The organism is Pseudomonas sp. ATCC PTA-122608 (assembly GCF_001952855.1).
In the GTDB taxonomy this organism is placed as follows: Bacteria; Pseudomonadota; Gammaproteobacteria; order Pseudomonadales; family Pseudomonadaceae; genus Aquipseudomonas.
Genome location: NZ_LPNO01000046.1, coordinates 170,835 through 228,505, shown reverse-complemented (window position 1 = coordinate 228,505; position 57,671 = coordinate 170,835). Strand labels below are relative to the sequence as shown.

General features: G+C 56.8%; 50 protein-coding genes (2 of these 50 cut by a window edge). 13 read left to right on the top strand and 37 right to left on the bottom strand.

Annotated elements, in window-relative coordinates:
- The 4 genes from eat to AU074_RS26905 form a co-directional block, all read left to right on the top strand.
- On the top strand, positions 1–288 hold the final stretch of the coding sequence (gene eat, locus AU074_RS26920; RefSeq protein ID WP_076017313.1) for an ethanolamine permease. The gene continues 1,077 nt to the left of window position 1, outside the view; the window shows 288 of its 1,365 coding nt (coding positions 1,078–1,365); its start codon lies off the left edge, out of view; its stop codon occupies positions 286–288.
- A 111-nt stretch (positions 289–399) separates the two neighbouring features.
- Positions 400–567: a DUF2897 family protein gene (locus AU074_RS26915; protein WP_076017312.1), complete on the top strand. Its 168-nt coding sequence runs from the start codon at positions 400–402 to the stop codon at positions 565–567.
- A 377-nt stretch (positions 568–944) separates the two neighbouring features.
- The gene (locus AU074_RS26910) at positions 945–2,636 is read left to right on the top strand and encodes a hypothetical protein (protein ID WP_076017311.1); all 1,692 of its coding nucleotides are present in this window, start codon (positions 945–947) and stop codon (positions 2,634–2,636) included.
- A gap of 353 nt (positions 2,637–2,989) precedes the next feature.
- A complete protein-coding gene (locus AU074_RS26905; RefSeq protein WP_076017310.1) occupies positions 2,990–3,553 on the top strand; it encodes a TetR/AcrR family transcriptional regulator in 564 nt (187 codons plus the stop codon).
- A gap of 44 nt (positions 3,554–3,597) precedes the next feature.
- Here the strand turns inward: AU074_RS26905 and AU074_RS26900 are convergent, their stop codons facing one another.
- From AU074_RS26900 to mtnA, 28 genes are all read right to left on the bottom strand, one after another.
- Positions 3,598–3,930, bottom strand: a complete 333-nt coding sequence (locus AU074_RS26900; RefSeq protein WP_076017309.1) for a ComEA family DNA-binding protein — start codon at positions 3,928–3,930, stop codon at positions 3,598–3,600.
- Positions 3,931–4,040: 110 nt separating this feature from the next.
- Complete coding sequence (locus tag AU074_RS26895; protein ID WP_010176208.1) at positions 4,041–6,035, bottom strand: nucleoside-diphosphate sugar epimerase/dehydratase; 1,995 nt, start codon at positions 6,033–6,035, stop codon at positions 4,041–4,043.
- A gap of 101 nt (positions 6,036–6,136) precedes the next feature.
- Positions 6,137–7,159, bottom strand: a complete 1,023-nt coding sequence (locus AU074_RS26890) for a glycosyltransferase family 4 protein (protein WP_076017308.1) — start codon at positions 7,157–7,159, stop codon at positions 6,137–6,139.
- 39 nt (positions 7,160–7,198) lie between these two features.
- The gene (locus tag AU074_RS26885; protein WP_076017307.1) at positions 7,199–8,167 is read right to left on the bottom strand and encodes an SDR family oxidoreductase; all 969 of its coding nucleotides are present in this window, start codon (positions 8,165–8,167) and stop codon (positions 7,199–7,201) included.
- A complete protein-coding gene (locus AU074_RS26880; RefSeq protein WP_076017306.1) occupies positions 8,164–9,294 on the bottom strand; it encodes a glycosyltransferase family 4 protein in 1,131 nt (376 codons plus the stop codon). The genes AU074_RS26885 and AU074_RS26880 overlap by 4 nt, the downstream gene beginning before the upstream one ends.
- Complete coding sequence (gene asnB / locus AU074_RS26875; protein ID WP_076017305.1) at positions 9,291–11,249, bottom strand: asparagine synthase (glutamine-hydrolyzing); 1,959 nt, start codon at positions 11,247–11,249, stop codon at positions 9,291–9,293. Before asnB (AU074_RS26875) ends, AU074_RS26880 begins: the two co-directional genes overlap by 4 nt.
- Positions 11,249–12,391, bottom strand: a complete 1,143-nt coding sequence (locus AU074_RS26870; protein WP_076017304.1) for a glycosyltransferase — start codon at positions 12,389–12,391, stop codon at positions 11,249–11,251. The genes asnB (AU074_RS26875) and AU074_RS26870 overlap by 1 nt, the downstream gene beginning before the upstream one ends.
- Complete coding sequence (gene asnB, locus AU074_RS26865; protein ID WP_076017303.1) at positions 12,388–14,277, bottom strand: asparagine synthase (glutamine-hydrolyzing); 1,890 nt, start codon at positions 14,275–14,277, stop codon at positions 12,388–12,390. Before asnB (AU074_RS26865) ends, AU074_RS26870 begins: the two co-directional genes overlap by 4 nt.
- A gap of 51 nt (positions 14,278–14,328) precedes the next feature.
- Positions 14,329–15,612 carry a hypothetical protein gene (locus AU074_RS26860; protein WP_173406090.1) on the bottom strand — a complete coding sequence of 428 codons (1,284 nt, stop codon included), beginning with the start codon at positions 15,610–15,612 and terminating at the stop codon, positions 14,329–14,331.
- 19 nt (positions 15,613–15,631) lie between these two features.
- Positions 15,632–16,159 (bottom strand): serine O-acetyltransferase, encoded by a 528-nt coding sequence (locus tag AU074_RS26855; RefSeq protein ID WP_003218783.1) that lies wholly within the window; start codon positions 16,157–16,159, stop codon positions 15,632–15,634.
- 7 nt (positions 16,160–16,166) lie between these two features.
- Positions 16,167–17,087 (bottom strand): glycosyltransferase family A protein, encoded by a 921-nt coding sequence (locus AU074_RS26850; protein WP_076017302.1) that lies wholly within the window; start codon positions 17,085–17,087, stop codon positions 16,167–16,169.
- Positions 17,084–18,589: an oligosaccharide flippase family protein gene (locus AU074_RS26845; RefSeq protein ID WP_076017301.1), complete on the bottom strand. Its 1,506-nt coding sequence runs from the start codon at positions 18,587–18,589 to the stop codon at positions 17,084–17,086. The genes AU074_RS26850 and AU074_RS26845 overlap by 4 nt, the downstream gene beginning before the upstream one ends.
- Positions 18,590–18,608: 19 nt before the next feature.
- On the bottom strand, positions 18,609–19,022 hold the full coding sequence (locus AU074_RS26840; protein WP_076017300.1) for an N-acetyltransferase: 414 nt from the start codon (positions 19,020–19,022) through the stop codon (positions 18,609–18,611).
- Between the two features lie 14 nt (positions 19,023–19,036).
- On the bottom strand, positions 19,037–19,711 hold the full coding sequence (locus AU074_RS26835; RefSeq protein ID WP_256576981.1) for a WbqC family protein: 675 nt from the start codon (positions 19,709–19,711) through the stop codon (positions 19,037–19,039).
- A gap of 14 nt (positions 19,712–19,725) precedes the next feature.
- Positions 19,726–20,847, bottom strand: coding sequence for a DegT/DnrJ/EryC1/StrS aminotransferase family protein (locus tag AU074_RS26830; protein ID WP_003218792.1), 1,122 nt, complete (start codon positions 20,845–20,847; stop codon positions 19,726–19,728).
- Between the two features lie 105 nt (positions 20,848–20,952).
- Entirely contained in the window at positions 20,953–21,978 is a 1,026-nt protein-coding gene (locus AU074_RS26825; RefSeq protein WP_143503700.1) for an NAD-dependent epimerase/dehydratase family protein, read from the bottom strand.
- 51 nt (positions 21,979–22,029) lie between these two features.
- Positions 22,030–23,307, bottom strand: coding sequence for a Vi polysaccharide biosynthesis UDP-N-acetylglucosamine C-6 dehydrogenase TviB (gene tviB, locus AU074_RS26820; RefSeq protein WP_076017297.1), 1,278 nt, complete (start codon positions 23,305–23,307; stop codon positions 22,030–22,032).
- Positions 23,308–23,958: 651 nt separating this feature from the next.
- Positions 23,959–25,308, bottom strand: coding sequence for an LPS O-antigen chain length determinant protein WzzB (locus AU074_RS26815; protein ID WP_076017296.1), 1,350 nt, complete (start codon positions 25,306–25,308; stop codon positions 23,959–23,961).
- Between the two features lie 266 nt (positions 25,309–25,574).
- Complete coding sequence (locus tag AU074_RS26810) at positions 25,575–25,817, bottom strand: lipopolysaccharide assembly protein LapA domain-containing protein (protein ID WP_076017295.1); 243 nt, start codon at positions 25,815–25,817, stop codon at positions 25,575–25,577.
- A gap of 24 nt (positions 25,818–25,841) precedes the next feature.
- Positions 25,842–26,138, bottom strand: coding sequence for an integration host factor subunit beta (ihfB, locus tag AU074_RS26805; protein WP_003218804.1), 297 nt, complete (start codon positions 26,136–26,138; stop codon positions 25,842–25,844).
- 339 nt (positions 26,139–26,477) lie between these two features.
- Positions 26,478–28,172 carry a 30S ribosomal protein S1 gene (gene rpsA / locus AU074_RS26800; protein WP_003218806.1) on the bottom strand — a complete coding sequence of 565 codons (1,695 nt, stop codon included), beginning with the start codon at positions 28,170–28,172 and terminating at the stop codon, positions 26,478–26,480.
- Positions 28,173–28,291: 119 nt separating this feature from the next.
- Positions 28,292–28,981: a (d)CMP kinase gene (cmk, locus tag AU074_RS26795; protein ID WP_003172653.1), complete on the bottom strand. Its 690-nt coding sequence runs from the start codon at positions 28,979–28,981 to the stop codon at positions 28,292–28,294.
- Positions 28,978–31,188 carry a bifunctional prephenate dehydrogenase/3-phosphoshikimate 1-carboxyvinyltransferase gene (locus AU074_RS26790; protein WP_256576980.1) on the bottom strand — a complete coding sequence of 737 codons (2,211 nt, stop codon included), beginning with the start codon at positions 31,186–31,188 and terminating at the stop codon, positions 28,978–28,980. Before AU074_RS26790 ends, cmk begins: the two co-directional genes overlap by 4 nt.
- Positions 31,189–31,216: 28 nt before the next feature.
- Entirely contained in the window at positions 31,217–32,329 is a 1,113-nt protein-coding gene (hisC, locus tag AU074_RS26785; RefSeq protein ID WP_076017293.1) for a histidinol-phosphate transaminase, read from the bottom strand.
- Positions 32,330–32,338: 9 nt separating this feature from the next.
- Positions 32,339–33,433 carry a prephenate dehydratase gene (gene pheA / locus AU074_RS26780; protein WP_003218812.1) on the bottom strand — a complete coding sequence of 365 codons (1,095 nt, stop codon included), beginning with the start codon at positions 33,431–33,433 and terminating at the stop codon, positions 32,339–32,341.
- A complete protein-coding gene (serC, locus tag AU074_RS26775; RefSeq protein ID WP_076017292.1) occupies positions 33,433–34,518 on the bottom strand; it encodes a 3-phosphoserine/phosphohydroxythreonine transaminase in 1,086 nt (361 codons plus the stop codon). The genes pheA and serC overlap by 1 nt, the downstream gene beginning before the upstream one ends.
- Before the next feature lie 211 nt (positions 34,519–34,729).
- Complete coding sequence (gyrA, locus tag AU074_RS26770; RefSeq protein ID WP_076017291.1) at positions 34,730–37,384, bottom strand: DNA gyrase subunit A; 2,655 nt, start codon at positions 37,382–37,384, stop codon at positions 34,730–34,732.
- Between the two features lie 302 nt (positions 37,385–37,686).
- Positions 37,687–38,763: an S-methyl-5-thioribose-1-phosphate isomerase gene (gene mtnA / locus AU074_RS26765; protein WP_076017290.1), complete on the bottom strand. Its 1,077-nt coding sequence runs from the start codon at positions 38,761–38,763 to the stop codon at positions 37,687–37,689.
- Positions 38,764–38,871: 108 nt separating this feature from the next.
- Here mtnA and AU074_RS26760 point away from each other — a divergent pair, with 108 nt between their 5' ends.
- The 4 genes from AU074_RS26760 (at position 38,872) to AU074_RS26745 (ending at position 42,571) form a co-directional block, all read left to right on the top strand.
- Positions 38,872–40,203 carry a TRZ/ATZ family hydrolase gene (locus AU074_RS26760; protein ID WP_076017289.1) on the top strand — a complete coding sequence of 444 codons (1,332 nt, stop codon included), beginning with the start codon at positions 38,872–38,874 and terminating at the stop codon, positions 40,201–40,203.
- A 64-nt stretch (positions 40,204–40,267) separates the two neighbouring features.
- A complete protein-coding gene (ubiG, locus tag AU074_RS26755) occupies positions 40,268–40,966 on the top strand; it encodes a bifunctional 2-polyprenyl-6-hydroxyphenol methylase/3-demethylubiquinol 3-O-methyltransferase UbiG (protein ID WP_017477312.1) in 699 nt (232 codons plus the stop codon).
- 4 nt (positions 40,967–40,970) lie between these two features.
- On the top strand, positions 40,971–41,642 hold the full coding sequence (mupP, locus tag AU074_RS26750) for an N-acetylmuramic acid 6-phosphate phosphatase MupP (RefSeq protein ID WP_063032175.1): 672 nt from the start codon (positions 40,971–40,973) through the stop codon (positions 41,640–41,642).
- Between the two features lie 188 nt (positions 41,643–41,830).
- Positions 41,831–42,571, top strand: coding sequence for a YciK family oxidoreductase (locus AU074_RS26745; protein ID WP_076017288.1), 741 nt, complete (start codon positions 41,831–41,833; stop codon positions 42,569–42,571).
- 140 nt (positions 42,572–42,711) lie between these two features.
- On the opposite strand, the gene AU074_RS26740 is transcribed toward AU074_RS26745, so the two are convergent.
- The 6 genes from AU074_RS26740 to AU074_RS26715 are packed head-to-tail and all read right to left on the bottom strand — an operon-like array spanning position 42,712 to position 48,891.
- A complete protein-coding gene (locus AU074_RS26740; protein ID WP_076017287.1) occupies positions 42,712–44,226 on the bottom strand; it encodes an ABC transporter substrate-binding protein in 1,515 nt (504 codons plus the stop codon).
- Between the two features lie 51 nt (positions 44,227–44,277).
- A complete protein-coding gene (locus tag AU074_RS26735; protein ID WP_076017286.1) occupies positions 44,278–45,249 on the bottom strand; it encodes an ABC transporter ATP-binding protein in 972 nt (323 codons plus the stop codon).
- Positions 45,246–46,202, bottom strand: a complete 957-nt coding sequence (locus AU074_RS26730; protein ID WP_076017285.1) for an ABC transporter ATP-binding protein — start codon at positions 46,200–46,202, stop codon at positions 45,246–45,248. The genes AU074_RS26735 and AU074_RS26730 overlap by 4 nt, the downstream gene beginning before the upstream one ends.
- On the bottom strand, positions 46,199–47,056 hold the full coding sequence (locus tag AU074_RS26725; RefSeq protein WP_076017284.1) for an ABC transporter permease: 858 nt from the start codon (positions 47,054–47,056) through the stop codon (positions 46,199–46,201). Before AU074_RS26725 ends, AU074_RS26730 begins: the two co-directional genes overlap by 4 nt.
- Positions 47,053–48,000 carry an ABC transporter permease gene (locus AU074_RS26720; protein WP_076017283.1) on the bottom strand — a complete coding sequence of 316 codons (948 nt, stop codon included), beginning with the start codon at positions 47,998–48,000 and terminating at the stop codon, positions 47,053–47,055. Before AU074_RS26720 ends, AU074_RS26725 begins: the two co-directional genes overlap by 4 nt.
- Before the next feature lie 3 nt (positions 48,001–48,003).
- Positions 48,004–48,891, bottom strand: coding sequence for a proline iminopeptidase-family hydrolase (locus AU074_RS26715; RefSeq protein ID WP_017477306.1), 888 nt, complete (start codon positions 48,889–48,891; stop codon positions 48,004–48,006).
- A 182-nt stretch (positions 48,892–49,073) separates the two neighbouring features.
- Between AU074_RS26715 and AU074_RS26710 the strand changes: the two genes are divergently transcribed.
- Together AU074_RS26710 and AU074_RS26705 are read left to right on the top strand one after the other, a co-directional pair.
- Positions 49,074–49,838, top strand: coding sequence for a LuxR family transcriptional regulator (locus tag AU074_RS26710; RefSeq protein WP_076017282.1), 765 nt, complete (start codon positions 49,074–49,076; stop codon positions 49,836–49,838).
- Between the two features lie 95 nt (positions 49,839–49,933).
- A complete protein-coding gene (locus AU074_RS26705; protein ID WP_076017281.1) occupies positions 49,934–50,860 on the top strand; it encodes a proline iminopeptidase-family hydrolase in 927 nt (308 codons plus the stop codon).
- A gap of 116 nt (positions 50,861–50,976) precedes the next feature.
- On the opposite strand, the gene AU074_RS26700 is transcribed toward AU074_RS26705, so the two are convergent.
- On the bottom strand, positions 50,977–52,488 hold the full coding sequence (locus AU074_RS26700) for a nucleobase:cation symporter-2 family protein (RefSeq protein ID WP_076017280.1): 1,512 nt from the start codon (positions 52,486–52,488) through the stop codon (positions 50,977–50,979).
- A gap of 171 nt (positions 52,489–52,659) precedes the next feature.
- On the opposite strand from AU074_RS26700, the gene AU074_RS26695 reads away from it, so the two are divergent.
- Together AU074_RS26695 and AU074_RS26690 are read left to right on the top strand one after the other, a co-directional pair.
- On the top strand, positions 52,660–53,610 hold the full coding sequence (locus tag AU074_RS26695; protein WP_076017279.1) for a LysR family transcriptional regulator: 951 nt from the start codon (positions 52,660–52,662) through the stop codon (positions 53,608–53,610).
- Positions 53,611–53,754: 144 nt separating this feature from the next.
- Positions 53,755–54,588: a nucleoside-binding protein gene (locus tag AU074_RS26690; RefSeq protein WP_076017278.1), complete on the top strand. Its 834-nt coding sequence runs from the start codon at positions 53,755–53,757 to the stop codon at positions 54,586–54,588.
- On the opposite strand, the gene punC is transcribed toward AU074_RS26690, so the two are convergent.
- Positions 54,585–55,778, bottom strand: coding sequence for a purine nucleoside transporter PunC (gene punC / locus AU074_RS26685; protein ID WP_076017277.1), 1,194 nt, complete (start codon positions 55,776–55,778; stop codon positions 54,585–54,587). The two genes, AU074_RS26690 and punC, sit on opposite strands and share 4 nt — an antisense overlap.
- A gap of 122 nt (positions 55,779–55,900) precedes the next feature.
- Here punC and punR point away from each other — a divergent pair, with 122 nt between their 5' ends.
- On the top strand, positions 55,901–56,830 hold the full coding sequence (gene punR / locus AU074_RS26680) for a DNA-binding transcriptional activator PunR (protein WP_076017276.1): 930 nt from the start codon (positions 55,901–55,903) through the stop codon (positions 56,828–56,830).
- Between the two features lie 61 nt (positions 56,831–56,891).
- On the opposite strand, the gene AU074_RS26675 is transcribed toward punR, so the two are convergent.
- Positions 56,892–57,671, bottom strand: partial view of an aspartate aminotransferase family protein gene (locus tag AU074_RS26675; protein WP_076017275.1) — the 3' portion only. It continues 390 nt past the right edge of the window; 780 of the gene's 1,170 nt are visible here — the last part of the coding sequence; the start codon falls outside the window, past its right edge; it ends in the stop codon at positions 56,892–56,894.

Genomic DNA, 57,671 nt, shown 5'->3' with positions numbered 1-57,671 from the left:
ATGGCCGTATTCGGCGCCATCGTCATGTACATCATGAGCATGCTCAGCCTGTTCAAACTGCGTAAGACCGAACCGCTGCTGGAACGCACGTTCCGCGCACCGGGCTATCCGATTGTGCCGGGGATTGCACTGGTACTGGCCGTGGTGTGCCTGGTGGCGATGGCGTGGTTCAACGCGCTGATCGGGCTGATCTTCCTGGGTTTCATGGTGGTGGGGTTCGTGTACTTCCAACTGACCGCGCAAGACCGCGCCGATGCGCCCGCGGATGCGATGTTGACCGGGCTATAAGGTTACCGGGGCAGAACGGGCCTACAATGAACTACTAAGAAAGCCCGTTACTCAAAGCAGTCATTACCGTGGGGAAATGTCCCCACGGTTTGCTGCCTCAAGGAGAGCCCTATGCCGTGGTATGCCTGGTTGATATTAGTGGTCGCGATCGGTTCGATCGTCGGTGGTTTGCTGATGCTGCGAGACAGCGCCAACAAGGTTGAATTGACCGAAGAACAACGCAAGCGTGTGGCAGAGCGAAATGCCCAAGCGGATGCCAAGGATGCGCAGGATCGTTGATCACCTTCGCGCGAACATCTGTTCAGCAGCTCCTTAAAAAACCTGTTTCGCTCTCCTCTCTCGGCGCCCGTCTTTTCAGTCTGAATCGACGGTGTTGCAGCAGCTCCTCGGACACTTAAAAGCCAGTTCCGTAGCGGAAAATTACATCTGGAAAACCCGTATTTGGAAAAAATACAATCTATTGGGTGTTGAATCCGTCAGAAAAATACTGTTTATACATACAGTATTTTGTTATCGTTTCCTCGTGCTTGAAAACAAGCAATTTTGCGGCGCATGACCTGCATGGAGCATGCAGAAATCGATTGGCATACCAAATGCTTGTAGATAGCTGCCCAAAACAATCCGCACTCCGCGGTTTTTTTCTATCGAGGGACACGATGACTGACATGAATGACCTAGCTGCAACCGCCACCAATCTCATCTATTCAAGCGACTCAGGCTTCGACGTTGCTGTGGAGGACTTCCGCCAGGACGATGACACCGGTACTGATTCGAGCACTATCCGCGCAGCACTCGCATGGATCAGCGCCAACGTGCCAGACGGCCAGGGTTCGCGTTTGTATTTCGAAACCGGCCGCACCTATATTTACGACCGCACGGCTGAAATTGACGACATCAACAATCTGGTTATTGATCTGAACGGCGCGACTCTTATGCGCGCAGATGCATCGATCACCACCGCACAATTGGCCACAGACATCAGCGTAGACACCAACACAATCGTGCTGGATTTCGTGCCCGCCAGTTGGTACGTCAACGATACTGTGACAGCGTTTGTCGGTTCAGGGGATCAAGACACCAGCCGAAACCCCATGCTTATCACTGCAATCGACCAGAATACGAATACAGTGACCCTGGCTGCCGGCTTTGGCCCCTTCGGTAACAATACCCAAACTATTCCGGCAGGATCTTGGGTGGGTAAAAGTTTCCAGTGCTTCCTCGGCCGTCCGTCTACCGAAGAAGGCGGCAAGCTGCGCCCGGGCATCAACTACAATGTGCAGATCATCAACGGCTCCGTCGATGGCAACAGCGCCAATCAACTCAACAACTCCTGGCGCTTCGCCATGGAGATCTATATCAACGGCCGCTCTTCGGGGATCCGTAGCGTACGGTTTGCCAACACCACAGGCGAATGCATCGTCGGTCATGGCCTGCGGGTAGAAAGTTGCGAGTTTCGCAACCTCTCGGGCTCGGCCTTTCATACAAGCCGCCACGACGATACAGACGCAGTTGGAAGTGCCTCCTGGTTCATCAACAACTATGTTGAGAGCGTGTGCCTGGCGGGTAACCTGGCAAATGGTCACTCCGAAGGTGCAGTAACGTTTTCATGGGGCGCCGGGCGTCTGATTGTCACCGGTAACGAATTCAGGAACGGCAATGAGAGCGTGCTGGGGGGCTTTGGCCCTTCCTCCGGCGAGACAATGCCGGATAAGTGGATCATTTTCAGCGATAACATTGCCACAAGCTTCAAGGCACTGTTCTGGGGACTGTTTCCGCCGCTCGAAGGTGTCGTGATCAGTAACAACGTTCTGGTGGACTGCAACGACAACAGTGCCCAACTGAACAAGCTTTTTAACTCGGCGACTTCCTCGGTAGGCGGTAACGTCGCTGTCGGGAATACCGTACTGGGCGGTTCGTTCCGCGCGACCAATGCGACGTTCGGTGTCGAGCCGACCAATACCATCAGTCAAGTCAAGGTCTGGGCACGCGGGCGCAAGTTGCGGACCGACTATTCGAGCTTGTCCGACTGCACCGCAGTGGTAGAGGCCAGCACTGCAATCATGGCGCTTATCAGTGCCGATACGACGGGCTCTGTAGTGGCATTCCACTCGGCATCCGGTAATCGTTCCGGTTCCTTCTTCATCCAATGGCTGCCGTCTCAGAAAAAGCTGCAACTGTTGGGTAACGAATCAGGCGCTCGTGTCGAGTTCACTACGCCGGTAGCGATGCCTGGCCAAGTCAACATGACTTTTCGTACATTCAACGATAATACGGCTGCAAAAGCCGCAGGTTTGGTGGCGGGAGACCTCTACAAACTGGCGAGTGGCGCAGTTTTCAGCGTGATCTGATCAAGGAAAGCCCTTCACTGAAGGGCTTTTTTATTTCCAACCCGCCTTGGCGATATGCAGCAGTATTTTCCCCTATAGACAGCACGCTCAAGCTGGCTCCAGCATTCGAGCAACGCCTGTGGCAATCACTAAATCCCACACCGAACAGGCCAGCCTGGCCCCTCCAGGCATGCACGGTACGAATCAGCGCGTCGAACTTTTCGATCAACGACATGCCAGGTTGCAGGTGACTGCCGACGGTATCGCCGCGCGACTCCAAGACATTCGATCAGCCAGTCAGCAATTTTGTAACGAGATGCCCCTTTGCCTGCATGACCTTGGCTAATATGGCGCAATGTTTCGGAGGCTGTTCTATGCGCTACTCGGCGAATCACAAAGCTCAAACCCATCAGCGCATCATCAAGGAGGCTTCCGTACGTTTTCGCCGCGATGGTATCGGGGCTACCGGCCTGCAACCGCTGATGAAAGCCTTGAATCTGACGCATGGCGGATTCTATGCGCATTTCAAATCCAAGGATGAGCTGGTGGAAAAGGCCCTGCAAGCTGCGGCCGCTCAATTGGATGAACACTGCGAACAGCTGTTCAACCAGGAACGCCCCCTTGAAGCGTTCATCGACAACTATCTTTCGCGGTGGCACCAGACCTCACCGCATGAAGGATGCCCGCTGACAACCATGTGCCCTGAACTTGGGCTGCGGGGCCAGCAAAGCCCGACCACTGATGCGGTACTTGGCGCACGGTTGAAGCAGGTGCAAGCCGCACTGGGGCGGCCGGAAGCCAATGAGCAAGGCCTGCTGATGATGTCGACGCTGGTGGGAGCACTGGTGCTGGCGCGCAGTGTGGAGAGCGCCGAGTTGGCAGCGCAGATCCTGGAGGTAGTACGTGGCAATCTGAAAAAACAGATCGCACAAAATTGAAGAGGCCGGTCAATGACCGGCCTCCTGGCTTACTTTGTTATTCCTTAATTGAGCTCCAGCCGATCGCGGTTCTTCTCCAACAGCGCTTTACCGATCCCTTTCACCTCCAACAACTCATCGACTGCGGTAAATGGCCCGTTGCTTTCTCGATAGGCAATGATCGCCTTGGCTTTGGCTACTCCGATTCCGAACAGATCGCGGCGCAAGGTTTCAGCGTCGGCGGAGTTGAGGCTGACCTTGCTGGATTGCTCGGCCTTGGTCGTTTGCACAGCTATCGGCGTGGGCGTTTCAGGCTTGGTAGACGGCGCTGCGCTGGTAGCCACTGAAATGCTGGATAGGAAAGCGAAAATGAGGGACGAGAAACATGATTTATTCATAGGTGACGCTCCATGACATCTGTAAGAGAAAAGCAGCTTTTCCGAAGCTGCTTTTCAAACTTAGGTGATGTTTGGAGGGTGTCAAAAACAGGTGAGTTACAGGGTATGAGTCAAGGCTCGAGACGACGCTGTTGGTAGATCCAGTCGACAATCTCGCCATCAGGTGTGTAGCCACTGACGGTTTCGCGCAAAAGCTGGCGAACACGCGCATAATCGTCCTGTTCTACTGCTGCTAACAACTCTGCCAGCTTGTCCTTCAACACATCCCACGACAGGTAATCTTCATTGGCACTCATGATCATCGGGTGCTGCGTGGCGACTACGTTGTCACCAATCAGCAACTCTTCGTAAAGCTTCTCACCCGGGCGCAGACCAGAGAATTCGATTGCAATATCGCCATGAGGATTTTTATCCGACCTGACACTCAGCCCGGACAGGTGAATCATCTTCTCGGCCAACTCGACAATCTTCACCGGCTCACCCATGTCCAGCACGAACACGTCACCGCCAAGGCCCATGGAACCCGCCTGAATCACCAATTGGGCGGCCTCGGGAATCGTCATGAAGTACCGGGTGATTTTCGGGTGGGTAACCGTGAGAGGTCCACCGGATTTGATCTGCTTGTGAAAAAGCGGAATCACCGAGCCGGAGGAGCCTAATACATTGCCAAAGCGAACCATCGTGAAGCGGGTTTTATTGACCCGCGAGACATTCGATTTGTCACCGAACAGCACAGGTGCTAACTCACGACTGAGCGCCTGGAGGGTCAACTCGGCGAGACGCTTGGTGCTTCCCATCACATTGGTGGGCCGGACAGCCTTATCGGTAGAGATCAACACGAAGTTGGCTACCCCCGACTGCAATGCCGCTTGGGCCGTGTTAAGCGTACCAATAACGTTATTTAGCACGCCTTCCGCAATATTGTGCTCAACCATGGGCACATGTTTATAAGCTGCGGCGTGATAAACCGTGTCGACGCCCCATGTTTTCATGACGCCCAGCAATTTGCTCTGATTACGCACTGAGCCAAGGATGGGTAGCAGCCTTACTGGCAAAGACTCTCGGGTAATCCGTTGCTCAAGCTCCGACAAAATGCTGTAGAGATTGAATTCGCTGTGTTCAAACAACAGCAGTATCGTCGGTCGTAAAGCAAGGATCTGACGACACAGTTCTGAACCTATGGAACCACCGGCCCCCGTTACCAGAACACAACGCCCCTTGATGCAATGCTCCAGCAACTCGCTTTGAGCGGGCACCGCGTCACGCCCCAGCAAGTCAGCGATATCCACTTCCTGAATATCATCGACCTTGACCCGGCCGCTGGCCAGGTCCATGAATCCTGGAACACTGCGCACATGCAGAGGAAACCCTTCAAGGTAGCCCAGGATTTCACGACGCCGGGCACGGTTGGAAGAAGGTATCGCCAGCAGGATTTCCTGGGCTCCGGTGGCATCGATCATGCGCTGAATGTGCCGTGGCTTGTACACCTGAAGTCCGGAAATTACCCGGTCAGAAATACTGTCATCATCATCAATGAAGGCTACAGGCCGCATGACCCGGCCCATACGCAGGGCTGCGACCAACTGATTGCCTGCAGCGCCCGCGCCGTAGATGGCGACGCGCGGCAGGCCATCTTCGCGATTGGTGAAAGGTACGTGCTGGGCGGCGGCAAACCAGTCGCCAAGGAAATATTGACGCATGGCGAGGCGTAGGCCGCCAACCATGATGAGGCTTAACCACCAGTAGTTGAAAATGATGGAACGAGGTACCACGTTTTGATGATCGCTGTACCAATAGACCACCACGCCTAGAATCAACGATGACAGGCTGACGGCCTTGATAATCGCAATAAGCGCGTCATTGCCAAAATAGCGCATGACAGCACGGTACATGCCAAAACGGATAAACAGCGGTATAGCGACGACCGGAGCACTCAGAAACAGCCAGCGATGCACAGACGCAGGGTTGATCATATCGTCCACCCCCAATCGAACGACAAACGCCATCCACAGGGCGAGCCAAACAAGAAGAATGTCCGCGATAACCTGCAGGATGCGCTTCTGTCGGCGAGGGAGACCCAACAAATATGATCGAATTATGCTCATAAACCCTTTAAACACCTCTGTTGCTCCTGATACGGCTGCTGCTCTGCGAATTTAAACACTTTAGGCCGGTCAATCACCGCTGAAATGAATCTAAAACACAATCACGCGGCCCTTTCCAGCTCACCCGCTTTGTACTTGACTGCCAGCATCACCAGCGGGATGTACGCTATTACAACGCCCAGCACGCCGCTTAGACCCAATAATGCAACGCAAAGTGCGATTGGCAGCAGCCAGATCACGTTGATTGCAAGCACCGCAAGCGTTACTGGCAAGTGGCCGCCAACTTTACGCGATGCGAACTGATAGCCATGACTGCGATGGGCTTCGTAAACCTTGTCACCCCTCATCAGGCGGCGGACCAGAGTAAACGTCGCATCGACGATAAAGACACCGAGCAGGATCAACCATACCCACAGCAAGTCGGCGCTCTGCCAGGCGGCCTGCAGGGATAGCACGCCCAACACGATACCGAGAAAACCGCTACCGGCATCCCCCATGAAGATTCGTGCCGGTGGAAAGTTCCAATAGAGAAACCCCAACACCGCCATGCTTAATAACAGTGGCGCCCAGATAAGCGCCTGATAACCAACCAACCAATAAATCAGACAGGCGCCAAGGCATGCACAGAGCGCTTCGACGCTAGCCAAGCCATCGATACCATCCATGAAGTTGTACAGATTAAGCATCCACACCAGATAAATCGCGGCAAGGATGTGCCCTACCCAGCTCAGGTCGAGGACCACCCAGGGCAGCGTTATTGCGGGCAAGCCGCCCAACCAGAAAAGAGCCCAGGCCGCGGCACTGAAGTGCCCCAGCAAACGCCAGCGCGCGGCGATATGGCCATGATCGTCGAGAAACCCAAGCACCGCCACAGCCGCACCAGCCCCCAGCAACGCCCATGTAATCGAGCGTGTTATCTCATCACCGATAAACAATACTGGTAACGCAATCAAGAAGCTCAAGACTATCGCCACTCCGCCTCCACGAGGCGTCGGAACAGTATGAGAACTGCGCGCATTGGGAACATCAATCAGACTTCTGGCCAGCGCATAACGGCGCAGGCACCAGGTCAGAAGAAGAGCAAGGGCTGCAACAGCAGGCGCCAGCCACAGTAAACGATTCATCTACAGCTCCAATTAAGGTCCCTCATGGGGCACCACTATTTACTTCAAGCTTCCCTGAAAACTTTCGGCCGTCTTGCGTAATGCGCTGGCCACCGTCAATGGAGGATTCCAGCCCAGCAATTGGCGAGTCTTGCCAATATCAACCTGCAACGAACCACACAGGCGCTGGCCAATAGCCTTGCGGCCTAGCACGGTCGCGCCCAATTGCAGTAGAACTGCCGGTACGGGGATCAACCGGGCCGGTTTACCCAAGGCAATCCCCATGCGTCTCAACAAATCAGTGGTCGACATGTCATCACCATCACTGGCCAGAAACGTCTGATTGGCTGCCGCCGGGTGATCCATGCACGTCACAATCAAGTCAACGAGGTTGTCCAGCGCGACCAGGCTGCGTTGGTTACGAATGGCACCCAACGGCAGCACAGCGCCTTTGTAAAGCCAGCTCATCATGCTGCGAAAGTTTGCCTTGACCCCAGGGCCGTACACCAGGACGGGACGAATAATAACAACTTCCATCCCGCTTCTTTGCGCCAGCGATAAGAGTTTCTGCTCAGCCTCCATTTTGGAAACACCATAGGGGTCGCACGGTGCAGGCACGTCATCTGCCGTGTAAGGGGCGCCCAATTGGGTTCCCTCACCGTTGACCTTGATCGAGCTGATAAAAATGAAGCGCCTGACTCCCGCCTGAGCGGCCTGCTCCGCCAGCTTTAACGTGCCTTCGACATTGATCTTGCGATACTCGGTTAACGGATCAATGGAGGCGTCTGACATCACATGAACGCGTGCGGCGCAGTGAATCAGAACATCAACCCCTTCAAGAGCAAGCGACTCACCCGCAAGATAATCGGCACTGACTCGCACAGGTACCGCAGAAGCAGGCAGTGTTACACCTTCGCGACGTACCAGCGCCAAAACCCGACAGTCCCCTGCAGATGCCAACCGGTTAACCAGTGCCCCCCCCACAAAGCCGCTGGCTCCAGTGATAAAGATAGTTTTGTGCTGATTCAAAGCGTGCGCTCCAACTCTCTGTATACATCCAAATGCTGCTCCACGATTTTCTCAATCGCAAATGCGCGTAAAGCCAGCTCACGGCCAGCCGCCCCCATCCGGGCACGCAAGGCAGGAGATTCAATCAACACCTGCAATTGATTAGCCAGGGCCTGTGCATCACGAACAGGTACAACGAATCCTGTGACATCGGCATCAATCGCATCCCGGCAACCCGGTACATCGGTGGTGACCACCGCGCGGCCGCACGCTGCCGCTTCGACCAGCACCTTGGGCAAGCCTTCACGATAGGATGGAAGGGTCACAATATTCGCCGCAGCGAACACATTCGCGATGTCGTCGCGGTAACCGAGCAGCTCAATCACCCCTTCCTCTCGCCACTGCTGCAACTGTGAGGTGGTAACTGTCGCCGGGTTACCGGGATCAATGTCACCAATTAACTGAAAGCGCGCGTTAACACCGCGCGCGGTCAATATTTTTGCCGCCTCAACGAACTCGACAACGCCCTTGTCCCGCAGCAGTCGAGCCGCCAGGCACACCACTGGGGCCCCTTCCGGCTCTGGCAACGCGGTGTAACGAGACAGGTCGACGCCTGAACCACGAATCATCACGACCTTGGATTGGGTAAGTCCACCCATGCTCAAGAGCAGGTCACGATCATCGGGGTTCTGAAAAATCGAGCGCAGATTACGCTTGCCCAACGCCAACCGATAAAAGGTGCTGACAACCTTTCGCGTGATAGTGGCCTTGAGTCCCTTGGAGAGAAATACAAAGCCCAGTCCGGAAATAGCGGTAACCACACCTTTGACCGGTGCCAGCCGAGCGGCAACGCCACCATACAAAACCGGCTTGATGGTCACCAGGTGCAAGATGTCCGGCTTCAATTGCCAGAGCAGCCGCCAGATCGCGAACATCAGTCCCAGTTCGGCCAAGGGGTTACGGCCGCTACGTGAAAGCGGCAACGGGTGAAACTCGAAACCTTCAGCGGCAATAGCCGCAACCGCCGGACCAGGCATGCACGCCACATGAACCCTATAGCCCTCTGCCTGCGCGCCCTTGGCAACCGCCAGCCGGTGCGAAAGAAAAAACCCCGGGTCGTTAACGATAAACAAAAGTACTTTACTCATGCCTGCTCTTCCAACCATGCCTGGAACATGAGGATGGTCCACAAGTGAGGCTGCCAGTTTCCGCGGCCCTCAAGATGTTCCTGCCACATGTGCCTGATGCGCTCAGGGTGGAAGTATCCCTCCTGGCGCAAGCGCGCTTCATCCAACAAAGACTCTGCCCACTCCCGTAAAGGACCGCGTAGCCACGCCCCAAGCGGGATACCAAAACCTTGCTTGGGCCTTTCGATCAATTCCTTGGGAACATGACGATAAAGCACTTCTCGCAAGAGCCATTTGCCCTGGCCGTTACGAATCTTCAGGTCCAGAGGCATGCGCCAGGCCAGTTCGACAATCCTGTGGTCAAGCATAGGGACCCGGCCCTCAATGCTTGCGGCCATCGCAGCGCGATCCAGTTTCACCATGATGTCATCCGACATATAGGTCTGGGCGTCCATCGCCATCATCCAATGTTCGAAACTATCAGTCTGGGGCCAGCGCGAAGGGTCAGTGAAAATGGTTTCGGGCTCCTTGCCACCGATCACGACACTGGCAGGGTCAGTCCAATGGCTGTTGAGTTGCAGGTAGAACTCATGCCCATCCGCAAGCGCCAGGACGCTAGCCAATTTATGAGCCTTTTCCCCAGGCGTGCTGAGATGAAGCCGCTTGGGCAGCAAAGGCTTGGAGAGACGGAACAGGCTGTCCCAGGTGGACGGTGAAAGTGAGCGTAAAAGCCCGGCGCTCGCCTGTCGGGCAAACGGCGGCAACTGCTGCATTTTTGACCAGACTTTCTTGGCGCTGAGGTAGCGGTTATAACCGCCGAAGAGCTCGTCGCCGCCATCACCACTCAACACAACCTTGAGCTGTTGGCTGGCCAATTGGCTGACAAGGAATGTGGGAATCTGCGAGCTGTCGCTGAACGGCTCACAATACATCGACGGTAGACGCGGGATAACAGCCAAGGCATCGTCCGGGCGCACGTACAACTCGGTGTGTTGCGTGCCCAGATGCTTGGAAACCGCCTTGGCATGAACTGCCTCGTCGTAGCCGCCTTCGTCGAAGCCGATGGTGAATGTGCGGATTGGCTGGGCGCTCTGGGCCTGCATCAAGGCCACGATAGTGCTGCTATCCACGCCGCCGCTCAGGAATGCGCCCAAAGGCACATCTGCGAGCATTTGCTGACCAATGCTTGAGCCCAGTTGAGTCTCCAGCAAATCCGTCGCTTGGGCGGGAGTGCCCTTGAAGGGGTCGGCAATGCCTTTTGCTACTGCGTCGTTGAGACGCCAGTAAGCCTGTGGGACTGCGGCTTTTGCAGCGGGCAGATTCTTCAGCGCAAGCGTTACGTAGTGACCGGGCTCGAGCTTGGCGATGCCTTTATAAATGCTGTAAGGCGCAGGAATGCAGTTGTGCCGAAGCAATAGCGTCAACGCGTTGCGATCCACTTCGCCAGTGAACTGCGGGAAAGCCTTGATAGCCTTGAGCTCAGACCCAAGCAGCAGCGTGTCTTCCTGCCAACCGTAATACAAAGGCTTCTCGCCCATCCGATCGCGTGCAAGCGTCAATACCTGCTCTTGCCTGTCCCACAGCGCGAAGGCAAACATCCCAACCGATGCCTGCAAGGTCTTTTCGACACCCCAGCCTGCAAGACCTGCGAGCAGGACTTCGGTATCAGAATGGCCTCGCCATGCGGGTGGCGACAATCCTTCATTGTCCAGCTTCTGCCTGAGTTCGGTATGGTTATAGATCTCACCGTTGAAGACGATTAAAAATCGCCCACAACTGGAATGCATGGGCTGATGACCAGCCTCCGACAGATCGACAATTGCCAACCGCCGATGCCCGAGCGCGAGGCCTGCATTTTCGTCAACCCATACACCACGATCATCGGGGCCACGGTGCACGAGGGCATCGTTCATCCGGGTAATGATCGATGCCAGATCACTATTACCGGCCTGGAAAATTCCGCTGAAACCACACATCAATGAACGTCCTGATTTAAGTAAAGCCGGTCATAGATTTCTTTGAATTTATGCTCGGTACATTTCATCGTGAAATTTTCGACGATACGTGTATAGGCACCCTGCCCCATCATTGATCGCTCGGCAGGAGACGCTGCAATCATCTTCGCCAGCGCTTCAGCCAACGCGAGTGGATCCTGTACGGGTACGACAAACCCATGTTCACCCAGCAGGAATGCCGCGTCTCCTGCATCGGTCGTCACACAAGGCAACGCTAGGCTCATCGCCTCGCCCAGCACATTAGGAAAACCTTCGGTAAATGAATGCAGGCAAAACATGTCCATCGCCTTAAAGCAGGCGGGCACATCTTTTCGTTCACCCAGCAACACAAATCGATCAGCGAATCCGGTTGATGCAATCTGCGCCATCAATGCGCTATTCGCCTCATCGACATCACGTCCCACCATCAGGAACTTGACGTGCGGGAACCTGGGAGCGACGAGCCCGGCAGCCTCGACAAAACTGGCGTGATCCTTGACTTCGTTAAAACGCCCCAGGCTTCCTACAACGAAGTCATCTGCGCTTATTTCTTGCGCCGACCTTATGGCCTCACGCTCTTGCGGCGATGCAACCAGACGCTCAAGATCAAACCCGTTGGGAATGACAGCCATTCTGCTCGGGGAATAACCCGCAGCCACATGCGTCTTTCGTGACGCCTGGGCAGCGCACACGATAACGCTGGGGACAGTCGCCGACAGCCAGGCACACAGTTTGCGAACAATAATTGTGGCCTTTGCACCACCTCTGCTGACGTCAGTGGTCCTGATCCCCCAGATCACGCCCCTGATCCCCACCCAACGCGCTGCCAAGCCACCCAACAAGTCAGAGTGATACATCCAGGTCTGAACGATATCAGGCTTGTTCAGCCGAAGATGGCGAACCAACTTTGCAAACGTTGGCAGGACGTCCCAGGCCCCCCGCATACCCAACGTATCAACAGTCACCCCGCAGGCACGCAGCCGAGCGCCCACTTCACCCAAATCCGTCAATGAGATAACACGGTGTTCATCATCGCCGCTTGAGTTGAATGACTCACAGAGCCGAAGCAGCATCAACTCCGCGCCGCCGATATGCAGACCGACAATAATATGGGTAACTTTCAACGGCCTTGCTCCTCCAACCACGCCTGGAACATCAGGACCCCCCATAACTTGCTTGAATGATCAGCCCGACCACTGAGGTGTTGTTCCCAGGCACGCCGGATCGGTGCAGGATGGAAGAAACCCTCCCGGCGCAACCGGCCTTCATCCAGCAAGCTTTCCGACCAATCGCGCAGGGGCCCGCGCAACCACGTCGCGATGGGTATGGAAAAGCCCTTTTTCGGTCGCTCGATTAACTCGCGAGGAACATGACGATAAAGCACTTCCCTCAATACCCACTTGCCAACACCACCTCGAATCTTCATATCCAACGGTATGCGCCAGGCCAATTCAACAACCCGGTGATCGAGCATTGGCACACGAGTTTCCAGGCTGCTGGCCATCGCCGCACGGTCGACCTTTACCAGGATGTCGTCAGCCATATAGGTCTGTGCATCCATCGCCATCATCCACTCTTCATACCGCTGCGTAGCGGGCCACGCTGAAGAGGTGTCAAGCACCGTAATCGGCTCTTTCGCGCCGATAACCACACTGGAAGGTGTTTTCCAGTGACTGACAAGTTGCCGATAAAAGTCCTCCCGACTCGGAGTATCAAGAATATCCACCAACTTCTCGACCTTGCCTTTTATCGGCAATGCCTTGAGCGTTGCGGATGCAAAACGTCGCAGGGGTAACGGCACCTGGCTGATCTTCCCCCAGATACGTGGGGCAAATTGGTAAGGGTTATAGCCGCCAAACAGCTCATCTCCCGCATCACCGCTTAAAGTGACGGTGACTTGTTGTCGCGCAAGGCGACTGACCAGGAAGGTCGGGATCTGTGAACTATCGGCAAAGGGTTCACAGTAAATGTTCGGTAGATCCGGGATAACGTCCAACGCGTCTTTGGATTGAACATAGATCTCAGTATGTTCAGTACCTAAATGGCGGGATACAGCCAGAGCATGTTCAGCTTCATTGAACCCTGCCTCACTGAAGCCTATGGTGAACGTCTTGACCGGTCGCGGGCTTTGTTTCTGCATCAGGCCAACCACAAGACTGCTGTCCACGCCACCACTTAGAAACGCGCCCAAGGGCACGTCCGCGAGCATTTGCATGCCGATGCTTTCGCTAAGCTGTGCTTCAAGCGTATCAACTACGGCGTTGGCGTCAGATTGCAGCGGAGACGCAAGCCCCGCCTCAACCGCCCGATTGAAAGACCAAAAAGGAAGCGCTTTTACATCCGATCGGCGCTGGTCTATCGCGATCCTTACATAATGCCCCGGCTTCAGCTTCTCTATCCCTTGATAGATGCTGTAGGGCGCGGGAACGTAGTTGTGGCGCAGATAAAGGGCCAACGCGTCACGGTCGATATCAGCGCAAAACGCAGGATGGACCTTGAGCGCCTTGAGTTCAGAACCGAACAACAGCACGTCATTCTGCCACCCCCAATAAAGCGGCTTCTCCCCAAGACGATCCCGAGCCAATACCAGTTCATTTTGCCGGGTATCCCACAGCGCGATGGCGAACATCCCAACCGTTGCCTGCAGGGTCTTTTCGATTCCCCAGTGCTCAAAGCACTCAAGCAGCGTTTCTGTGTCTGAGTGCCCGTTCCAGGTAGGCGAAAGCCCACTCTCCTCAAGAAGAGCACGCAGTTCGCCATGGTTGTAGATCTCGCCATTGAACGCAATTACGAAGCGCCCACTCGATGAATGCATTGGCTGGTGGCCGGCAGCAGTCAGGTCGACAATCGCCAGCCTCCTGTGGGACAGGCCTATACCAGCGGCTGAATCAAACCAATAACCGCCGCCGTCCGGGCCACGGTTGATGATTGAGCGGCCCATTGCCTCAAGCAGCGAAGACTCATCGGTAGAAAACTTCTTGTTCGTAAAATATCCGGAAAAACCACACATCAGGAAAGCTCGCAATTAATTTACTGGTCGGGCCGTTCTCGCCCGCCTGAGTCAAGCCAGATGAGCACTCGGGTTCACGCTCGCATAGCGATTATAAAACCGGTGCAATAGCGCGCTTGAAAATATCAATATAAACAAGCGAGACACGTCATTCTGATAAAACACAGGAGCCTTTACTTCCAAAACTAAAATCAGGCACAACAGTACCAAAACAAAATAGCCCGCATCGGCAAATCGCCGCATCCCTGTCCAGATTTTCAAGAACATCCAACCATAAGACGCGTAAACCAGCACAAACCCTACGATGCCACTGGCAAGCAGCGTTTTCAGATAACCGGAGTCAGACCGCGCGACGCCACCACTTTGATCATCAAACGAGCCACTACCTGCAATAATATTCAACAGATCCGGGACGAAAAGCATACTTTTCAGATCATCCGTAGAGGCAGAGGTGAGGCCCTGACCTTTCGAATAGTTGATGAAAATCTCGAACGCATAATCAAAAACGTAGGTTGAAAAAAATTCGAACCTTTCTGGAAAAAAATACTGGAATAACAAAATTGCCAGCGCAGCAAAGGCGCTAAAAGCCACCCCTACGATGAGGGACTTCAGAGGCCATCGAATCGCGAGAAGCCCCACGCCAAGAAGGAACACGACCACACCGGTACGTGCAACCAGTGTAATTGAAAGAGCAATCACGGAGATGCTTAGAAATCGCCAAATGGTCGCATTATTGGCCCGGGAATATACTGAGTAAACACCGTATACAGCGGCCAGCGCAAGAATAGCGCTGAGGTTAAAACCGCCGCTATCGTGAATACCGCGAAAGCGCAGAACACTATCAACTTCAATATTTCCACGGTTAGCCAACGACGCGGATAACAAATCCCTAAAAGAGGGCTCCACGAACGACAGCATAATGAAAAACGCCTGAAGAACAGTCGCCCAATAGATCAACTCGAAGCATCGATGAAATCCATAGAGTGCATCATCTGAATTCGCACGCCGGCCAACCGCATAATAAGTTATAACCAACGCCAACAGCAGAACGACAATAAACTTTATGAAAATCTCCAGAAATATTGTCTCAGCGTTACCCCAGAGAACACTCAGCATCACGCCCAAGGAACCCGCGAGCAACAGCGCCACGATGGCAAAGCGGCAGGTGACAAATGCATAACCAACAAAACCGCGGAGCAACGGATCAGCAAGAATCAGAAGCAAAGCCCCAGGAATGAGAAGCGCGACAGAGGGCACGCCCAGAAAGCTGAGCGTAAAATTGAACACGTAGAAAAAAACAACCAACACCAAAAAAAACGACCGCACCTTGCTCACCCTGCCACCGAAGTTGAAGTTACGTTCTCACGAGCGCCTTGCCAGGAACACCTACAACAACCGTATCCTGTGGAAAGCTTTTAACAACAACGCTGTTCGCACCCACAACCACATTGTCACCCAGAAAAATCGGCCCGAGGACTTTTGCACCCGTACAAATAACCACATTATTTGCCAGTGTCGGTTGATTGCCCTTACTGGTTTTCGATAGGTCCTGGTTCCCAAAAGTCACACCATTAAAAATCTTGCAGTTCGACCCCATTACTACGTCGGCACCTATCACTATGTCATGACCGTGCATGATGCAGAGACCTGGGCCAATTTGTGCCCTGCAAGAGATATCGCTACCAAAAACAATGCGAATAAAATACTCAACCAGAAAGCTCAATACACGCCCGATAACGGGAATTTTTAACAGGCTTTGGCCCAGTCGCAACATGATGGTCAAATGAGCGGTGTGATCAAACACTACGCTCTTGAGCACTCTGGACGCACGCTCACTACCTGCGATTGAGCGTAGGTCTTGGATCAAATAGGTTAACGACATAAAAACCTCATTTACTCTTGACCGCATCGGGAATTCTGAGCATTGAAAGCATCTTACTGGCATGCCATACTTTTGGTATAGTCGTCAGTCTAAAAGCGCGAACGAATATTGGGAAAAACAGTTTACAGTCTTGAAAACGCCTGTTTTTCAGTGCGGCAATAAACAAGAAGCTGATAGACACCGATATATCTGCGGCACTACCTTTGTACTTTTTCAAAAAGTAATCAAACGACTTCACCAGCAAGACTTTTGTTTTGTTTCCCGAGGAGGCAATACCGATACCTGTACGATAAACACCCAAAGGCTTGGCGCTGACGAACCCTGCATAGCCTTGTCCAACCTGCTCGACGTTTGCAAAGTAATCCAGCAAAGGAAAATCTGGCAGTTCAATGTCCCTTGCCGTGGCCCGATACATTTTAGAACTGTTCATTCCAATCGTTATATATTGAAAAATGTCCTTTCTGGTGAACGAGTTACTCACGCGAGATAAGTCAATGAGGTCTTCTACAACAACCTTGGTGCCAGGATTCTCGACGAGCATCCTGTGCCAGACGATATTATAGTTCGGGTGCTCGTCCAGAAAGTCACTTTGAGCCTGTAGTTTCCCTGGAAGAGCGTAATCATCACCATCTAGATGAGCAATATACTTGCCGCATGCCAAAGCGTGCACTTCAAGGTAATTTGCCGTGATACCAACATTCTTTTCATGTATAAGCGGCTTGACAATATCGGGGTATTGCTCCGCCAAACTACGTACTACGTCGCTGGTGCCATCTGTCGAACAGTCATCGCCGACGATCACCTCAAACTTGAAATCCGTGACCTGATTAATCAAGCTCAACAAGCACTCGCTGATATAACCAACCTGATTATAAGTCAGCACACATACTGAAACCTTTATATTTTCTCCCTCGGAAACAATACTCACACGCCTCTCCGCCCAACAATCTTGTTAGCTACCATTGCCCGGGCAGCGCTTGAAAAAGCCACCGCGGTCAACATAATTAACCCACCTGAAACAAACACTATGAGCACGCTTAAAATCCTGCTTTCACTTCGCACATCTACCCAATTAACAAGCAGTCCGACTGCGGCTGCGGGTAAAACAATCAAACCTATATCATGAGTCAGCCACTTCTTGTGGAGCCCAGGCTCAAGCCTCGAATGAACGAACCAAACCCAAAAGATCAAGAATGTCAGGTTGACCATCATCCAACTGTAGCCAGCACCGATGCTTCCGTAATAGGTCGACGAAAAATAGATAGCGGGGACCATGACACATAACAAAATCAGGTTACCCAGAAAATGAAGCCTCAGGTTTCCGCGAGCATACTGAAGATAGTAAGGGAATGCTGAAACCGCCAAGCACCCGTTTCCAATCGCATACAACACCATCGTCGGGGCAACGTTTTCGACAACGGTCGCGTCACCTGTCCATGCCCACAGCAAAGGACGCGCACAAATTGCAAGGGTAATCGATGCGGCACCGGCAATAATGGAAACAAGTTGAGTAGAGTTACGATAAATCGTAATCACATCAGCTTCCTTGTTTTCGGCATGTAAGCGGGCCATTCGCGGCATAATCGCGCTGCTGATCGGTCCGGTTATAACCATTACCCCGCCAGCAATCAGCACCGCCAGAGTGAAGTATCCGTACTGGCTTAGCGGCAATATGCTCGAAAGTATCAACTTGTCTGTCTGCGTGACCATTACCCAAATTGAGGCAGTAAACGCCACCGTGAGGGAAAAAGCCAAGACACTTCTAATGGGTTTGAGCGACCACCCCATCGATGCGCTGACTACCTTTGGGAGTACGCTATACGACTTAATGTACAACCCGAGAATTTCCACAACCGCAATAATTAATTGATAAAAGAAGAATACAATCGGCGTATATCCATAAAACCACATGACGGGCAAAACAAATATAAATCTGAGTGTCGCAATGATTGAAGTATAGCCGCTCAACCAAACCAGATGTTCGCCACCGGTGATGACGCCTCGATACAAGCCACATATCCAGCGGATTGCGATACATGCGGCCATTATCTGTATAGCAAAACTCGCCTGTTCGACACTCAACGCATCAAGTTTCAGCCAATGTTTTACAACAAGCGGGGCAAACAGATACAACGTAATAAAGCCGAGAATGCCAATGCCCAGAAATAAAACATGGAGCGCCCGGAACAACCGCCGAAAGTCCAACGCCGATACCGCACCGGCCTTGAAACGTGCAGTTTCCCTGCCGATCGTAGGTGTCAAGCCAAGATCAAGCAAGCTGAACCAGGCCTGCAGCATGGAGAAAAATCCAACCAGGCCATAGGCTTCCGCGCCCATGTATTTTATATAGACAGGCAGCATCACGATGCCAATCAACGTCACATATATTTGGCTTACGTAGTTAGCGGCTATGTTCTTCTGAAGCGACAATTGTTTATATCCCGAATATTTATAGCCGAACCTGCATTTTTATGTTCGTGTCGCCGTCTGCTACTATCTTGAATCCATACCGCGTGTAAAGCTTTATCGCTGAACTGTTCCCTGCGCGCACCTCCAGGCTGCATGCAGTGAAACCGCGACTCTTCATCACCATGAGTGCACTGCTCAGGAGCTCGCCCCCAAGCCCTTTGCCTCGGCCACTTGCAGCGATCAAAAGCAACGCTATGTATCCCTCCCTGGATACATCATTATTGCAGTAAAATGCCACAAACCCGTTATACGACCCACCAGAGTGATGGATGAGAATCTCTGCCTGGTCTTCAATTTTCAGAATGTAGTCTTCTGCAGAGATACCGCGAATAAACTCTCCTTTTTGAAGACGCTGCTCAATGTGTATTAAATCTTTCAGCTCTGGGGGCAGCATAAATAACCCATCGTTTATTTATTAGTGACAAGCTGGCGAGCTTCATCAAAAGAGTTGAACATCATCACATCCAAAATAGAAAGGCCGGGCTCGAAATCTCGTCCCGCCTGTGGATACTCAACTAGCGCCGGCTTGACAAACTTAAGGTCAATGCCTCGCGAAGCAAAACTCTCTTTCTCATAGAGAAGCGCACCACCTGGTAAATTCCAGTACTCGTCGGCCTGCTCTTTATTGCAAATATCCAGAATCCGGTCTTCGCTTTTCAGTTGCTCGTTTGCGTAAACCTTCGAGCTCATTACCATCTCAGTATCGATACCCAATGCCTCGACCGTTAACAAAACACTGGATTTTGCATAATCAGAAATTGAGTCTTGTTCTTGCTCGAGAACGGCGTTGAACAACTCGAAACACGCTTTGAAGTTTGGTGCTTTCGAATAGTTCTGTTTGACTGCCTCGGTCAGCTTACGGACCCATAGTGATTTTTTCTGGGTTTGCACGTCACAAATTTTTTGATTAGAGCTCGCCCCAAGGAGCGGAATAGTCATATAACCGACTTTGCCGGATACAAATATCCGATTCCTGTTTATCCATCCATTTTTAATGAAATCAACATCATCATAGAAAACGAACTTATCCACGGTCTCTATCAGCTTAAAATATCCGACATACGGAAAAAAGTAAGGCTGCATTATTGCGAGCTTCATTACGACGCTTTTCTCACATTACGAATTATTTCGACAACCTTATCAACGGCAGACATCTCCAGCGCCGGATAGATAGGAAGGCAAAGAACTTTCGATGAAATATCATGAGCCACAGGCAGGTTCCGACTGTCCGCTGAAGGCATGCTTCTATACATGGAAAACTCGCTGATTAAAGGAAAAAAGTACCGTCTACCGAATACGTTTTGCTCCTTTAACACTTCGTAAAGCTCGTCTCGCGAGAGCGGGTAATCATCTTCAACCAGAATGGGGTAGTACGAATAATTCGACTCAAGGCCTGCACTGATGTGGCTCAGGCTGATACCTTCAACACTTTTTAATCCGGAACTGTAGCGTTGACCAATTTCTTTACGCAGACTCATCGCACTGTCGATATGCTTCAGCTGAAGCAACCCAAACGCCGCGTTAATCTCGCTTAATTTCCCATTTATCCCTGGTGCGACCACGGTGACTTCATCTACAAAGCCAAAGTTCTTCAATTGTTCTATGCGCTTTTTTGTCTTCGCGTCGGGGCAGACGATGGCGCCGCCCTCAAAGGTATTGAATACCTTAGTGGCATGGAAGCTCAAAATGCTCAAGTCGCCATGGCGAAGAATACTTCCCCCTGCATCGTTAACGCCGAACGCATGAGCGGCATCATAGATAATTTTCAGATTGTAATTATCAGCGATATTCTGAATAGCGTCGGTATCGCAGGAATAACCATAGCAATGCACTGGCATGATAGCTGTGGTTTTCGACGTAATTGCCGCCTCGACTTTTTTCGGATCCAAATTAAAAGTAACAGGATCGATATCCACGAAAACAGGCTGCAGCCCATTCCACAACAAAGAGTGAGCAGTCGCAACGAATGAGTAAGGTGTCGTAATGACTTCGCCTGTAACTCTGAGCGCCTGCAACGCAGTCAATAACGCGATTGTACCGTTATTAAAAAGCGCAATGTGCTCCACCCCCAGGTACTCACAGAGCTCCTTTTCAAGCTGCTGGTGCATTGGGCCGCCATTGGTCAGTGTCTTGCTCTCCCATATTTTTTCAAGATAGGGAACAAACTCTTCTAGTGGCGGAAGGTAGGGCTGAGTTACATAAACAGGCTTATCGCTCATAAAACTTCCTTGCGCTAATCTTAATCACTCAACCGCACCTCGTAGCTGAGTACTTATTAGTAAGTCATATAGCGAGATAGAGAGAACCCATATCTCGCGCTATTCTTACTTCAAGAATTCCGCATACCAAGGCATGGCCTTTGCGATGCCTTGCCCAATATTAAACTTGGGTGCATATCCCAAAAGCGTTTGTATCTTGCCAATATCTGCCTGTGAATGGCGCACATCACCCGCGCGAAAGTCTCGATACACAGGCTCTTTATCATAAGTGATGCCGTTTTCCGCCAGGGATTCGCGCAACGCCGAAAACAACATATTGAGATCAGTGCGCCCACTGACCGCCACATTATAAACCTGATTGCGCGCGGAAGAATCGCTTGCAGTCGCGGCTAAAATATTGGCTTGAACTGTATTCTCGATGAAGCAGAAATCCCGACTGGTTTCACCATCACCATTGATGAAAACTTCCTCGTTTTTTATCATTGCGGCCGCCCATTTTGGGATAACAGCCGCGTAAGCACCATCAGGATCCTGGCGCTTGCCAAAAACATTAAAGTAACGCAAACCGATTGTTTCAAAACCATAGCATCTGGCGAAAACGTCGGCATACAGTTCATTGACGTACTTGGTGACCGCGTAGGGGGACAGCGGCTTACCGATCACATCTTCAACTTTTGGCAGACCAGGATGATCGCCATAAGTCGAACTGCTTGCCGCGTAAGTAAAGCTCTTTACCTTGGCATCCCGTGCCGCGACCAACATGTTGAGGAAGCCATCAATGTTGGTACCGTTTGTTGTGATCGGGTCGTTAAGGGAACGAGGAACAGACCCCAAAGCGGCCTGATGCAGTACATAATCCACACCTTCGCAGGCCTGATGACAATCCTTGAGCTCTCGAATGTCACCTTCGACAAATCGAAAACGTGCCCACTGCTCAGGGAGAACTGTATTTTTTACTTCGTCGAGGTTTCTTTGGTGACCGGTAGCGAAATTATCCAACCCGACAACCGCCTGATTCAAACCAAGCAGTGTTTCCAACAAATTAGAGCCAATAAAACCCGCAACTCCGGTGACTAACCAGGTTTTCGGCGAAGCTGGAAGTGTTTCTATCAGAGTTTCGTAGCGGGTCATCGATATTAGCTCGTAATTTGATTTAGGTTAACGACTTCAGAAACCTGGGGCTTACAGGCGAATGTCCGACTCTTCACGACTTAGGAGATATTTAAGATCATAAAGAACATGCTCCGCCTTACCGAATCGGCGGATATTTTCTGCGCCCAGGGCACGGAACTCATTGTGAGCAACCGCCAGAACGATACCGTCGTATGCATTTACCCCCGGCTCGGAAACAGGAGTGATCCCATACTCATGCTCAGCTTCGGCAACACTCACCCACGGATCATAAACATCCACAGCAATGTTGTACTCTGCTAGCTCGCTCACAATATCGACGATACGAGTATTACGCAGATCCGGGCAGTTTTCCTTGAAAGTCAGGCCCATGATCAACACGCGAGCACCATCGACATGGATGCGCTCTTTCAACATCGCTTTTACCAACTGGGAAACAACGTAAGCGCCCATGCCATCATTCAAACGACGGCCGGCCAGAATAATTTCCGGGTGGTAACCGATTGACTGGGCTTTATGGGTAAGGTAGTAGGGGTCAACACCGATGCAATGCCCGCCGACCAACCCTGGACGAAACGGAAGGAAGTTCCACTTCGTACCCGCAGCCTCAAGCACCGCTTCCGTATCAATGCCCATCTTGTTGAAGATAATGGCCAGCTCGTTGATCAGCGCAATATTCAAGTCGCGCTGAGTGTTCTCGATGACCTTGGCAGCCTCGGCAACCTTGATGCTGCTAGCCTTGTGAGTGCCCGCGACAATGATCTGATTATAAAGTGCGTCGACCAGATCAGCGATTTCAGGGGTGGAGCCGGATGTGACTTTTTTGATCGTAGTAACACGGTGCTCTTTGTCGCCCGGGTTTATCCGCTCAGGACTGTATCCAGCGAAGAAGTCGACGTTGAACTTGAGGCCAGAGACCCGCTCAAGAACTGGGACGCAGTCTTCTTCTGTAGCGCCTGGGTATACGGTCGACTCGTAAATTACCAGATCGCCCTTCTTCAACACCTTCCCGATGCTTTCAGACGCTTTGATCAGAGGCGTCAGGTCTGGCTGGTTGTATTCGTCGATAGGGGTCGGAACGGTAACGACAAAAGTGTTGCAGCCAGCCAGCTCATTCAGCTCACAGCTATAACTCAAATAGCCCGCCTGCTTCAGCTCCTCATCACTGACTTCGAGAGTTGAATCATGTCCTTCTTTCAAGGCTTGGATACGCGGCTGGTTAATGTCAAACCCGACCACCGTCCGATGCTTACCAAACTCCACTGCTAGGGGCAGGCCCACATATCCAAGGCCGATAATGGCGAGCTTAATATCTTCCAGTTTTTGCATAATCAAAGCCTAAATAATCAGAGAATCCATAATATTTACTGAATTAATTTCAGTATGAAGTGCTTCAAGCGCGACGCCGACTCAGTACTCTCTTCTGGTACAGTCAGGGCTCGCGCATCCAACTAATCCCTCAGTCACGCTTTTTGAGGCATTTCACCACCTATATTATTCGTGAACAGCATATTCCATCAGCGAACAATTCAGGGCTGGTTCCCGGCACTACCGCACCCTCCCCCCTCGAGTAGGGTACGTATCGCTCCTGGCCCATCAGCTCCCGATAGCTTAAACACCACAACCCGCTGAACACCATGAAGAATATCGACCTCAGATGCACTCGGAATCGAATAATCAGAAGGCCGCGAAACATAGCGCAATGCCATCATGCTTCGATGATTCTCAATTAGAAGAGTTCCATGACAGCTAGATAATCATACTACGCGATACCAATATAAATCAGAACTCGCGGCATCTCGATCCCGACGTCAGACATGCGACGCAAAGAGCCTCAAGGCTCTAGGCATGCCGGCGAGTCATTCTTTTGAACACCCGGAGGTGATTTGCTTCGGTATAGGAGCAGCCCCAATACCGAGAGAAGAATTGAAGATCGGGTTGTTCGCACACAATCGAGCGACGCAACCCTAGTGGACGCAGTTAACACACTCGCGTCGGAGCCTGAGCTTTCCCCTCTCCAAGCAGTTCAGAGCCGAGAACAGGCACTTGACGTGACGCCATTCTTTTCCTGCTTGCCAGCAGTGTTCGAACCAGAGCAATCAGAACACCAAGAATCCCACCCAGAACCAGTCCCATTGCGAGCACGAGAGCTTTCTTCGGCTTAATTGGACTCAGCGGCTCGAGCGCCTGCTTGTCAATCGTCACCAGTTTCAACCGACTCATATCGATATTCAATTTACGTAGCCGAGCCTCCTCAGCACGCAGGGGCTCCACATTGATTAGAAACAAGTCTTCGTTCTCACGACGATTCAAGACCTCAATCTGACGATTGGCCCGCAGCAGTTGCAGCTCTTTGGCAATTTGCGCGATGCGACCTTCAGTAAAGTCATCAGACGTGCGCCGTTGCAGGGCGTTTCGCTCTGCCTCCAGTGCGTCTACGCCCATAAAATACAGGGGAATCTGCTGGTTATTGATTTCAGTACGCATCATGCCTGGCGTCCCAGCGCGGTTTTCATCGCCGAGTGAAGAGGGTGTAGATGGCTTTTTAATACCCAGCGATTTGGCGATGCCAATTGCCTCGTTCAGCAGCACAAGCCGATCCCCACGGATGATTTTCAACTGGGCCCTGAGAGCTTTGAGCTCATCCTGCAACTGGGCACGTCTAAGGACATCAGCTTCATTCAGAGTGGCAATTTTTGCCTCTTTATCGATCTCATAGCTTGAGCGAGCAGCTTTCAGCTTGCCTTCAATCTCGTTCAGTCGGTTTTTGACGATTACGTTCAAATCTGCTCCGATCTGCTGACGCTCGGTATCAATCGCGAACTCAATAAACCCGTTCAAAATCGAAACACCATCAATTCCCTTGGGATAGCTCATCTCAAGTTTGATATAAGCACTCAGGGAGTCAGCTTTTTTAGGATCAGGCAGAACCAGATTGATCGAATTACGATTGAACTCCTCAAAACTCTGCTCGAGAGTTCTTCCTGGACGCTCAAATGCCTTAAATAGATTTTGATGAGTCCGAAAAAAACTCAGGCGGGTGTCATACGACTCAAGAGCCGCTCCGATCCTGATCAGCGCCTCTCCAGGGGGGAGAACGTAAATTTGAGATCGATTCAATGCATCCAATTCGTTGATCGCCGCTGGGCGCAAAACGCTACTGACTTGATATTCTGGAGTAGCAAAAAAGGCATAAACGGCAGCCATAGCGCCGATCAGCGCAGTGACTATGACTATGAGGACCTTTTGCTGCCATACCGCCTGAAAAAGCGCGACAAGATCAATTTCATCGGACGGTGGTACCGGAGGGGCATTAAAACTACTACTCACAACAAAAACCTGCCTTCAAAGAGAAACTGCGGGCTCGTTATGCAGACAATTCATGGTTTTTTAGAATTATGAATATCTGGCTCGCCCCCGGCGTCGCTGCTGGGATGAGCCACAAAAATTGCCTATTCTCGAGAACAGCAAGCATTTTGCCATCTAATTGCCATATTACAAGTCTTGACAATCTGTAGGACTGTTCCGAAAAAGCCAATCTTCTTAAAAAATGCTACACAAGCTTGCGCGGCACTCCGTGCGCACCGAGCTATCGATCAGGGCGCCAATCTCTTCGACCGAGGGGAGCGGTTCAACCTAAACGCCAAACCCACCAATGGACCAATGATCATTCCTACTAGCAAAGCCAATGTAATGAAGATGGAAATCGGTGCCTGGGGAGTGGTCCACCCCAGGAATGACAAAGCGGCGCTCTGTTGATTCTCCAACACAAACGCTAGCACCCCAACCATGACGACCAAAGTAATCAGCACCAACACAACGCGCTTAACCCCACGCATAACCTTCTCCTACCCCAAAAACACTCAGACGCCTTCTTCCTCGTCTTCGTTCACCCGATCCCGCAATTCCTTGCCCGGCTTGAAGTGAGGCACAAATTTGCCGTCGAGACTGACAGACTGACCAGTCTTCGGGTTACGCCCTACACGAGGCGCCCGATAATGCAGCGAAAAACTACCAAACCCACGAATCTCAATCCGATCGCCGGTAGCCAGGCACTGTGACATCTGTTCAAGCATGGTCTTGATGGCCAGCTCCACATCTTTGGATGAGAGCAGCCCTTGATGGGTGACAATTCGTTCGATCAACTCCGACTTCGTCATATTTTTCCCTTCTTTTTCAAGCAGCTAGGAAAAGCGCTTCGAAGGTTTTAGCATGACCGGAGGAATTTGAACAGCCCATGTATTGACTTATATTCAAAGACTTGGGGTGTAACTCGAAGAGAGCAGGCATTGCACCCCACAGCAGCCAGCTCTCGCTCAGCCTCACTGGAGCCACTCTAGCGCGATCACTGCCTGATAGAGCCTACAAGCGCGAATGCGCTGCCAGCGTGACGACAGCGCTCCAGCCGCATAACGCCAAGGCGACGCTGCACACAACACCAAATCCCAGGCACAAAAAAGGGCGACCGAAGTCGCCCTTTTTCTATGGTCTGACAGAACTTAGTTCTGCTTTTCCATTTGTGCACGCAGCAGGTCGCCCAGAGTGGTAGGACCAGCAGAAGGCTCAGAGGTAGCTGGCTTGTCGCGCAGGCTCTGGATGGCTTCTTTCTCTTCAGCATCGTCTTTCGACTTGATGGAGAGCTGGATTACGCGGCTCTTGCGGTCAACGCTGATGATCTTGGCTTCTACTTCTTCGCCTTCTTTCAGAACGTTGCGCGCGTCTTCAACGCGGTCACGGCTGATTTCGGAGGCTTTCAGAGTCGCTTCGATATCGTCGGCCAGAGTGATGATGGCGCCTTTAGCGTCAACTTCCTTCACGATGCCTTTAACGATTGCGCCTTTGTCGTTCTCTTGAACGTACTCGGAGAACGGATCGCTTTCCAGTTGCTTGATACCCAGGGAGATGCGCTCGCGCTCTGGGTCAACCGACAGGATAACGGTGTCCAGCTCGTCGCCCTTCTTGAAACGACGAACAGCTTCTTCGCCAACTTCGTTCCAGGAGATGTCGGACAGGTGAACCAGGCCGTCGATGCCGCCGTCCAGACCAATGAAGATACCGAAATCGGTGATCGACTTGATGGTGCCGGAGATTTTATCGCCCTTGTTGAACTGGCCAGAGAAATCTTCCCATGGGTTAGATTTGCACTGCTTGATGCCGAGGGAGATACGACGACGCTCTTCGTCGATGTCCAGAACCATAACTTCCACTTCGTCGCCGACTTGTACGACTTTCGAAGGGTGGATGTTTTTGTTGGTCCAGTCCATTTCGGAAACGTGTACCAGGCCTTCCACGCCTTCTTCCAGCTCTGCGAAGCAGCCGTAGTCGGTCAGGTTGGTAACACGCGCGGTAACGCGAGTGCTTTCTGGGTAACGAGCCTTGATAGCGACCCATGGATCTTCGCCCAGCTGCTTCAAGCCCAGGGAGACACGGTTGCGTTCACGATCGTACTTCAGAACCTTGACATCGATCTCGTCGCCAACGTTGACGATTTCCGATGGATGCTTGATACGCTTCCAAGCCATGTCGGTAATGTGCAGCAGGCCATCGACGCCACCCAGATCGACGAATGCGCCGTAATCGGTGAGGTTCTTGACGATACCTTTGACTTGTTGGCCTTCCTGCAGGGATTCCAGCAGAGCTTCACGCTCGGCGGAGTTCTCTGCTTCCAGGACGCTGCGACGGGAAACGACAACGTTGTTGCGCTTCTGGTCGAGCTTGATGACCTTGAATTCGAGTTCTTTGCCTTCCAGGTGCGTGGTGTCGCGCACAGGACGAACGTCGACCAAAGAACCTGGCAGGAACGCACGGATGCCGTTAACGTCGACAGTGAAGCCGCCTTTAACCTTACCGTTGATAACGCCCTTGACCACTTCTTCAGCTGCGAAGGCTGCTTCGAGAACAATCCAGCATTCAGCGCGCTTGGCTTTTTCACGGGACAGCTTGGTTTCACCGAAACCGTCTTCAACCGAGTCCAGAGCAACGTGAACTTCGTCACCGACATTGATAGTCAGGTCACCAGCATCGTTGTAGAACTGTTCCAGCGGGATCAGAGCTTCAGACTTCAGACCAGCGTGAACGGTTACCCAGCGAGCTTGGTAATCGATATCAACGATAACACCGGTGATGATGGAGCCTGCCTGAAGGTTCAGGGTTTTTAGGCTTTCTTCAAAGAGTTCCGCAAAGCTTTCGCTCATTTTAATTCCTGTTGATAAGGGCGAAGAATACGCCCATCTCCACACCCCAGACGGTGTGGGTCAGTTTCAATTAAAAGAAGCACCACAGGACTATGACTGGTCCCCTGCGGCCTTCTTGGTCACCCGGCGATATCGCGAATGGCGATTTCACTCAAGATGCGTTCCAGCACCTGCTCGATGGACAACTCCGTGGAATCCAGCTGTATGGCGTCAGCCGCCGGCTTGAGCGGGGCTACCGCACGCTGGGTATCACGCTCATCGCGTGCACGGATCTCATCTAGCAGACTCGACAGACTAACACCATCGACTTTGCCCTTCAACTGCAAGTAACGGCGGCGGGCCCGCTCCTCGGCACTGGCAGTCAGGAAAATCTTCAGCGGCGCCTCGGGAAACACCACCGTGCCCATGTCGCGGCCGTCAGCCACCAGACCCGGCGGTTCCTGGAAAGCCCGCTGGCGCTGCAGCAAAGCGTCGCGCACCGCCGGCAATGCGGCGACCTGGGAAGCCCAGGAACCGACTTGCTCGTTGCGCAGGTCGTCGGTCACATCGTCCCCTTCCAGGATGATGCGCTGGGGATGACCTTCCGTCGCCCCGACGAACTGCACGTCAAGATGCGCAGCCAGCAGCTTCAGCGATTCTTCGTTGGTCAGGTCGACGCCATGGTTGCGTGCTGCGAAGGCCAGCAAGCGGTACAGCGCCCCGGAGTCCAGCAGGCACCAGCCCAGGCGCTTGGCCAGGATGCCGGCGATCGTGCCTTTGCCCGAGCCACTTGGCCCGTCGATGGTAATCACCGGTGCTTTGATATTCACAATTGAGCCTCTTGGGCAACACGAATGCCGACTTGGGCACACAGTGTAAGAAAATTCGGAAAAGACGTAGCCACGTTGGCACAGTCATGGATACGAATCGGCGCAGCCGCTCGCAGGGAGGCCACGCTGAAAGCCATGGCAATCCGGTGGTCGCCATGGGCATGCACTTCGCCGCCGCCTATCACGCCACCGTCGATGATAATCCCATCAGGTGTCGGTTCACACTTCACGCCCAGGGCGAGCAGACCGTCGGCCATGACCTGGATCCGATCGGACTCCTTGACCCGCAACTCCTCTGCCCCGCGCAATACCGTTCGGCCTTCGGCGCATGCCGCAGCCACGAACAGCACCGGAAACTCATCGATAGCCAGCGGAACCAACGCCTCAGGAATCTCGATCCCCTTCAACAGCGCCGCGCGAACACGCAAATCAGCAACAGGCTCGCCACCCACTTCCCGCTGGTTTTCCAGGGTGATATCCGCGCCCATCAGCCGCAGGATATCGATCACCCCGGTACGGGTCGGATTGATGCCCACATGCTCAAGCAACAGCTCGGAGCCTTCGGCAATCGACGCTGCCACCAGGAAGAACGCCGAGGAGGAAATATCCCCCGGCACTTCGATATGCGTTGCGGTCAGAGCACGACCGGACTCGACCGAAGCCGTAGCACCCGCCACCTCCACCGGATAACCAAAACCACGCAGCATCCGCTCGGTATGGTCACGGGTCGGCGCCGGCTCGGTAATCGAGGTTTTACCCTCGGCGTACAACCCGGCCAGCAACAGGCAGGATTTAACCTGAGCACTGGCCATCGGCAATGCGTAGGTCAACCCTTTAAGTGCCTGGCCACCGCGAATCGTCAGCGGCGGGCGCCCTTCCGGCCCGGTCTCGATCACCGCGCCCATTTCGCGCAATGGCTTGGCCACGCGATTCATCGGGCGCTTGGACAGCGAGGCATCACCCGTCAACACGCTGTCAAAGCTCTGGGCCGCCAGCAAGCCAGACAACAGCCGCATGGAAGTGCCGGAGTTACCGAGATAGATCGGACCTGGCGCCGGCTTCAAGCCATGCAGGCCAACCCCATGAATGGTGACGCGCCCATGGTGGGGGCCTTCAATCACTACACCCATGTCGCGAAACGCCTGCAAGGTCGCCAGGGCATCTTCCCCCTCCAGGAAACCCTCTACCTCGGTAACGCCGTCCGCCAGGGAGCCGAGCATGATCGAACGATGGGAGATCGACTTATCCCCAGGCACCCGAATCTGCCCGCTCAAGCGGCCACCGGGACTGGCGAGAAACACCAGGTCATCAGCGTTTGCGGCAGCATCCATATAAGCCCGGCGCGCCAGAATCTTGCTGAAATGCTCCCGTGCCACCCGCGCACGGGTGAACACGCCCAACAACTGATGCCCGTCGCCTGCATCCACCGCGTCGCGCAAGGCGTCGAGGTCGCTGCGGAACGTATCCAGGGTGCGCAACACTGCGTCGCGGTTGGCGAGGAATATGTCGTGCCACATCACCGGGTCGCTACCGGCGATCCGGGTAAAGTCGCGGAAACCACCGGCGGCGTAACGAAAAATCTCGAGGTTCTCGTTGCGCTTGGCCAGCGAATCCACCAGGCCAAACGCCAGCAAATGCGGCAGGTGACTGGTCGCTGCCAACACTTCATCGTGGCGCTCGACCTGCATATGCTCGACATCCGCTCCCAGCTCGCGCCAGAGTCGATCCACCACGGCCAATGCCGCAGGATCAGTTTCATCCAGCGGCGTCAAAATCACTTTATGGCGACGGAACAACTGCGCATTGGACGCCTCAACGCCGCTCTGCTCGGACCCCGCAATCGGGTGCCCAGGCACAAAGCGTGCGGGCATGCCACCAAAAGCCAGCCGCGCCGCACGCACCACGTTGCCCTTGGCACTGCCGACATCGGTCAGGATTGCCTGCCCAAGATCCATGCCGGCCAACAGCGCCAGCAACTTCTCCATGGCCAGGATCGGTACCGCCAACTGAATGACATCCGCACCCTGGCAGGCAACGGCGAGGTCCGCCTCACAGCGGTCCACCACGCCCAACTCCACCGCCAGCTTGCGCGACTGCGGGTCCAGGTCCACACCGACCACTTCGCCACACAGGCCGCTTTCCCGCAGGCCCTTGGCGAAGGAGCCGCCGATCAATCCCAGACCGACCACCACCAGGCGACCGATCATAGGCATAGCAGGTTGCAATGCAGTGACATCAACCACGGGCCAGAACCTTGGCCAGCGCCTCGAGGAAGCGGCTGTTTTCAGCAGGCAGTCCGATGGTGATGCGCAAGTGGTTCGGCATGCCGTAATTGGCCACCGGACGCACGATCACACCTTCACGCAACAGGCCCTGGAACACAGGAGCGGCCACTTGACCCAGGTCGACACAAATGAAGTTGCCCTTGGACGGAATCCAGCCCAGGCCCAACTCACGGAAGCCTTCCTGCAACTGCAGCATGCCGCTTTCGTTGAGGCGACGGCCTTCTTCAAGGTATTCAGCGTCCTGCACCGCAGCGCAAGCCGCCGCCAGCGCGAGGCTGTTGACGTTGAATGGCTGGCGAACGCGGTTCAGCACATCGGCCACCACCGGCGTGGACAGGCCATAGCCAACCCGCAGCGACGCCAGGCCGTAAGCCTTGGAGAACGTACGCGAGACCAGCAGGTTCGGATAAGCCGCGAGGAAGTCCAGGCCGTCCGGCAGGTCGCTGCCTTCGGCGTACTCGATGTAAGCCTCGTCCAGCACCACCAGCACGTGCTCAGGGACGTCTTGCAGGAAGTTGTCCAGCACCTCGGCGCTGAACCAGGTACCGGTCGGGTTATTCGGGTTGGCGATAAACACGACGCGGGTCTGCTCGTCGATGGCCGCCAGCATGGCCGGCAGGTCATGCCCCCAATCCTTCGCAGGAATCACGCGAGCTTCAGCGCCCACGGCCTGGGTCACGATCGGATAGACCGCAAACGCATGCTCACTGAACACAGCGTTCAGGCCCGGCGCCAGATAGGCACGCCCGACCAGCTCAAGAATGTCGTTGGAGCCGTTACCCAAGGTCACCTGATTCAGCTCAACGCGGCATTTTTCCGCCAACAAGGACTTGAGCTCAAAACCATTCCCATCCGGATAACGCGTCAGCTCAGCCAGCGCGTCACGAATCGCAGCCAATACCTTGGGGCTTGGGCCCATCGGGTTTTCGTTACTGGCCAGTTTTACGATCTTCGACGGATCCAGGTTCAACTCACGCGCCAGCTCGTCCACAGGCTTGCCCGGAACGTAAGGCGACAGTTGTTGCACGCCCGGCTGTGCCAGGGCGAGGAAGTTGCCACTCATGTTAAAGCCTCACAAAACCGCTTTCGGGTAAGAGCCCAGCACCTTGAGTGCCACGGCTTCCTGACTGATTTTCTCGAGCACACCCTTGACCAGTGGGTCGCGGTGATGGCCGACGAAGTCGATAAAGAACACATAAGTCCATTTACCGCTGCGCGAAGGACGCGTCTCGATTCGCGTCAGGTCAATCCCGTTGTCGTGGAACGGCACCAGCAGCTCATGCAGCGCGCCAGGCTTGTTGCTCATGGAAACGATGATCGACGTCTTGTCGTCGCCGGTCGGCGGCACTTCCTGGCTGCCGATCATCAGGAAGCGCGTGGAGTTATCCGGGCGGTCCTCGATTTTCTCGGCCAGACGCGTCAGGCCGTACAGGCCAGCGGCCATGTCGCCGGCAATCGCCGCCGAATTCCACTCACCCTTGACCCGCTTCGCCGCTTCGGCGTTGCTGGACACTGCCACGCGCTCCACGTTCGGGTAGTGCGCGTCCAGCCACTTGCGGCACTGGGCCAGGGACTGGGCGTGGGAATAGATGCGGCTGATGCTGTCGGTCTTGGTGTTTTCGCCCACCAACAAGTGGTGGTGGATACGCAGCTCAACTTCGCCGCAGATCACCATGTCGTGCTCAAGGAAGCTGTCGAGGGTGTGGTTGACGGCGCCTTCGGTGGAGTTTTCCACCGGCACCACGCCAAAATTCACCGCCCCGGCTGCCACTTCACGGAACACTTCGTCGATCGCCGCCATCGGCTTGCTGATCACCGCGTGGCCAAAATGTTTCATGGCCGCGGCTTGGGTGAAGGTGCCTTCAGGACCGAGGTAAGCCACTTTCAGCGGCTGCTCCAGCGCCAGGCACGAAGACATGATTTCACGGAACAACCGCGCCATCTCTTCGTTGCCCAACGGGCCCTTGTTGCGTTCCATCACGCGCTTGAGCACCTGGGCCTCACGCTCCGGCCGGTAGAACACCGGCACTTCGCCTTCAGCCAGGGAAGCCATCTTCACCCGTGCAACTTCCTGGGCACACCGCGCGCGCTCACTGATCAGCTCCAGGACTTTCTCGTCCAGGCTGTCAATGCGTACGCGCAGGGCCTTGAGTTCTTGCTCAGACATTAGCCGTGTTCCTTTTCGAACTCTGCCATGTAAGCCACCAGCGCCTTGACGGCGTGGATATCCACAGCGTTATAGATGGAGGCGCGCATGCCACCTACCGAACGGTGGCCCTTGAGGTTCAACAGGCCGCGCTCGTCGGCGCCGGCCAGGAATGGCTTGTCCAGGCGGTCGTCAGCCAGACGGAACGGCACGTTCATCCACGAACGGTCAGTCAGGTTGATCGGGTTGCTGTACAGGCCGCTGGCGTCGATGAAGTCGTACAAGGTACGTTTCTTCTCTTCGTTGAGCTTGCCCATGGCAGCCACGCCGCCCTGCTCTTTCAGCCACTCGAACACCAGGCCCGACAGGTACCAGGCGAAGGCCGGAGGCGTGTTGTACATCGAGCCGTTATCGGCCGCGACCTTGTAGTTGAGCATGGTCGGGCACAGCGAACGCGCACGCCCCAGCAGGTCTTCACGGATGATGTTGACCAGGATGCCGCTCGGACCGATGTTCTTCTGCGCACCGGCGTAGATCATGCCGTACTTGGACACATCGATAGGCCGCGAGAGGATGTCCGACGACATGTCGCACACCAGCGGAACATCACCCACTTCTGGCACCCAGTCGAACTCCAGGCCGCCGATGGTTTCGTTCGCTACGTAGTGAACATAGGCCGCGTCTTTCGACAGCTTCCACTCGTTCTGACCGGGGATGGCGAAGTAGTCGTAAGGCTTGGCAGTGCCCGCCACATTGACGTGACCGTAACGGGAAGCCTCTTCAATGGCCTTCTGCCCCCAGATACCGGTGTCGATATAGTCGGCAGTGCCATCTTCCGGCAGCAGGTTCAGCGGGATCTGGGCGAACTGCTGGCTCGCGCCGCCTTGCAGGAACAACACTTTGTAGTCAGACGGGATGTCCAGCAAGTCGCGCATATCCTGCTCGGCCTTGGTGGCAATGGACACGAACTCATCGCTGCGATGGCTCATTTCCATCACGGAGAGGCCTTTTCCATGCCAATCGAGGAGTTCACCCTGCGCGCGCTGCAGGACTGCTTCAGGAAGCGCCGCGGGACCGGCACAGAAGTTATAGGCTCTCTTGCTCACATCCAATCTCTCTGATCTGGTGGGACTGAAATCAAACACTGTAGGAGCGAGCTTGCTCGCGAAAAACCCGAGAGCGCAAGGGCGTATCAGGCAGCCCGCGTTATCGTTGGCGATTTTCGCGAGCAAGCTCGCTCCTACAGGGGGCGGCGTTGTATTTCAAAGGGGACAAACAACAAGGGGGCGAATCTTCATCCGCCCCCTGTGTGTCCGCTTATTCCTGCGGTTCTTCTTCGTCTGCGGCAGCGTCGAGTGTTGGCTCGTCGACGTTATCATCGCCTGCTGCGATCACCTCGCCTTCAAGCTCCTCACCTTCCAGCTCCTCGCCTTCGACTTCCGATGGCTCCTGGACACGCTCAAGGCCGACCAGTTTTTCGTCCTTGGCCAGCTTGATCAGGGTCACGCCCTGGGTGTTACGCCCCAGGCTCGACACTTCATCAACCCGAGTACGTACGAGGGTGCCCTGGTCGGAAATCAACATGATCTCCTCGCCGTCGAGCACCTGGACCGCGCCGACCAGGCGGCCATTGCGGTCGTTGCTGACCATGGCGATAACGCCCTGGCCGCCACGCTTGTACTCCGGGAACTCGCTGATGGCGGTGCGCTTGCCATAACCACGCTCGGAAGCAGTGAGGATCTCGCTGCCTTCTTCCGGGATCAGCATCGAAATCAGCTTCTGCCCTTCCGGCAGACGCATGCCGCGCACACCGCGGGCGGTACGGCCCATGGCACGAACGTCGGACTCCTTGAAACGCGTAACCTTGCCGCCGTCGGAGAACAGCATGACTTCACGCTCGCCGTCGGTGATGGCCGCGCTGATCAATACGTCGCCTTCGTCCAGTTCGAGGGCGATCAGGCCCACGCTGCGTTGACGGCTGAAGGATTCCAGCGGGGTCTTCTTCACGGTGCCCTTGGCGGTGGCCATGAAGATGAAGTGACCTTCGGTGTACTCGTCTACCGGCAGCATGGTGGTGATGTATTCATCACTGTCCAGCGGCAGCAGGTTGACCAACGGACGACCACGGGCGGCGCGGGACGCTTCCGGGATCTCGTAGGTTTTCAGCCAGTACACCTTGCCCTTGCTGGAGAACAGCAGCAGCGTGGTGTGGCTGTTGGCAACCAGCAGGTGAGCGATGTAGTCCTCATCCTTGACGCCGGTAGCCGATTTGCCTTTACCGCCACGACGCTGTGCCTGGTACGCAGCCAAAGGCTGGGTCTTGGCATAGCCACCGTGGGAGATGGTCACGACGCGATCTTCTTCCGGGATCATGTCACCCAGGGTCAGGTCGAGACGGGCATCGAGAATCTCGGTGCGGCGCACGTCGCCGTATTCGGCGCGGATCACTTCCAGTTCTTCGCGGATCACTTCCATCAGGCGCACGGCGCTGTTGAGGATGCGGATCAGCTCGCCGATCTGGTTGAGAATCTCCTGGTACTCGGCCAGCAGTTTCTCGTGTTCCAGGCCGGTCAGACGGTGCAGACGCAGTTCCAGAATGGCCTGGGCCTGTTCCGGGGACAGGAAATACTTGCCGTCGCGCAGGCCGTATTGTGGGTCCAGAGTCTCCGGACGGCACGAATCGGCACCGGCCCGCTCAACCATCGCCACTACGGCGCTGGATTCCCACGGCATCTTGATCAGGGCTTCTTTAGCTTCCGACGGGGTCGGCGAGGCCTTGATCAGGGCGATGACCGGGTCGATGTTCGACAACGCAACCGCCTGGCCTTCCAGGATGTGGCCGCGTTCACGGGCCTTGCGCAGTTCGAACACGGTACGGCGGGTCACCACTTCGCGGCGGTGACGCACGAAGGCTTCCAGCAGATCCTTGAGGTTCAGGATGCGCGGACGGCCGTCGATCAGCGCTACCACGTTGATACCGAATACGCTTTGCAGCTGGGTCTGTGCGTAGAGGTTGTTGAGGATCACCTCAGGCACTTCGCCACGACGCAGCTCGATCACCACGCGCATACCGTCTTTGTCTGACTCGTCGCGCAGTTCGGTGATGCCTTCCAGCTTCTTCTCTTTAACCAGCTCGGCGATCTTCTCGATCAGACGCGCCTTGTTCAGCTGGTAAGGGAGTTCGGTGATGACGATCTGCTGACGGCCACCGACCTTGTCGATGTCTTCGATCATCGAGCGGGCGCGCATGTAAATGCGGCCACGACCGGTGCGGTAGGCTTCGATGATGCCGGCGCGACCGTTGATGATCGCGGCAGTCGGGAAGTCTGGACCCGGGATGTATTGCATCAGCTCATCGATGGTCAACTCAGGGTTGTCGATGAGGGCCAGGCAACCGTCGATGACTTCACCGAGGTTGTGTGGCGGGATGTTGGTGGCCATGCCCACGGCAATACCGCTGGAGCCGTTGACCAGCAGGTTGGGAATACGGGTCGGCATGACCGCCGGGATCATTTCGGTGCCGTCGTAGTTCGGCACCCAGTCCACGGTTTCTTTGTGCAGGTCAGCCAGCAGCTCGTGCGCCAGCTTGGTCATGCGCACTTCGGTGTATCGCATGGCCGCAGCGTTGTCGCCGTCGACCGAACCGAAGTTGCCCTGGCCGTCTACCAGCAGGTAGCGCAGGGAAAACGGCTGGGCCATCCGAACGATGGTGTCGTACACCGCAGTGTCGCCGTGAGGGTGATACTTACCGATCACGTCACCGACAACACGGGCAGATTTCTTGTACGGCTTGTTCCAGTCGTTACCCAGCTCGCTCATCGCGAACAGCACACGCCTGTGCACGGGCTTCAAGCCATCGCGCGCATCAGGCAGTGCCCGACCGACAATTACGCTCATCGCGTAGTCGAGGTAGGACTGTTTCAGCTCGTCTTCGATATTGACCGGGAGGATTTCTTTGGCCAGTTCGCCCATGAGAAGCCTGATTCCTTTTTCGGGTGAAACCTCGTCACATCCTATGGGACGAACGAAGCTCGCCGCTGCTGGCATGATGCCTGGCAACGACTTACGACAAATCAACGAGTTATGACACGGATCTGCGCATTAAAGGTTACCCCTTGGGGTGACCCTGGAAACCGCCGGATGTTATCACAATCGCCGCCACGCACCTATCCCCCTGATGCGCATGGAGCATAGTAAGTTGACGGATGACAGGCTTGACGGCGACGAGAGGGGCTTAGAACTGGATCCTGGATGTTTTTTGGGGGCGAATTGCCTTAATGCAGGCGTTTACGACACATCAATTGCGCCATCTTCGCCGTGTCCGGGCGTTCGACGATGCCTTTTTCAGTGACGATCACATCAATCAGGTCCGCTGGCGTTACATCAAACACCGGATTGAAGGCGTCTACATCGGCGGCTACGCGGGTGCCGCTGACTTCCAGCAGCTCCCGGGCGTCGCGCTCTTCAAGCGGCACGTCATCACCACTGGCCGCCATCAGGTCGATGCTGGAGCTGGCTGCCACCACCATGAAGCGCACGCCATGGTGCATGGCGCACACCGCCAGCTGATAGGTGCCGATCTTGCTGACCACGTCACCATTGGCGGCAATGCAGTCGGCACCGACGATCACCCAGGTCACGCCTTTGGTCTTGAGGATATGCGCGCCCGCCGAATCCGCATTCACGGTGACGGGAATGCCCTCATTGGCCAACTCCCAGGCCGTCAACCGCGAGCCTTGCAGCCAGGGCCGGGTTTCGTTGGCGTAGACCCTCTCCACCATGCCCTCCAGGAACGCCCCGCGAATCACGCCGAGGGCCGTACCCACGCCACCCGTAGCCAGCGCGCCCGCATTGCCATGGGTCAGAATCGCCTGGACGTTGCCCTGGTGCTTGCGGATCAGTTCCACACCCAGTTGCGCCATGGTCAGGTTGGCTTCGCGATCGCTTTGGTGAATCGCTACCGCCTCGGCTTCCAGCACCGCCAGCGGGTCGGCGTGTTTCTTGAGGCGATCGAGGCAATCACGCATGCGCTTCATGGCCCAGAAAAGATTCGACGCCGTCGGACGGGTATCCGCCAGCAATGCGTAGTCCTCCTCCCAGGCAGCCTGCCAGTCATCGCCCTCGGCGATGTGAGCACGGGCGGCCAGCACCAGGCCATACGCCGCACTGATGCCAATGGCCGGCGCACCGCGCACCACCATCGAGCGAATGGCCTCAGCCACCTCGGCAGCACTGCTGCAGACGACCCAGGTTTCTGCAGACGGCAAAGCACGCTGATCGAGCAGGTACAGTGCGCCATCACGCCAGTCGATGGCCTTCACTTTCTCCGCAGCCAACAGTCGATCGCGCATCCCTCACCCCGCACTCATGAACAAAAGCCGCCGATTATAGCGATCCGCCAGCCAGGACGCTCGGGTATACTTCGCCGTTCTTTATAGATGCCAGGGAAACCACCCTCGATGACGCCAACTGCCGCCCCGCTCGACTTATTGCTGCTGCCCACCTGGCTGGTACCTGTCGAGCCTGCCGGCGTAGTGCTCAAGGAGCACGGCCTGGGCATTCGTGACGGGCGCATTGCGTTTATCGGCCCACGCGCCGCGGCCTTGAAGCTCGCAGCGACCGAAGTGCGCGAACTGCCGGGCATGCTGCTCAGCCCCGGCCTGATCAACGCCCACGGCCACGCGGCCATGACGCTGTTTCGCGGCCTGGCCGACGACCTGCCGCTGATGACCTGGCTGGAAAACCACATCTGGCCCGCCGAAGCCAAGTGGGTCGACGAAGCCTTCGTGCGCGACGGCACTGACCTGGCGATCGCCGAGCAGATAAAGGGTGGTATCACGTGTTTCTCGGACATGTACTTCTTCCCGAAAGTCGCCAGCGAACGCGTGCACAACGCAGGGATCCGTGCGCAAATCGCCATCCCGATCCTGGATTTCCCGATTCCCGGTGCCGCTGACGCCGACGAGGCGATTCGCCAGGGCGTCGAGCTGTTCGGCGACCTCAAGCATCACCCACGGATCAAAATCACCTTCGGCCCCCACGCGCCGTACACCGTCTGCGATGAAAACCTGGAAAAAATCCGAGTGATCGCCGAGGAGCTGGACGCCTCGATCCACATGCACGTGCATGAAACCGCCTTCGAAGTGCAGCAGTCCGTTGAACAGCGCGGTGAACGCCCGCTGGCACGGCTTGGCCGCCTCGGCTTGCTGGGGCCGCGCTTCCAGGCTGTTCACATGACCCAAATCAGCGATGACGACCTGGCTTTACTGGTAGAAAGTAACACCAGCGTGATCCACTGCCCGGAATCCAACCTGAAACTGGCCAGCGGCTTCTGCCCGGTGGAACGCCTGTGGCAAGCCGGCGTCAATGTGGCAGTAGGCACCGACGGCGCCGCCAGTAACAATGACCTCGACCTGCTGGGCGAAACCCGCACCGCCGCGTTGCTGGCCAAGGCCGTCGCCGGCTCGGCCACCGCCCTGGATGCCCACCGCGCCTTGCGCATGGCCACCCTCAACGGCGCCCGGGCCATGGGCCTGGAAAGTGAAATCGGCTCGCTGGAAGTCGGCAAGGCCGCGGATATCGTGGCCTTCGACTTGTCGGGCCTGGCGCAACAACCGATCTACGATCCGGTCTCACAGCTTATATATGCCACCGGACGCGATTGTGTGAAACACCTTTGGGTCGGCGGCAAGCAATTGCTCGACGACCGGCAACTGACCCGCCTGGATGAACAACAGGTGTGCGCCACGGCCATCGCCTGGGGCCAGCGCATCAGCGGACACAGCGAATAACGCCGGCCCTGGCAGCGCATGCCAGGGCGGGCAAAAACGTTTTATCAGATTTAGAGGATTCCCCATGAGCAACGTCGACCACGCTGAAATCGCCAAATTCGAAGCCCTCGCCCATCGCTGGTGGGACCGCGAAAGCGAGTTCAAACCCCTGCACGACATCAACCCGCTGCGGGTCAACTGGATTGACGAACGCGTCAACCTGGCCGGCAAGAAAGTGCTGGATGTGGGTTGCGGCGGCGGGATTCTCAGCGAATCCATGGCCCAGCGCGGCGCCACCGTGATGGGTATCGACATGGGTGAAGCGCCATTGGCCGTGGCCCAGTTGCATCAGCTGGAATCCGGCGTGAGCGTCGAATACCGCCAAATCACCGCCGAAGAGCTGGCCGAAGAGATGCCCGGGCAGTTCGATGTCGTCACCTGCCTGGAAATGCTCGAGCACGTGCCGGACCCATCCTCGGTGATCCGCGCCTGCTTCCGCATGGTCAAGCCCGGTGGCCAGGTGTTCTTCTCCACCATCAACCGCAATCCGAAGGCCTATCTGTTCGCGATCATCGGCGCCGAATACATCATGAAGCTGCTGCCTCGCGGCACCCATGACTTCAAGAAATTCATCCGCCCTTCCGAGCTGGGCGCCTGGAGCCGCCAGGCCGGGCTGACCGTCAAGGACATCATCGGCCTGACCTACAACCCGCTGACCAAGCACTACAAACTGGCCAGCGACGTTGACGTCAACTACATGATCCAGACCCTGCGCGAGGAGTAAGCCTGTGAAGTTGCGAGCGGTTCTTTTCGACATGGACGGTACCCTGCTGGACACCGCGCCGGACTTTATCGCCATCTGCCAGGCCATGCGGGCTGACCGCGGCCTGGCACCGATGAACGACCAGCACATCCGCGATGAAATCTCCGGCGGCGCCCGGGCGATGGTGGCCGTGACCTTTTCCATGGACCCCGAATCCCCGGGTTTTGAAGAGCTGCGCCAGGAATTCCTGGAGCGTTACCTCAAGGGCTGCGCGATTCACAGCAAGCTGTTCGAGGGCATGGAAGAGCTGCTGGTGGATATCGAGAAATCCAAGCTGATCTGGGGCGTGGTCACCAACAAGCCACTGCGCTTTGCCGAACCGATCATGCAGCAACTGGGCCTGGCCGAACGCTCGGCGCTGTTGATCTGCCCGGACCACGTGAAGAACAGCAAGCCGGACCCGGAGCCGTTGATCCTGGCGTGCAAGATGCTCGACCTGGACCCGGCGAGCGTGCTGTTCGTGGGTGATGACCTGCGGGACATCGAATCGGGCCGCGACGCCGGCACCCGCACTGCGGCGGTCACCTACGGCTATATCCACCCGGACGACAACCCGCGTAACTGGGGTGCCGACGTGGTGGTGGATCACCCGCTGGAATTGCGCAAAGTGCTGGATAGCGCACTGTGCAGCTGCTGATTGGGACTGCCTGAGGTTGATGCAACGTTGTGGCGAGGGAGCTTGCTCCCGTTGGGTTGCGAAGCAGCCCCGCTTTTCGCGACTGCTGCGCAGTCGAACGGGAGCAAGCTCCCTCGCCACAGAAGCCTTAGCCAGCCTTAGCCGCAATCAATCACATGGATTTTCTGTGAACTTTGTCGAGGTTATTTATGTTTGATTACTCCGCACGTCCAGAACTGCTCAAGGGCCGGGTCATCCTGGTCACCGGCGCCGGTCGCGGAATCGGTGCCGCAGCGGCAAAAACCTATGCCGCCCACGGCGCCACCGTGCTGTTGCTGGGCAAGACCGAAGCCAACCTGGCCCAGGTGTATGACGAAATCGAAGCCGCCGGCCAGCCACAGCCAGTGGTGATCCCGTTCAACCTGGAGACCGCCCTGCCCCATCAATACGATGAGCTGGCAGCGATGATCGAAAAGGAATTCGGCCACCTCGACGGCGTGCTGCACAACGCCTCGATCATCGGCCCGCGCACGCCCATCGAACAGTTGTCCGGTGAGAACTTCATGCGGGTGATGCACGTGAACGTCAACGCGATGTTCATGCTGACCAGCACGCTGTTGCCGCTGCTCAAGCTGTCCCAGGATGCGTCGGTGGTGTTCACTTCCAGCAGCGTGGGCCGCAAGGGCCGGGCTTATTGGGGGGCGTACGGGGTGTCGAAGTTTGCCACCGAAGGCCTGATGCAAACCCTGGCGGACGAGTTGGATAACGTTGCACCAGTGCGTGCCAACAGCATCAACCCAGGCGCAACCCGCACCAGCATGCGGGCGCAAGCGTATCCAGGGGAGAACCCGACCGATAACCCGACACCGGAAGAAATCATGCCGGTGTACCTGTACCTGATGGGGCCGGACAGTACGGGCATCAATGGGCAGGCGTTTGACGCGCAATAACTATCTGGAACATAGCGCAATCTAATGTGGGAGCGGGCTTGCTCGCGAAGGCGGTGGATCAGTCGATATCTCTGTTGACTGACACTCCGCCTTCGCGAGCAAGCCCGCTCCCACATTTGTATTGCGGTGTTCTCTAGAACTTAGTTCTTCACCACTTCCTCAAGGGTGAAACGCCCCAGCGGGTTTTGCAGGAAGTTGCTCACGTTCTTGCGTGAGATGTTGATGTACGGGCTGTAGTACAGGTCGATCCAGTTCACATCCTGTTTCGCCATCTTCTGCAGGTCGACATACATCTGCTCACGCTTGACCGGATCCGCCTCGATCCGTGCGGCCGCCACCAGGTCCTTCACTTTGTCGTTCTTGTAGCGAGTCATGTAGTTCTGGTTGGTGTCGTGGCCCAGCACGAAGGTGGTCTTCTGGTCCGGGTCGAGGATGTCGTTGGTCCAGTACATCACCGAAATATCGTATTCGCCGTCCACCAGCATCTGCCAGCTTTGGGTCGGGTCGACCTTTTGCAGGTTGGCCGTCACGCCGACCTTGGCCAACTGATCCTTGATCATCACCGCAATCTGCTCGTCGGCTTCGTTGCCGGCGTTGACCACGTAGTTCAACTTCAAGTCCTGGGCGCCGGCAGCAGCCAGCAGTTTCTTGGCTTCGGTCGGGTCATACGGGCGTTGCAGGTTGTTGGCGTAGTGGTACAGCGAGCCTTTTGGGATGTAGGAATAGGCCACGGTGCCTTGGCCGAAGGTGGCGGTTTTCACCAGCGATTGTTTATCGATGGCCATGTCCAGCGCCTGACGCACTGCCGGCTTGGCCAGCAGGCCGTGGGCATGGTTGATCAACAGGTGATCTTCACGGGTCGACGGGTCGGAGTGGACCACCACGTTCTTGTCTTTCTTAAGCTCTTCAACCCGGGAGAACGGGACGAAGATCGCCGTGTCCAGTTCGTTGTTCTGCACCATGCGCATGCGCGTGTTGTCGTCGGTGACCGACACCCACTCTACGCCATCCAGGCTCACGTTACTTGCCTGCCAGAAGTTCGGGTTCTTCTTCAGGATCACCCGATCGCCCTTGCGCCACTCTTCCACGGTAAACGCGCCGGAGGTCACCGGGTTTTCCGAGTAGGCGTCTTCGCCCATCTTGGTCATGGCTTTTTCCGACAGGATCGACACCGTCGGCGAAGCGAGTTGCGAGAGGAAGGCGACCGCCGGGGTTTTCAAGGTCACGACCAGGGTCTGCGGATCAGCAGCCTTGGCGGTGTTGATCAGGCTGAACGGGTCGCTCCACAGCGAGGCCTTGTTGTCGCGAATGCGCAACAGGCTGAAGGCGGCGTCGTCAGCAGTGATCGGCGAGCCATCCGAGAACTTCGCGGCCCGCAGTTTGAAGGTGTACGTCAGGCCGTCCTTGGAAATGTCCCAGCTTTCTGCCAGCCCCGGCTCCATCTTGGTCCCCAGGTTATCCACGCGTACCAGGGTGTCGTAAACGTTGGCGAACACCCAGGTGTCGCGGTTCTGCGCGCTTTTGATCGGGTCAAACGTGGTGCTGTCTTCACGGCAACCGATGGTGAGTACACCGGCCGCATGGGCGATACCGGCGGTCAGCGACCACGCAGTGAGCGTGGCGGCGGCGAGCAACTTCAAGTGACGGGATTGCATGTCATAACTCCTTGTCTATAACGGCGGTTGTTCATGATCGGCAGGAAGGGTTCAAAGCAAAGGTTCTTCAAGCACGCAACTGTACCGATGCGTTTGCACAACGTGAGTCGGCGGCAATACCTCGGCACACACGGCTCGTGCATGCCGGCAACGCGGGTGAAAGGCGCAACCACTGGGCAATTTCAGCGGGCTCGGCGGCTCGCCCGGCAACGGTTCGCTGGGCAGTGGGCGGTACGGATCAATCTCCGGGATCGCCTGGATCAACGCTGCGGTGTAGGGATGGCGCGGCGTGGTGAATACCGCTTCCACCGGGCCTTCCTCGACGATTTTCCCCAGGTACATCACTGCCACCCGGTCGCACAGGCGGCGGACGATGGCCAGGTCGTGGGCGATAAACAGGATCGCCAGGTTCATGCGCTGTTGCAGTTCCAGCAGCAGGTTGATGATCTGGCCCTGGATCGACACATCCAGGGCAGCCACGCATTCGTCGGCGATGATCAGCCGTGGCTCCACTGCCAGCGCCCGGGCGATGCCGACGCGCTGGCACTGGCCGCCGCTGAGAGAGCCGGGCTTGCGGCTGGCGAGTTCGGGGCGCAGGCCTACGAGGTCGAGTAATTCGTCGACCCGGCGTGGAATGTTTTCTGACGCCACCTTGCGCTGCACCCGCAGGACTTCAGCGATGGTTTCGCCGACCGTCAGACGCGGGTTCAGGGCCGCGTAGGGATCCTGGAAGATCATCGCCGTCTCGTGCCGCAAACGCGCGATGTCGACAGGCCCGGCGTGAGCCATGTCGATGCCGTCAAATACCACCTGCCCGGCGCTGATCGGGTTGAGGTGCAGGATCGCCCGCCCCAGGGTGCTTTTCCCGCTGCCGGACTCACCCACCAACCCAAGGGTTTCGCCAGCAGCCAGCGTCAACGACACGCCGTTGACCGCCCTCACCCACTGTTTATTCAGGCCAAATACGCCACTGCCGGAGGCGGCAAAACGCACCTCAAGGTCATTCACCTGTAAAAGCGTCATGGGCGAACTCCCAGAGGATAGTGGCAGGCAACCCGTGCGCCTTCCGGCAACAGCTCAGTGCACAAGCTGCCGACTTGCGGGCATCGCGGGTTGAACCGGCAGCCCTTGGGCAAGGCATCGAGCAACGGCGGTTGCCCGGCAATAGTGCGCAACAAGGCGTGCCCACTGCTGGTGGCGGGCTGGCACTCGATCAAGCCAGCGGTGTACGGATGTTGCGGGTGTGCCAGCAGCTCGTATTTGCTGCCGTGCTCGCACAGGCGCCCGGCGTACATCACGGCGATGGAGTCGCAGGTTTGCGCCACCACGCCTAGGTCGTGGGTGATCATGATGATCGAAAGGCCGCGCTGGTCCCGCAGGTCCAGCAGCAGGCGCAGAATCTGGGCCTGCACGGTCACGTCGAGGGCGGTGGTCGGCTCGTCGGCGATCAGCACTTTTGGATTGCAGCCCAGGGCCACGGCGATCATCGCCCGCTGGCGCATGCCGCCGGAAAACTCGTGAGGATAGTTGTCGATACGCGCCTGGGGATCGGGAATACCGACCTGGCGCAGCACTTCGATAGCCTGCAATCGCGCGTCTTTTTTCGACGCACCCTGATGCAGGCGGATGCCTTCGGCGATCTGCTCGCCAATGCGCATCAGCGGGTCGAGGTGGCTGCTGGGGTTCTGGAAAATCATGCCCAGTTGCCCGCCACGAACCGCACGCATGCCCGCGTCATCCAGTGTCAGAAGGTCCTTGCCCGCCAGGCGCACCGAACCGCCCTGCACCCGCAGGCTCGAGGACGGCAGCAAACGCATCAGACCGCGACAGGCCATGGTCTTGCCCGAACCGCTTTCGCCCACCAGACCGAGGATTTCACCTTCGGCCAGGTCGAAGGACACCCGGTCCACCAGGGTCACATCGCGCCCGGTGTTGTTGGCGATCACACTCAGGTCCTGCACTTGCAGAAGACTCATGAGCGATCCCCCAGCACTTGCGCCACACCATCGGCCAGCAGGCTGAAACCCATGGCCAATGTCACGATGGCCAGGCCCGGGAAGGTGCAAATCCACCAGGCGGTGGTGATAAACGCCTGGCCTTCGGCAACCATGGTGCCCCACTCGGCGGTCGGCGGTTGCACGCCCAGGCCGAGGTAGCTGACGGCTGCACCGTTGAGCAGCACCAGCACCGCGTCAGACATCGAGAACACAATCGAACCGAACATCGCGTTGGGCAACAAATGCCGAAACAGAATGCGCCCATGGCCAAAGCCCAGGCTTTTGGCGGCCAAGGCGAAGTCGCTTTCCTTGAGCACCAGGATCTGCGAGCGGATCAGTCGTGCGTAGGACACCCAACCCACCAGCGCCATGGCGATATAAAAGCTTTTCAAACCCGGGCCGAGGATCGCCATGATCGCGAGCATCAGCACCAGAAAGGGGAACGCGAGGATGACGTCAATCACCCGCATACAAAAACTGTCAAAACGCCCGCCGATATAACCGGACACCGCGCCAACAAAGGTGCCGATCAGGAACGGAAAGATCACTCCGACCACCGCCAGTTGCAGGTCGATGCGCGCGCCCCAGATCACCCTCGAAAGAATGTCGCGGCCGTAGTTGTCCGTGCCAAATGGATGGGACAGGCTGGGGCCCAGCAAACTGATATCGGTGTTTTGCGCAATCGGATCGAACGGTGCTATCCACGGAGCGAACAGTGCCAGCGCCAGCCATGTCAGCAGAATCAACAGACCCCAGGCCGCCGTCAGCCGGCCATTGCGGAAACCAAAGCGCAGGCGCAAGCGCCACGGGGCAATCAAGGGGCGACTGCTCATTGCATCTTCACTCGCGGGTCCAGCGCGACCGTTACCACATCGGCGACAAAGTTGACCAGCACGGTCGCACAGGCCAGCACCATCGCCACGCCCTGCACCACCATGTAGTCGCGGGTGAAAATCCCGCGCACCAGCAACTGGCCGATGCCGGGAATCGCAAACAGGCTTTCGATCACCACCGTGCCGCTGATCAGCCAGCCAATGTTCACCGCCAACAGGTTGACCGCCGGCACCAGGGAATTGGGCAAAACGTGGCGACGAAACACCGCCGCCTCCGACAAGCCGCGCGCCCGGGCGGCAGTCACGTGATCAGCCTGCAACTCCATCAGCATGCTCGCCCGCAGGTTGCGCACCAGCACCGCCGACAGCGCCAAGGCGATGGTCAGGCACGGCAGAACCATGTGGTGCGCCTTGTCCAGCCAGGTGCGCCCATAGCCGGAGACCGGGAACAGGCCCCATTGCACGCTGAGCAACAGAATCAGCATCAAGCCCAGCCAGAACGCCGGCATGCCCAGGCCCACCGTGGTGAACAGCCGGATCAGGTTATCCGCCCAGCCGCCTTTATTGCGTGCGGCCACGGTGGCCATCGGCACGGCGATCAACAGCGCCAGCAGCACGCTGCCGAGCACCAGGAACAGGGTCGGCTCGATGCGGGTGACGATCAGTTTCAGCGCGTCGACCTTGTACAGCAGCGACTGGCCGAGATCGCCCTTGAGCAGGTTCTTCAGGAAGTAGAAATATTGCAACCAGAGTGGCTGGTCGAGGCCGTATTGGGCGCGGATCTTCAGCAAGGCGTCCGGGGTGCTGCGCGATCCCAACAGGGCCCGCGCCGGGTCACCGGGAATCGAGCGCACCAGCACGAAGGTGATCAGGCTGATGCCAAACAGCACCGGCAGCAATTGCAGCGGCCGGGACAGCACAAAACGGTAACGCGCCAGGTTCATCCGTCAGCCTCGGTGACGAGCAAGGAAGTCCAGCAGCACCGGGAAGTAAGCCTGGGGCTCTTCGTAAAACGGCATATGGCTGCTGTTGGGGAACACGTGTAATTCAGCGTGCCTGGCCGCGCTTTTCATACGCATGGCGCAGGCCGGGGTCAGTTCGTCGTGCTGGCCGGTGGTGATCAGTATCGGCATCTTGAATTCGGCCATCTCGGGGATGCGGTTCCAGTCCTTGAGGTTGCCGATGTAGAGGAATTCGTTGGGGCCCTGCATGGTTTCGTAGGGCCCCATGTTCCAGTCGCCGAGGGAGCGCTGGACCGGTGCCGGCCACTCGTCCAGGCGGCAGACGTGGCGGTAGTTGAGCAAGGTGATGGCGGCCTGGTACTGCGGATGGTCGAGAGTGCCCATGGCTTCGTGGCGTTGCATCATCGCCACGGTTTCGCTGCCCAGGGCGCCGCGCAGGCGTTCCAGCTCAAGGGACAGGTGCGGAATGTCGCCGACGGTGTTTTCCAGGATCAGGCTTTTCAGCGCGTCGGGATAGTGAATGGCGTACTCGATGCCCAGCCATCCGCCCCAGGAATGTCCCAGCAGGTGCACGCGACCCAGGCCCAGGGCCTGGCGCACCGTCTCGACTTCCTCGACATAACGGCTGATTTCCCACAGCGAAACATCGGTCGGTCTGGCTGATGCGCCGGTGCCAAGCTGGTCGAATGCAACCACTCGCAGGCCGTTGTCCTTGAGCCAGCCATGGGCGTCGCGCAAGTAGTCGCAAGGCAGCCCCGGGCCGCCATTGAGACACAGCAACACTTCATCGCCTTCGCCAAAGCTGTAGGCCACGAGGTTGTGGCCATCGACTTGCACGTTGTACTGCTGGTCGGGGGCAATTTCACGCCACATGCATACATTCCTTGTTGTGTGTCGGCCCTGTGGATAGTGGCCGTTTAAAGGCCAACACTACCGAGGATGCCGCGCGTCCATAACCTGGTAATTCTTATAGGTTTGGTCTGGCAGTCCTTCGCCGGGGCGTGGCATTCTACTTGCAGCAAGACGAGATTCAAACGAATTCGGGAGCAGAACGGATGCTGGCCAGGTTAACTGCCTTTAATGACCGTCTCATCCCCGGCAGGAGCCTGGATGAACAGATGGACAACACCCTCGTATTGGCCCAGGACCTGGGTTTTGATGCGCTGGTCTACGACTACACCCCCGTGCCCATTGACCATAATGGTGCACTGATCACCCCTTCTGTGCTGCAACTGCGCAATACGCCGCCAGACTGGTACAGCTTGTGGTGCAGTTCCGGTTTTTATCAGATCGATCCGGTGCAACACCTCGCACTGTCGACGGTTTCACCGTTTGTCTGGTCCTACGAGGCCAAGGCCGACACCGCGCTGCAAAAGATCATCGACCCCTGCCACGCCCCCGTTTCCAGCTACCTGCACGACCAGCAGATGACCTGCGGCGTCAGCGTGCCGATCCATTTGCCCCGTGGCGGCTTCGCCTCACTGACCGGCCTGCGCACCGGCAAGGCCAGCACGGTGCTGGAGGATGCCCGTCAGACCCTGTCGGATTTCAACCTGATTACCCATGCCTTGCAGGAAGCGGCCTACCCGCTTTTCAGCAAGGAACTGCGCTCCTACCCGCACATCCGTCTGACCAAACGCGAGCGCGAGTGCCTGAAATGGGCTGCCGACGGCCTGACCGCCGCCGAAATCGCCACGCAATTGAGCCGCTCCCTGGCCGTTGTCACCCTGCACCTGGCGTCGGCCATGCATAAGCTGGGGGCCAAGAACCGGGTACAAGCGGTCGTGCGAGCCACCCATTACCGGTTGCTGGAAGACTGATCCAAAGGCAAAACCTAGCTGTTTTGCTAGTTACTTAAACTTTCTGTGCCGACTATCGTGTGCCTGATCACTTTTTTCTCAGGGCAGGGCACGAAATGGAATTCATCGAAACCATCCGCGAAGGCTATGCGGCTTTTCGCGACTACCAGACCTGGTATCGGGTCACCGGCGACCTGGACAGCGGCCTCACGCCACTGGTCATCCTCCATGGCGGCCCGGGCTGCACCCATGATTATGTCGACGCCTACAAGGACGTGGCTGCCAGTGGCCACGCGGTCATTCACTACGACCAACTGGGCAACGGCCGCTCCACGCACCTGCCTGAAAAAGACCCGTCGTTTTGGACCGTGGGCTTGTTCCTGGAAGAACTGGACAACCTGCTGGACCACCTGCAAATCAGCAATAACTACGCAATCCTGGGTCAATCCTGGGGCGGCATGCTCGGCAGCGAACACGCCATCCTGCAACCCAAGGGTCTGCGTGCGTTTATCCCGGCCAACTCGCCGACCTGCATGCGGACCTGGGTCGCCGAGGCCAACCGCCTGCGCAAGTTACTGCCTGAAGGCGTGCACGAAACCCTGCTCAAGCACGAACAGGCCGGCACCTACCAAGACCCCGAATACCTGGCCGCCTCGCGGATTTTCTATGACCAGCACGTGTGCCGGGTCAATCCATGGCCGGAAGAAGTCGCCCGCACCTTCGCCCAGGTGGATTCCGACCCGACGGTGTACCACGCCATGAGCGGCCCGACGGAATTCCATGTGATTGGCAGTTTGAAAGACTGGAACGTGATTGGCCGGCTGTCGAAGGTCAATGTGCCGACCCTGGTGATTTCCGGCCGGCATGACGAGGCCACGCCGCTGGTGGTCAAGCCGTTCCTGGATGAGATTACCGATGTGCGCTGGGCGCTGTTCGAAGACTCCAGCCACATGCCGCATGTTGAAGAGCGACAGGCGTGCATGGGGACGGTGGTGCAGTTTTTGGATCAGGCCTGCTCTGTGCCACACAGAAAAGTCAGCTGATAACACCGTTTATGTGGCGAGGGAGCTTGCTCCCGCTCGACTGCGAAGCAGTCGCAAAAGCTGGGGCCGCTTCGCAGCCCAACGGGAGCAAGCTCCCTCGCCACAATGATTTGCTGTTACACCTCGCTGGCCTGCGCCCTGCCCTGCACCACCGCTTTCTTCGGCACGTCTGCCAGTAACGGAATCTCCTTGCCCTCGGCATCAAACAACTTGCCGCCGCTGAAGTAATCCCCGTCCCGCAACGCCGCCACGTCCTGGAAGCACAGGCTGCGCTCAGTCCCGGCAACAAACACCGACTGCTGATCCGAGTTGCCGGTGGTGAAGTGGTTAAACGCCAGGTTCAACAGGATCGCCATGATCGCCGACGAACTGATCCCCGAATGGAAAATAGTCGCGAACCAGCTCGGGAAGTGATCGTAGAAACTCGGTGCCGCAATCGGGATCATGCCAAAACCGATGGAAGTGGCGACGATGATCAGGTTCATGTTGTTGCGGTAATCAACCTTGGACAAGGTCCGAATACCACTGGCAGCCACGGTGCCGAACAGCACGATTCCGGCCCCACCCAGCACTGAAGTCGGCACTGCAGCAATCACTCGCCCCATAAACGGCAGCAGGCCGAGGATCACCAGGAATATCCCGCCGGTGGCGACCACATAGCGGCTCTTGACCCCGGTCACCGCCACCAGCCCGACGTTCTGGGCAAAGGCACTTTGGGTAAACGAACCGAAGATCGGTGCAAACATGCTCGACAGCATGTCCGCGCGCAGGCCATTGCCGAGGCGCTTGGAGTCGACTTTGGTGTCGATGATTTCACCCACCGCGAGAATGTCCGCCGAGGTTTCCACCAGCGTCACCATGACCACGATGCACATGGAAATGATCGCCGCCAGATGGAAGGTTGGCATGCCGAAATGGAATGGCGTGGGAAAGCCGAACATTGGGCCCTGGGTCACGCTGGAGAAGTCAGCCATGCCGAGGAACACCGCGATCACCGTACCGATCACCATCGCCAGCAGGATCGACAGCCGCGAGATGGTCGCGCTGCCGATCTTGCTCAGCAGCAACACCAGCACCAGGGTCAGCGCCGCCAGGCCGACGTTCGGCATGCTGCCGAAATCCGCCGCGCGGCTGTTGCCACCCATGGCCCAGCGGGCGGCGACGGGCATCAGGGTCAGGCCGATGGTGGTGATCACAATCCCGGTGACCAACGGCGGGAAGAATTTGGTTATTCGCGAGAACACCGGGGTAATCAGCAAGCCGATCAAGGACGCGGCCATCACCGCCCCGAGTATCGCCGGGATACCGCCCGCGCCGTCGCTGCCGACGATCGCCACCATGGTCGCCACCCCGGCAAAGGACACCCCTTGCACCAGCGGCAACTGGCAGCCGAAGAACGGCAACCCCAGGGTTTGCAACAGCGTGGCGAGGCCACCGGCAAACAGCGAAGCGGCGATGAGCAAGCCAATATCCGCCGGCGACAACCCGGCCGCCTGACCGACGATCAACGGTACGGCCACGATGCCGCCGTACATGGTGAGCACATGCTGCAGGCCGTAAGCCATGTTGGCTGCGACGCCGAGATTCTCATCTTCTGGCCGCTGCGGTGACGCCTTCGGGATAGTCATGGTGAGGGGTTCTCTGTTTTTGTTGTGCGCTCACTGTATGCAATAGAAAGATTGGATGTCCATAGAGTTGTATACAATCAATTTCACAAAGAGACCTTCAACTGCGTTACAAAAATCCATTCAGCCGCCCTGCCCCGTGGCTCGAAGTGCTGCGCACAAGGACTTGAAAAAATGCTCAACCGCAAGCTGCGCATCCACGCTCCGGCGATTTACTACTTCGACATGGTTCGCCGTTGCCACTCGATCCGCGAAGCCGCACGCCGCCTGAACGTGGCGTCTTCGGCGGTGAACCGGCAGATCCTCAAGCTGGAAGACGAAGTGGGCGCGGCGCTGTTCGAACGTTTGCCCGGCGGGCTGCGCCTGACGGCGGCCGGCGAGATCCTGACCCGTCACGTGAGTGTTCTGTTGCAGGATGTGGAGCGTGTGCGCGGCGAACTCGATGGCTTGAACGGCGTGCAGACCGGCCATGTGGAAATCGCCACGGTGGAAGGCGCCACCGTGGAACTGCTGCCCGCCGCCCTTAAGCGCATGCGTGAGCGTTATCCGAAAGTCACCATTGGCGTCACGGTGCAAGGTTCGCAGTCGATTCCCGGTGCGGTGATCAACGGCCAGGCTGACTTGGGGCTGGCTTTTGCGTTACCGCGCAGCAGCGAAACCATCCAGGTGTGTGTCGGCCATTTCCGCCTGGGTGCGCTGATGACACCGGGGCATCCATTGGCCGGCGAGGCGTGCGTGAGTTATGCACGTTGCTGTGAACATGGGGTGATCCAGGCCAAGAGCGAACTCTCGGTTCATCACCTGATCGCGCCGCTGCACAAGCGTTCGGCGGCGGCGAACAAGCCGCTGCTGCAAAGCAATTCGATGGAGCTGGCCCGGCAACTGGCGCGCCAGCAACTGGGCATCGCGTTCCAGACACGCATCGGCGTGGAGGCTGATTTGGCCCGCGGCGAACTGTTGCACATCCCACTCAGCGACCAGGGCGGGATCTTCAGCGACCTCGGCTTGTACGCCCGCAAAGACCGGGACTTGCCGATGGCGGTGCAAGCCATGGCCCATCTGCTCAGTGAAGAAATCAGCTTGCGCGAACATCAGGAAACATCCTCGGCGCCACGTATTTCCTGACTCTCAGGCCAGCTTCAGTGCTGCCGTTTCGGCATCGGCCCAGGCGAGATTCTGTTCTTTGGAACCCGCAAAGGATGTGCGGATACTGCGCCCGACGACCCTTGCGCGGTCGCCATGAGCCAAAACGCCAAAGGAATTAAAACAATGAAAAAGGCACTGCACGGCGCAACCGTATTACTCACACTGTTCGGCGGCGGGGAGGCTGTCGCGCTGGAATGGATGAACAACAGCGTAGGATTTCGCTACGGACAGCAGTTCACCAATCCGAACAACCCGGACGACTTCAGCAAGCGCATCTACAGCTTCACCCACGCCAGCGGCTACCAGTACGGCAGCAACTACCTGAACCTCGATGTGTTCCTGTCCGACAGCCGCGACCCACGCAAGGGCACCGACCACGGCGGCAGCGAAGTGTATGCCGTGTACCGGCACCAGCTGTACGCCTCACGGGTATTCGATGTGCCGCTGGGCACCGGGGTGATCAAGGATTACGCGCTGACCTTCGGCTTTGATGCCAACCGCAACAACAACCTGGCCTCGGCGAAAAAACGTGCGCTGGTGATTGGCCCGACCTTGAAGTTCAACACCGTCGGCGTGCTGGACCTGAGCCTGATGTACTACAAGGAAAGGAACCATTCCGGCATCCCCGGTGCGAAAGAACCCGACCACACCTTCGACGATACCTACATGCTCAACCTGACCTGGATGCGGCCTTTCGAGATCGGCAACCACGGGGCGAAGTTTCAGGGGTTTATCAATCACGTCGGGGAAAAAGGCGAGGACTTCCATGGCCGCGATACGGCGCCTGAAACCCTGATGCGCACCGCGCTAATGGTGGCGGTGCGCCCGGGAAAGAGCATCAAGCCGAACCTGTACCTGGGGGTGGGTTACGAGTATTGGCATAACAAGTTCGGCGTGGACGGCGGCCGGGGCAGCCGCACATCAACGCCGACGGTGAACATGGAAGTGACTTTCTAGCGGGCGCGCACCAGGTCGGCATCCGCATCGTCAACCTTCGGCCGTGCCATCCAGTAGCCCAACACGGCCAGTGGCGCGGTCGCCAGCATCACAATCGCGGTGATCAACAGCGGCTGGTCGATCATCGACGACACAATCAGGCTCCCAAGAAAGCACAGGCCCAACTGCAAGGTGTTCTGCAAGGCTGCCGCTTTGCCGGAATTTTCCGCAAACGGCATCAGCGCATTCGCCACCACGATCGGATAGCTGGCGCCATTGACCAGCGCCATCAGGCAGAACGGAATCAGCAAGGTGGCAAGCGTCGGTACGGTCAAGGTCGCGACCAGGTACAACGCGACCATGCTGATGCAGTACGCCAGCAGCAACCACGGCAACAAGGTCTTGCCCTGGAACCGCTGCAACGCGCTGCGGCAACTGTAGCCACCGATCAGGAACGACAGCGTTGGCAGCACGTAACTCAAGCCGATGTCGTTGGGGCTGTAGCCCATGCCGCCGAGGATGAACGGCGAGGCGGTGAGCCAGGCGAAGAAGCTGGCCGAGCATGCGGCGAAGATCATCACGTTGCCAGTGAACACCCGCGACTTGAGCAGTTGCCCATAGCCGAGCCGGGAGGGTTCGGCATCGGTTGTCAGGCGTTTCGGCAGCGGCCGGAGAAACAACGTGGGCAGCAGCAGGAGCAACGACACCACCAACAACACACCGAAGATCGCCTGCCAGCCCCAGTGATTCAACATCAGCGCCCCCAGCAGCGGCGCGAGGGCTGGTGATAGAGACATCAGCGGCATGATGCCGGCGAACACCCGATGCGCCTTGTCCGCCGGGTAGCGGTCGATCACCAGTGCCTGCCAACTGACAGCGGCGGAGCACACGCCAATCGCCTGGACAAAACGCAAGGCCAACAGCTGCGGCGCGGTCTCGACCCAGAACATGCCCAGGCAACCCAGAACAAACAGGGAAAGGCCGGTGAGCAGGACCGGCTTGCGCCCAAGCCGGTCGGACAACGGCCCCCACAACAACTGCCCGACGGCGAAGCCGGCGAGGAAAATACTCAGGCTTGCGCCCACGGCGCCGGGGGAAATTTGCAGTTGCTCGCCCATGGCGCCAAACGCCGGCAAGTACATATCCATGGCCAGATAGCCGAGCATGCTCAGCCCCGCCAGGTACCAGGTGAATCCAAAAGAATTTTTCATTGAAGCCTTGTATAAACTGCCATCAAACTATTTGCTGACTGGCGCCTATTATGAAGCTGAGCATTTCCCTGTGAAGCGATAATAATTGAACGCTCTTATCAATATTTTTGAAGGCAACTTTCATGTGGTCTGAATATTCCCTCGATGTGGTGGATGCGGTAGCCCGCCACGGCAGCTTCAGCGCCGCCGCCCAGGAACTGCACCGCGTGCCGTCGGCCATCAGCTATACCGTGCGGCAAATCGAAGAATGGCTGGCGGTACCGTTGTTTGTCCGACGTCATCGAGACGTAGAGCTGACGCCCGCCGGTAAATTGTTCGTCGACGAGGCCCGGGGCGTCATGAAAAAAATGCTCGGCACCCGTCGGCTATGCCAGCAAGTGGCGAATGGCTGGAGCGGTCAGTTGAAAGTCGCGGTGGACTCCATCGTCAAACAGCAGCGCTGCCGGCAACTGGTGCTGGATTTCTATCGCCAGTTCCCGGAGGTGGAATTGCTGATGGAATACGAGGTGTACAACGGCGTGTGGGATGCCCTGGCCGATGACCGTACCGACATCGTGATCGGCGCCACCAGCGCGGTACCGGTGGCCAGTCATTTCACGTTTCGCGACATGGGCCTGTTGAACTGGCTGTGCGTGGTCAGCAGTCGGCATCCGCTTGCGTCCGTAGAAGGCCTGCTCAGCGATGACCAGTTACGGCCCTTCGCCTCCCTGTGCATGACCGACACCTCGCGCAACCTGCCCAAGCGCGACACCTGGACCCTGGATAACCAGCGCCGGTTGGTGGTGCCGCATTGGGCTTCGGCGATTGATTGCCTGCGGGATGGCCTGTGCGTCGGCATGGCGCCGGCGCACCTGGTGCAGCCATGGATCGAGCGTGGCGAGCTGAGCGCCCTGCAACTGTCCCGGCCCTTCCCTGCCAGCCCGTCGTGTGTGGCGTGGGCGCAGAACAAACTGTCGCCGGCCATGGCGTGGTTGCTGGATTACCTGGGGGATACCGAGACCCTGAATCAGGAATGGCTGAACGGGGTGCAGGTGGGCTCCGGCTACCCCTGATCGTTCCCACGCTCTGCGTGGGAATGCAGCCAGTGACGCTCCGCGTCAGCCTCATCCATGTCTAGTCCAGCAACCGGGAAAGCGCACGCACGATCATTTCCACCTCCTTGCCATCGATAGTCAGCGGCGGCAGCAGGCGAATGATCTTGCCCCGCGTGACGTTGATCAGCAGGCCATGCTCTTGCGCCGCGCGCTGGGCCAGGTCGCGGTGAGGTGTTGCCAGTTCGATGCCGATCATCAGCCCTTGCCCGCGAATCGCCAGTACCTGGGGATGTTCACTCAACTCCACCCGCAGGCGCGCCAGCAGCCGCTCGCCCTGTTGCGCCGCGTTGTACAGCAGGCCTTGTTCTTCGATGATTTCCAGCACTGTACAACCCACGCGACAGGCCAGCGGGTTGCCGCCAAAGGTGCTGCCGTGGCTTCCGGGCGTGAACAGTTGCGCAACAGCAGCCCGGGCCAGGCACGCGCCAATCGGCACGCCGTTGCCCAGGCCTTTGGCCAAAGTCATCACGTCCGGCGCGATGCCTTCATGCTGGAAGGCAAACCAGCGACCGGTGCGGCCGATTCCGGTCTGGATCTCATCGAGCATCAGCAACCAGCCCTGCCGGGTACAGTGCTCGCGCAAGGCTTTCAGATAACCCTGCGGCGCGACTTGCACGCCGCTTTCACCCTGGATCGGCTCCAGCAGCACCGCGACAATGCGCGCACCAAACTTCTGGGTCACGGCTTCCAGCGCCTTCAAGTCACCAAAGCCGACCTTGATAAAATCCCCCGGCAACTGTTGAAACCCTAGCCGCACGGAAGGCCCGTCACTGGCGGACATGGTGCCCAGTGTGCGCCC

What these genes read in the sequence shown, in the direction of transcription:
- AU074_RS26905 (WP_076017310.1), top strand. Translation starts at nt 2,990, where the DNA reads ATGCGCTACTCGGCGAATCACAAAGCTCAAACCCATCAGCGCATCATC.
- AU074_RS26840 (WP_076017300.1), bottom strand. Translation starts at nt 19,022, where the DNA reads ATGCTGCCCCCAGAGCTGAAAGATTTAATACACATTGAGCAGCGTCTT.
- AU074_RS26900 (WP_076017309.1), bottom strand. Translation starts at nt 3,930, where the DNA reads ATGAATAAATCATGTTTCTCGTCCCTCATTTTCGCTTTCCTATCCAGC.
- AU074_RS26705 (WP_076017281.1), top strand. Translation starts at nt 49,934, where the DNA reads ATGGAATTCATCGAAACCATCCGCGAAGGCTATGCGGCTTTTCGCGAC.
- AU074_RS26730 (WP_076017285.1), bottom strand. Translation starts at nt 46,202, where the DNA reads ATGAGTCTTCTGCAAGTGCAGGACCTGAGTGTGATCGCCAACAACACC.
- AU074_RS26855 (WP_003218783.1), bottom strand. Translation starts at nt 16,159, where the DNA reads ATGTCGTTAACCTATTTGATCCAAGACCTACGCTCAATCGCAGGTAGT.
- AU074_RS26740 (WP_076017287.1), bottom strand. Translation starts at nt 44,226, where the DNA reads ATGCAATCCCGTCACTTGAAGTTGCTCGCCGCCGCCACGCTCACTGCG.
- AU074_RS26690 (WP_076017278.1), top strand. Translation starts at nt 53,755, where the DNA reads ATGAAAAAGGCACTGCACGGCGCAACCGTATTACTCACACTGTTCGGC.
- AU074_RS26760 (WP_076017289.1), top strand. Translation starts at nt 38,872, where the DNA reads ATGACGCCAACTGCCGCCCCGCTCGACTTATTGCTGCTGCCCACCTGG.
- AU074_RS26695 (WP_076017279.1), top strand. Translation starts at nt 52,660, where the DNA reads ATGCTCAACCGCAAGCTGCGCATCCACGCTCCGGCGATTTACTACTTC.
- AU074_RS26910 (WP_076017311.1), top strand. Translation starts at nt 945, where the DNA reads ATGACTGACATGAATGACCTAGCTGCAACCGCCACCAATCTCATCTAT.
- punR (WP_076017276.1), top strand. Translation starts at nt 55,901, where the DNA reads ATGTGGTCTGAATATTCCCTCGATGTGGTGGATGCGGTAGCCCGCCAC.
- AU074_RS26790 (WP_256576980.1), bottom strand. Translation starts at nt 31,188, where the DNA reads ATGATCGGTCGCCTGGTGGTGGTCGGTCTGGGATTGATCGGCGGCTCC.
- punC (WP_076017277.1), bottom strand. Translation starts at nt 55,778, where the DNA reads ATGAAAAATTCTTTTGGATTCACCTGGTACCTGGCGGGGCTGAGCATG.
- AU074_RS26715 (WP_017477306.1), bottom strand. Translation starts at nt 48,891, where the DNA reads ATGTGGCGTGAAATTGCCCCCGACCAGCAGTACAACGTGCAAGTCGAT.
- rpsA (WP_003218806.1), bottom strand. Translation starts at nt 28,172, where the DNA reads ATGAGCGAAAGCTTTGCGGAACTCTTTGAAGAAAGCCTAAAAACCCTG.
- ihfB (WP_003218804.1), bottom strand. Translation starts at nt 26,138, where the DNA reads ATGACGAAGTCGGAGTTGATCGAACGAATTGTCACCCATCAAGGGCTG.
- mtnA (WP_076017290.1), bottom strand. Translation starts at nt 38,763, where the DNA reads ATGCGCGATCGACTGTTGGCTGCGGAGAAAGTGAAGGCCATCGACTGG.
- ubiG (WP_017477312.1), top strand. Translation starts at nt 40,268, where the DNA reads ATGAGCAACGTCGACCACGCTGAAATCGCCAAATTCGAAGCCCTCGCC.
- AU074_RS26830 (WP_003218792.1), bottom strand. Translation starts at nt 20,847, where the DNA reads ATGAGCGATAAGCCTGTTTATGTAACTCAGCCCTACCTTCCGCCACTA.
- asnB (WP_076017305.1), bottom strand. Translation starts at nt 11,249, where the DNA reads ATGTGTGGTTTCAGCGGAATTTTCCAGGCCGGTAATAGTGATCTGGCA.
- AU074_RS26745 (WP_076017288.1), top strand. Translation starts at nt 41,831, where the DNA reads ATGTTTGATTACTCCGCACGTCCAGAACTGCTCAAGGGCCGGGTCATC.
- AU074_RS26825 (WP_143503700.1), bottom strand. Translation starts at nt 21,978, where the DNA reads ATGACCCGCTACGAAACTCTGATAGAAACACTTCCAGCTTCGCCGAAA.
- AU074_RS26700 (WP_076017280.1), bottom strand. Translation starts at nt 52,488, where the DNA reads ATGACTATCCCGAAGGCGTCACCGCAGCGGCCAGAAGATGAGAATCTC.
- AU074_RS26890 (WP_076017308.1), bottom strand. Translation starts at nt 7,159, where the DNA reads ATGAATCGTTTACTGTGGCTGGCGCCTGCTGTTGCAGCCCTTGCTCTT.
- AU074_RS26835 (WP_256576981.1), bottom strand. Translation starts at nt 19,711, where the DNA reads ATGCAGCCTTACTTTTTTCCGTATGTCGGATATTTTAAGCTGATAGAG.
- AU074_RS26810 (WP_076017295.1), bottom strand. Translation starts at nt 25,817, where the DNA reads ATGCGTGGGGTTAAGCGCGTTGTGTTGGTGCTGATTACTTTGGTCGTC.
- tviB (WP_076017297.1), bottom strand. Translation starts at nt 23,307, where the DNA reads ATGCAAAAACTGGAAGATATTAAGCTCGCCATTATCGGCCTTGGATAT.
- asnB (WP_076017303.1), bottom strand. Translation starts at nt 14,277, where the DNA reads ATGTGTGGTTTTTCCGGATATTTTACGAACAAGAAGTTTTCTACCGAT.
- hisC (WP_076017293.1), bottom strand. Translation starts at nt 32,329, where the DNA reads ATGAGTGGCAACTTCCTCGCCCTGGCACAGCCGGGCGTGCAACAACTG.
- AU074_RS26725 (WP_076017284.1), bottom strand. Translation starts at nt 47,056, where the DNA reads ATGAGCAGTCGCCCCTTGATTGCCCCGTGGCGCTTGCGCCTGCGCTTT.
- pheA (WP_003218812.1), bottom strand. Translation starts at nt 33,433, where the DNA reads ATGTCTGAGCAAGAACTCAAGGCCCTGCGCGTACGCATTGACAGCCTG.
- AU074_RS26880 (WP_076017306.1), bottom strand. Translation starts at nt 9,294, where the DNA reads ATGAGTAAAGTACTTTTGTTTATCGTTAACGACCCGGGGTTTTTTCTT.
- AU074_RS26915 (WP_076017312.1), top strand. Translation starts at nt 400, where the DNA reads ATGCCGTGGTATGCCTGGTTGATATTAGTGGTCGCGATCGGTTCGATC.
- AU074_RS26895 (WP_010176208.1), bottom strand. Translation starts at nt 6,035, where the DNA reads ATGAGCATAATTCGATCATATTTGTTGGGTCTCCCTCGCCGACAGAAG.
- gyrA (WP_076017291.1), bottom strand. Translation starts at nt 37,384, where the DNA reads ATGGGCGAACTGGCCAAAGAAATCCTCCCGGTCAATATCGAAGACGAG.
- AU074_RS26720 (WP_076017283.1), bottom strand. Translation starts at nt 48,000, where the DNA reads ATGAACCTGGCGCGTTACCGTTTTGTGCTGTCCCGGCCGCTGCAATTG.
- AU074_RS26735 (WP_076017286.1), bottom strand. Translation starts at nt 45,249, where the DNA reads ATGACGCTTTTACAGGTGAATGACCTTGAGGTGCGTTTTGCCGCCTCC.
- AU074_RS26710 (WP_076017282.1), top strand. Translation starts at nt 49,074, where the DNA reads ATGCTGGCCAGGTTAACTGCCTTTAATGACCGTCTCATCCCCGGCAGG.